This is a genomic window from Paenibacillus sp. FSL R7-0297 (assembly GCF_038009025.1).
Taxonomy (GTDB): Bacteria; Bacillota; Bacilli; order Paenibacillales; family Paenibacillaceae; genus Paenibacillus_AQ.
In genome coordinates this window covers 6,395,948-6,453,618 of the sequence record NZ_JBBPAQ010000001.1, presented here as the reverse complement: position 1 = coordinate 6,453,618, position 57,671 = coordinate 6,395,948, and the positions used below count along the sequence as shown (strand labels likewise).

The window sequence follows — 57,671 nt, the reverse complement described above, 5'->3', positions numbered from 1 at the left end:
GCAAAATGTTGTATTATGGGCAGGCCTGTTGATTCCCCATATTATGGGATGGATATAATCCCCAAAACCCCTTTGTTCCTGAGCAGACTAAGTTGAACCTGCCACTCCAGCGGAAGACTAAATATACGCCAATGCTGCATAAATTCCCAAAGGGTCAGTTGAGCAAAGGCAGGCACGTTGGGGTGGATTTCATCATAAACGCGTTTCAGAAGCACATAGACAGCAAGGGCCACAAACAATTGGCTGTATACCGCATTTTCGGTGGTTCCAAATAGACATGGCACGTTCAGATGCTGTTTAATCCAGCGGAAAAAGACTTCAATTTCCCAGCGTGCCTTGTAGATTTCAGCGATCACATGAGCGGACTCTTTTCTCAAATCGGTCACGACCCGTACGACTTCACCCCGGTCATTTTCAAATTCTACGACCCGGTGGCGCTGAGCAGATTGGCACTTCCCTTGACCGATATAACAAGTAATATCACGAACAATTTTCGTTTCTCCCTCTGCGGGTCGCTGGAGTTCTCTTGGCTTCACCAAATGGAGATTGTCTTTGAGCCGAATCACAAACGACTGGCCCTGGAGCACATATTGATCCAATCTGCTGATTTTTCCATACGCCCGATCCTGTACCAAAATGTAGTCCGTATCGGCCAAGACTTCTCCAAACGGAGCGTCATTGCGCTTCGCGATCGATTCCTTCACGTTCAGGGGTGAACGCTGGCCATGCGAAAGAGCAACATGCAGCTTAATACCCCCTCTGAATTTTTTGTACGAGGCCCAAGGCATTCGAGAGTTCGCTGCCGTGACCGTAGTCGAGTCAATCAGCAAAAGATCTTTAGGAAGATTCAAATGCCGCCGGGTTTGGCGGTTACATTTCGTGACGAGCATTTGAAAGATACGTTTGAAGATTTCGTAAGGGACTTCACCGGCCTTGCCGGAAAGGGTGGAGTAATGAATTTCTGGCAAGTCAAAGCTTGGGCCTAAGCGGGCACTCTGCCGGAATCCGTCCCATTTGTGGTAGCAGGCTTGGACAAAGTAATCGAGCAGCAACCCGACGGTCATTTTGGTTCCTCTATCCACGTAGTCCTCGGTTTGTCCGGTCACCATTTGGACTTCTTCCGGTGTTAACACTTGTTTGAAAACGGCTAAAAATGGGGTATATTTATTCATGAGGTCGCCTCATTTCGGTTTGGTTTGGTCGTACTTACCATTACCCGAAATGGCGGCCTTTTTCGTCCCTTTTTTTGGGAAATCAACACGCCTATATTATGGGCATGATTATAGGAAATTTGCCGGACCCTCTACCACATACAGCGGGCCAATCGAGAATTAGTTTCGGCAACAGTAGCTGGAAGTCCCGACAGTCACCGTGGTGAAGCTGGGAGTATGTTAACAACTTAAAGTGAGCGGGTATGTATGGCTCTTTGTAGTAGAATCGCGTGCGCAGCATTGGTATACTTTAACAAAAGCTCCATCCGATCGTGATTTCAGGGAGGTCATCAGCCGTGAACGTAACGCCTGACTCAAAACTGCTGTGCAAGCTGAGAATAATGGTTGTGCTGTTCAGAAGCCTGGCCAGGGCAGCTCTTCCGGCTCTACTTCTGCTGGTTCTGGCTACAGGCTGCTCGTTATTTGATCGTGGAGGCTCATCTGCCATCAGTCACAAGATTGACGAGGAGAAGGATGTCATATCCTCTAACGGCAACGGGGTCAGCAATCTGGACAAGCTGGACAGCTTCATGGAGCGGGGAAGCGGCAGCCAGCGGATCGTGCAGTATACTATCGAAGGCGACCCGATCTTTATCGAATTAAGGTATAAAGGCGGACGGCTGGAGCTCGATTATGATACCACTGAGGATGCCTTCGGTTCCCGTGAAGTGAAGACTTACAGCTGTAGTGAGCTTGTACGGACGGAGGAGAAGCATCAGTTGAGGTACTCCCTGAAGGGCTGCGAGGGGGATATGGGGGATGGAGATTTACTTATCGTCAGCTTCGATCTGAGCTCGCAGGATAAATTTGAGTTTGTGCTCAAATACGGGTTTAATCACAGGAATGAGATCAATACGGTGAATCAGTCCCTGGTAAAAGATATGCTGAACGGTACTGCCAGCGAAATCAGCGATTTCTCCCTGCCGCAGGCAGACCGGCAGAGCATCTACCGGAAGCTGGTGTTGGCCAATTACCTTGTGGAGAAGCAGCTTAGTACAAGCTGCAACCTCAAGCCTTATGAGAGCTATGATCTGACGGTGATGATCAATAGTGCCGAGCGGCATTATGCCTGGAGCGAATGTGATACCGGCAGGGATGGCAAGACCATGACGGAGGCCGCAGATTACATTATCGGGCTTGTAGAGGCCGGGGATAGTTACTTACAGCTGCCTGCTGCTACAGGCGGCGTCAAATAGAATTACAGGAGGTTCATTATGCTGCAGCGGGTGCTGCTGATTGAGGACGATGAGGCAATCAGCGAAATGGTAGGTTCATATTTGACTAAAGAGGGCTACGAGGTGGAGACAGCATTTGACGGGGAGGTGGCGGTGAAGAAATTTCTGGGCGGTCCGCCATATGATCTGGTACTGCTGGATCTGATGCTGCCGAAGCGCAGCGGCACGGATGTGCTGCAGATGATCCGCAGCGGGAGCCTTGTGCCGGTGCTGATTATGTCAGCGAAGGACAGTGATGTAGATAAGGCGCTGGGGCTTGGCTTCGGCGCGGATGATTATATCACCAAGCCGTTCTCGATGATTGAGCTGGCCGCGCGGGTGAAGGCGGCGATCCGGCGGGCCGGGTACGCAGCGCAAGGGAGCCAGGCTGCCGCCGGCAACCTGACGCAGACCGGAGAGGAGCCGAAGCCGCCGAAGTCCAAAGTGATCGAACTGCAGGGGCTAACGGTCGATCTGGACAACTTCTCGGCGCGGAAGAACGGGGAAGAAGTGAAGCTGACCGCCAAGGAATTCCATATCCTGAAGCTGTTCGTGAGCAGCCCGGGACGGGTGTTCACGAAGGCGCAGATTTACAGTCTGGTCTGGGAGGATGATTACTTCGGGGATGAGAATGTAATCAATGTACATATGCGCAGACTGCGCGAGAAGATTGAGGATGATCCTTCCCATCCGGAATATATCCGAACGCTGTGGGGCATCGGCTATAAGCTCGGAGATATGCAGCAATGACAGCCTTGTTCATTATCATCATTGCTCTGCTTCTGCTGGTCCTTGTCCTGCAAGTAATGAATTCGCGGCAGCACGCACGCCAGTTGAAATATATTCATACCAAGCTGGAGAGCATTGTGGAGCGCGGCTCGCATGAACGGCTGCTTCTGATGAGCAGCAGTCTGGAGCTGCAAATCCTGCTGACCGATCTGAACCGGCTGCTGGATGTCAATCATAAGGGAGCCGTAGAACGGGCCAGGCTGGAGAAGTCTATGCGCAGTATGCTGGCTAACATCTCCCATGACCTGAAGACCCCGCTGACAGTGGTGCTAGGGTATATTGAGACCCTGCTGCATGATAAAGACATGCCAGCGGAAGAGCAGGAACGTATTCTGCGCACCATACATTCCAAAGCGGGGGAAGTCATCACGCTGATGAACCGTTTCTTTGATCTGGCCAAGCTGGAGTCGGGGGACCGGGATATCCCGCTGTCACGTGTGGAGCTGGGTGAGGTCTGCCGCAGGAATATTCTTGTGTTCTACGATATTCTGAGTGCCAAAGGTGCCGACGTGCAGATCGAGATACCGGATGAGCCGCTCTATATGATGGGCAACGATGATGCACTGGACCGGGTGTTGTCCAATCTGTTGTCGAATGCGATTGCCTACGGCGAGGCCGGCGGGGTACTGGGGCTGAAGCTGTACAGCACTGCCGGTCAGGTGTTCATAGAAGTATGGGACCGGGGCAAAGGCATTGCCGAAGGCCATGAGGACAAGGTGTTCGAGCGGCTCTACACCCTGGAGGATTCGCGCAACCGTGACTACCAGGGCAGCGGCCTGGGGCTGACCATCACCAAGCGGCTCACCGAGCAGATGAACGGCCGTATTTCCTTAAGCAGCAAGCCGTATGTCCGGACGGCATTTACGCTTTCTTTTCAGCGGCTGACCTTCTGAATTCCGGTTCTGGCGGGGCGGTCCGCGTATTCTGACGCAGCTTAAGATTTACGTAAGATTCAAGTAATAAAAAAGCAAACTCCGCCCTGTAGAATAAATACCAGGAAGACAAAGAAGAAGTCAAAGGGGATAACGGACATGACAACCATACTCCGGACATGGGATTTAACCAAAGTCTATGAGGAGAAGGAAATCGTACGCAGCGTGAATATGGAGATCAGGCAGGGTGAAATTTACGGGTTCCTGGGACCCAACGGTGCCGGCAAAACTACGGTGATGAAAATGATCACGAATCTGGTGAAGCCGACGGCGGGCGAGATTGAATTTTTCGGCGAGAAGATGACTCACCGCTCTTACGAAATGCTGAAGCGGATGGGCAGCATCATTGAATATCCGGTGTTCTACGACAAGCTGAGTGCCCGCGAGAATCTGGCGCTGCATGGCGAGTATATGGGATATTATGATCCCCAAGCGATGAAGGAAGCACTGGAGCTGGTGAAGCTGAGTGCCGTGGACAAGAAACCTGTGAAGCAATTCTCCCTGGGGATGAAGCAGCGGCTGGGCATTGCCAGAGCGGTGATGACCAAGCCGGAGCTGCTCATTCTGGATGAACCGATCAATGGGCTGGACCCGCTCGGCATCAAGGAACTGCGCGAGGTGTTCCGCATGCTGAGCCAGGAGTACGGCATGACACTGCTGATCTCCAGTCATATTCTGGGAGAGATCGAACAGATTGCCGACACCATCGGCGTGATCCGTGAAGGAGTACTGGTGGAACAATTGGCGATGGATACGATCCGTAACCAGAATACACAATACATTGAACTGATTACTGGCGAGTGCACGAAGGCTGTCTATATCCTGGAGCATAAGCTGGGCTTGACGAACTACAAAGTGCTCGACCCGCGCACGATACGCATTTACGACGAGATTCCGCAGCTGGAGCTGAGTAAGGCACTGGCTGAAGCCAATGTGGAGCTGGAGAGTATGAGCAAGAAGCATCATTCGCTGGAAGATCACTTCGTAGAACTGATAGGAGGTGCCCGCAATGCTTAAGCTGATTCGTTTGGAGCTGCGTAAGAACAAATTCAATTTTCTCAAAAGTGTGCTGATTGCCGATCTCGCCATTCTGGGCTTCATGGTTCTTATCGCCTTTACATCGCTTAACGAAGGGGAATTCAGCACGTATACGGATTTATTCGACGGAGTGTTCGTTTTTGTAAAAGCGACCTTTATCATCTTTGCCTCTGTCCTGATCAGCAAGCTGGTGATCGACGAGTACAAGAACAATACCATCACTGTGCTGTTCATGTACCCGGTTCCGCGCAAAATGCTGCTGGCTGCAAAGTTAATCATTGTGTTTCTGTTTACCTTCCTCAGTATTTTCCTGTCTGATGCTGTAATCAGCGGCATTCTTACCGGGATTGATTATTTCGTGCCTGACGTGATTCAGGGAACACTGACACAGGAGCTGATCACTACCCAGCTGATGAAGGCCGGGACGGATGCACTCTACGCTGCAGGCATTGCACTGATTCCGTTATACTTCGGGATGCGCCGCAAATCCGTACCGGCTACCATTGTCTCCGCCGTTCTGATTGTCATGCTGATCTCGTCCGGCTTCGGGAACGGGGGCTTCCGGATGGGCAATCTGATCTGGATTTCGCTCTCTCTGGCGCTGGTGGGAGTGGGGATAGCGTACCTGTCGATCCGGAATATTGAGCATCAGGATGTGGCTTAGCAAGAAAGGCAGACCTGCTGTTACCGGCAGAACGGGTGCTGTCCCTCACGGGATGGCACTGTTTTTTTGTTTACTCAGCCGTCTCAGATTGCGATGTTTTGTGGCGACCAATAGCGGTTTTTTTGTTATAATAGTAAGTAATTCAGAGATTTCTACATAAATAGAGTTTCTTCGCAATCTATGGTCCTATAATATAGCAGGAATGAAGCAGCAGAGGAGGCGGGCCATGCGTACAGATTGGGCTTCTATCCTGGGCCGGGCACTTTCTGAAGAAAGTGCTTTTAGAGCGTTGTTCGATCATCATCCGGATCTCATTATCGTGCTGGACAGACAGGGGCGTTATGCCGACAGCAACCGTACCTTAAGTGCAGAGGACGCAGCCAGGCTGATCGAATGCCGGATGCATCCTCCCGGGGAGGCCTATTTCGCATCTGCTCTGGCCGGTATTACATCCAGCTTCGAATTAATTATGGAAGCGGCAGAAGTAAGCGGAGCAAAAGCAGGGGATTCCGGGGGTAATGCTGTTTCTGTAAGGTATGTGCCGCTTCATACAGAGGAAGGTATTGCCGGTGTATTTGCCATCGTTCATGATACCGGGGACCGGCCGCTCTCTCTGCTGCTGCAAAGCTGGGAACGCATGAGCAGGCGGGATTCGTCCGGTGCGGAACGTATAGGGCTTGAGGGAGCGGACTTTCCTCCCCTGACGGACGATGAGCTGGCCGGGGAAGCACTGCCGCTTTCGGAGTTTGTTTTTGAGATGGCGGAAGATAGACGGCTTAGTCTGATTCTGAATTCCGTCTCTGCCGGAATCTTCGGACTGGATACGCTGGGGCGGACGATCTTTATCAACCGTGAAGGGGCCGAAATGCTGGGCTATGAGCCGTCAGAGCTGGCCGGACTGCCGATGATGGAAATGATTCACTATATCGGCGGGAGTGCAGCCCGGCATTCACCGCTGGAATGTCCGATCCGGCTCACCATTCAAGATGGCGTTACCCGCAGCAAAGCGGATGAAATCTTCTGGCGTAAGGACGGGACCAGCTTCTTCGTGAACTACCGGATTGCTCCGTTGCTGGATAAAGGCATGATCTGCGGTGTGGTCGTCTCCTTCAGTGATATAACGAACGAACGGGAGATTCTCCGGGCCAAGGAATCGGCTGAGCAGGCTGCGCAGGCCAAGTCTGATTTCCTGGCGATGATGAGCCATGAGATCCGCACCCCGATGAACGGTATGATCGGGATGGCAGATCTGCTGCTGGAAACAAATCTGGAGGAAGAGCAGCGCAGTTATACCGAGATTCTGCGCAGCAGCAGCTACAGTCTGCTGCAGATCCTCAATGATATTCTCGATTTCAGCAAGATGGAAGCCGGCAAAATGCCGCTGCAATCGGAGAGTTTCGACCTGCGCGAGATGCTGGAGGGTATCATTGATCTGTTCACTCCCAAGGCAGAGGAGAAGAAGCTCGCCCTGCGCTGGTGGGCGGATACCAGCGTGCCGGATATTGTCACGACCGATCCGAGCCGCTTGCGGCAGATTATCGTCAATCTGGTCGGCAACGCACTTAAATTCACCGATCAGGGCAGTGTGACCCTCTCGGTGAAGAATATTCCGCTGCCGGCCTCGCCGGAATACCTGCTGGAGTTCTCTGTCCGTGATACAGGGGTAGGTATTGCTGACAGCAAGCTGAATCTGCTGTTCCAGTCCTTCTCCCAGCTGCATCCGTCCATTAACCGTAAATATGGCGGCACCGGACTAGGCCTTGCGATCTGCAAGCAGCTGGTGGAGCTGATGGGCGGAACGATCTTCGTGGAGAGCGAAGAGAACCGGGGATCGATCTTCCGGTTCATGCTTCCTTTTGTGAAGGAAGAGGTTGAAGCGGAAGTATACCAGCCCTAATATAACAAACAGCAAGTCTCCGTCAGGAGACTTGCTGTTTCTGTTTGCGGCTGCTATTAGCAGCTGTATAGGTAATTGCTTCACCAGCTGATCCTGCCTTTGGGTGAGACTGCCTGCTATCCTGATGTTTCAGGATACAGCGGGTTCAGCTGCCCCGCAATATGATCCGCAATCAGCGTGTAGAACTCAGGGAATCTCGGGTCCCCTGGACTCCTGATTTCTTCAAAGGTGCGGATATATAGCCCCTGGGAGGCTACTGAAGTGATAATATCGCCTACAGTCCAGCCCCGTGTCACCACTTGGGCTAACCCGGACCGTTCCTCTTCGGGAAGCAGCTTGGCAAAGGCAACCTCACCTTCCCTGAGTGTATCGTCAAAATAATTACCCGTAGGATGCTGAAGATTCCGGGTTGTCATCCATGCCCTGGCGAACGGATGGAAATCCGTCAGTATGAGCCTCCCGTTTGCCGTTAACCTTCTGCTGACCAAAGAAAAAATAGCATTTAAATCCGTAAAGTAATGCAAAATCCCAAACTCCATCAGGATAACATCGAAGGTTCCCAGGGCTTCCTCGCCGGGGATATTTAAGACGTCTGCACAGATGTAGTTCAGTGTAACCCCCGCCGCTGCCGCTACTTCACTGGCATACAGCCGGTTCTCTTCAGAAATATCCACGACAGTAACCTCAGCACCCAGCAAAGCGAAACAATTCGCCTTCATCCCGTGAGAGCCGAGCAGGTTCAACACCTTCAATCCTGTCGGGTTACCTAGGTACTTCAGCCAATGCCGCAACGGGTGCCTTGGGTCCTGCTTCAATCGCCCGGCCAGCTCCTCAGGTGATCCATGATGCTGTGTCCAGGCCTGGTATGCCTTCGTTTCCCAAGCCGTCTTATTCGCACGTGCCATCTGCTCCTGCATCGTATACCCCCTTGATAAATATTGGAAATCGCCCTTTCTGATCTTACTATACTGTATTTACTATGCAACAAAAAACGAATCCTTATCTGCATAAGCTGCAGACATTGGATTCGTCAAAGGTAGCGCCTGATCATTCTAGTGCATATACATAAGACCAACTGTAGCCGGCCCGCAGTGGCTGCCGATGACACAGCCGGCGTGAATGACAGCAATTTCATTCACACCTGTCTGCTCACGCAGTGCCGTTTCCAAATACTTGGCATCCTCTTCGGCCAGGGTATGGGCAACAATGAGCAGTTCCTTGTCCATATCGGCAGCATTCGCAAGCGCATGCTGCAGCATTTGCTCTACGGCCTTCTCCTTCTTGCCGCGGATTCTGGCTACGGGTACAATCGCCCCATCCACCAGCCGCAGTACAGGCCGGATCTTCAGCAGGCTGCCGATAAAGTTCTGCATGCCTGAGCAGCGTCCGCCCATATATAAGTAATCCAGCGTATCGACGACAAACTCGGATTCCACCCGTTCACGGGAGGTTTCGATCATAGCTGCGATGTCGGCCGCACTGTGGCCTTTGGCTGCGGCGCGGGCGGCCTTCATGACCAGCAAGGCGATCCCGCCGCATAACGTCTGGGAATCCACAACATGTACCCGGCCATCAGGGAACTCGCCTGCGGCCAGCAGGGCATTCTGATATGTAGAGGATAAAGAAGAAGAAAGACTGATATAGACGATATCTCCACCGCTACTCACGACTGGCTGAAAAGCGGCAATGAAATCAGCCGGGGAAGGGGCTGCCGTCTTGGGCAGTGCACCACCCGCGGCGACACGGCGGTACACTTCTTCGGGTGTAATCTCTACACCATCCTTGAAGGTACCGTCTTCAAAAACTACATATAACGGGACAATGCCGATATCATACGTTTCCTTCCAGCCTTGCGGCAAATCGGAAGTGCTGTCTGAAAAGATTTTTACGATAGACATGAATATCTCCTTCACCGATCTTGGATGACAATACTCAATATTAAGACCCTATAATCTGTTTATTATACCAAGCCTGCTTCGAATCTCAAAATAAAAAATGCTAGCTTGTGAGGCTGGCCGGTTATGCCGCTTCTTCATCCGCCTGAGAGCTGACTGTGCACATGCAAAAAAGCTTCACCGTCCTTGCAGGGACAGTGAAGCCATTTCCGGTATAGCGAAGAAGTTCATTCTTTATTTCTTCATTACTGGAATCCATATTTCGCAGACATAATCCCCGGCCGAGGTATCGCCTGGAGGATACAGCTCGAATTCGGGTCCGCCTGTATGCTCGTAGCCCGTTCCCGGGAACCATTCCTGGAAAATGCGCTGCCAGACCCCTTGAATCGCATCAGGCATAGCTCCTACGGATTTGAATACCGCCCAGGTCGCAGCCGGAACCACTGCAGTCTCATACCCCTGGGGATCCGCCCCTGGCGGGCTTTCCACAGCAATCCAGTAAGTCAGCATTTCCTTCTGCATGTCCATGCACATACAGATGCCGAGCCATTCTTCGCGTAAGCCGAACTCAATCAGCTTATCTGATGTGCCGTCATCATTACATTCATCCCAAAACTGCGGAATTCTGCGGAAATTCTCCCCATCCTTGGTGGTAACCTCCATTGATTTGCCGATAACGGTAAAAGCTTCTTTATTCACGATTTTGTAATCCATTTCCTGATCTCCCTTCAATGACAGATGGAAAGAGAGGCGCGGGAAGGCTTTGAGCTGTACCCCAGGCTCGCGTGCGGCAGAGGGGGTAAGCCCATGCGCTTTGCGGAACGCTTTGGCGAATGACTCCGGAGAGTCATATCCGTATTTGAGTGCGACATCCAGCACCCGGATGTTTGAAATGGCCAGCTCTTGAGCGGCCAGAGTCAATCTGCGTTTGCGGATATAGTCTGCTACGGTGACGCCGGTCAGCATGCTGAACATGCGCTGGAAGTGGAAAGGGGAGACATAGGCCACTGCGGCAATCTCTTCGATCCGCAGCGGTCCGGTCATTCTGCTCTCCATATAATCCAGCGCGTTCTTCATTCGGATCAGCCATTCCATGTTTGCCATCTCCCTTTAAGTTCATATTATCACGCGGCCTACGGTCCGGTCCTGTTATTCTCTGCTCATCTGAGACAGGGTACAGTCAACGGCCTACAGTCTATGATCCTATGATGTCATGTTTCAAGGGGGTTGTCAGCTTCCGGCATAAGCTAGCCTAACCGGCAGACTCTTGCTTCATATGGCCGCAGCGTACTGCGGTCCATGGGCACCGGCTCCTCCGGATAGTTACCGATAATCGTTTCGGTTACGGCATTCAGCTCGTCAGGCAGCTCTACAGTCTGCGGCGTGTCACAGAAGTTCAGCAGCACCAGCCATTTCTCACCATCCAGTGTCCGGGTGTACGCGTAGATATATTCATGCTCCGGCAAAAGCAGCTCATATTCACCATACACCATGATCAAATGCTGCTTGCGCAGGCTAATCAGCTGCTGATAATAGTAAAATACCGAGTCAGGATCGGCCAGCGCCTGTTCCACATTGATCTCTGTGTAGCGCGGATTGAGCTTGAGCCAGGGTGTGCCAGCGGTGAAACCGGCATTCGTTGAGGCGTCCCACTGCATTGGGGTCCGGGCGTTATCGCGGCCTTTCGTGTGAATCGCCTGGAGAACCGTCTCATGATCTCCGCCGCCTTCCGTAACCTTTTCCCGGTACATATTAAGTATCTCAATATCCTTGTAGTCTTCCAGCACAGGGAATTTCACGTTGGTCATGCCGATTTCCTCACCCTGGTAGATATAAGGTGTACCTTTGAGCGTGTGCAGCAGGGTAGCGAGCATTTTGGCCGAAATCACACGGTATTTGCCGTCATCCCCGAACCGGGAGACCATCCGCGGCTGATCGTGGTTGTTGAGATAGAGGCTGTTCCAGCCTTTTTCAGACAAGCCTACCTGCCATTTGTGCAAAATATCGCGCAGACCCTTCAGCGTCCACGGAATCACATTCCACTTGCCGCCCGGGCCGGAATCGACATCCATATGCTCGAACTGGAACACCATTTGCAGCTCATGCCGGTCTTCGTCAGTATAGAGAATGGCGTCTTCGACAGTTGCCCCCGGCGTTTCGCCGACGGTCATTACATCGTATTTGGAGAGGACTTCACGATTCATTTCCTGGAGATACTCATGAACCCGCGGTCCATTCATGTAATATTCTCCGCCACCGGCCAGCTCACCGGGAGCCAGGCCCTCATGGTGTGCGGAAGGGAGTCCTTCTACTTTGGAGATCATGTTGATAACATCCATCCGCAGCCCGTCTACACCTTTGTCCAGCCAAAAAGCAATCATTTTATAGAGAGCTTCCCGCAACTCCGGATTCTCCCAGTTGAGATCCGGCTGCTTGCGCGAGAACAGATGCAGATAATATTCGCCTGTGGCTTCATCCTTCTCCCAGGCTGGTCCGCTGAAGATGGAGCTCCAGTTGTTCGGCAGCGCGCCATCCGGTCCGCCGGGACGCCAGATATAGTAATCGCGGTAGGGGTTATCCTTGGAGGCGCGGGATTCCGCGAACCAGGCATGCTCATCCGAGGAGTGGTTAATTACGAGATCCATCATCAGCTTGATGCCGCGTGCATGCAGTCCGGCCAGCAGCTCCTCCCAGTCCCGCAGCGTGCCGAATTCATCCATAATGTCCTCGTAGTTGCTGATATCATAACCATTGTCATCGTTCGGCGATTTGTATACGGGTGACAGCCAGACGACATCGACGCCCAGCTTCTGGAGATAATCCAGCCGGGAGATGATCCCCTGCAGGTCCCCGATTCCGTCTCCATTGCTGTCCTGGAAGCTGCGGGGATAGATCTGATAGACTACGGCTTCTTTCCAAAAGGCTCTATTCATTTGGGTGGGCTCCTTTGAGTGGTATTTGAAATTTGAGCTAGAGAAGTTTCCAATGTAGATGCTGGTCGTAACTGCGGTGATTTTCGGACTTCCGGTCGCTGTTGTCCCCAGATTTCCTGATTAAACCGCTGTTAGCGGTAGAAATCCGGTGACAAAGGCGATCGCTATCGCTCCTACAGTTCCGAAATTCCCCTCCGTTACTGTCATCTTATATTGTCTTCACAAGTTCAAATTATAAATAAGCCCCGAAGAAGCTTAATGCCTCCGGGGCGGGGGAGACAGAGACTACACAGTTACTGAAGAACCGTCAGCAGTCACACTGCTCAGTCCGTTCACCGTATACTCCTTGCCATGAATCGTGAGGGATGCCGGAACATCGGTTTCATTACTAACCGTAACCTGTACATCGGTAACTGTAACTTTTAGGCGCGAGCCGCGGAACATGATTTTGAACGAATAAGAGGTCCAGTGTCCCGGGTTGGAAGGGTTCAGGGTCAGCCGGTCGCCCAGCACACGCAGTCCGCCGAAGCCATGTACAATCGACATCCACGTTCCGGCCATGCTGGTCGTATGGCAGCCGTCTTCCGTATCATTATTGTAATTATCGAGATCCAGCCGTGAAGTGCGCAGATACATCTCATAAGCCTTCTCTTTGTAGCCCAGCTCGCAGGCCAGAATCGCATGGATACACGGGGAGAGGGAGGACTCATGCACGGTAATCGGCTCGTAGAAGTCGAAATTGCGCTTCTTGGTCTCCAGATCATAACGGTCACCCAGGAAGTAGAGCCCTTGCAGCACATCCGCCTGTTTGATGAAGCAGGAGCGCAGGATGCGGTCCCAGGACCATTTCTGGTTCAGCGGCAGGTTCTCCGGCAGCACATCCTTCACCTGGATAATCTCCTTATCGAGGAAGCCGTCCTGCTGCAGGAAGATGCCGCGTTCTTCATCGGCCGGATAGTACATTTTGGCGATAATCTCGTTCCACTGTGCCGTTTCACTGTCCAGCAGTCCCAGCTTGTCGGCCAGCTCTGCATAACGTGTGCCTTCATACTCTTGCAGATACGCCAGCGCCTCCAGTGTGTATTCCATCGTCCAGGCGGCAATCCGGTTCGTATACCAGTTATTGTTGACGTTGTTCTCGTATTCATTCGGGCCGGTTACGCCGAGCATCACGTATTTGTCCTTATGTGGCACATAGTGTACGCGTTCTTCCCAGAAGCGGGAGATCTCTACCAGCACCTCAAGCCCGTATTGGCCGAGATAGGCCTTGTCGCCGGTATAGTTCACATAGTTGTAAATTGCGTAGGCAATCGCGCCGTTGCGGTGGATTTCTTCAAACGTAATCTCCCACTCGTTATGGCACTCCTCCCCGTTCATCGTCACCATCGGGTAGAGCGCGCCTTTTTTGTAACCGAGCTTCAGGGCATTCTCTTTGGCTTTCTCCAGATGCTTGTAACGGTAGATCAGCAGATTGCGGGCAATCGTGGAGTCGGCGGTACTTAGGTAGAAGGGTACACAATAAGCTTCCGTATCCCAGTAGGTGCTGCCGCCGTATTTTTCCCCGGTGAAGCCCTTCGGTCCGATATTAAGACGGTCATCTTCGCCCGTATAGGTCTGATTCAGCTGGAAAATATTAAACCGGATTGCCTGCTGCGCCGATACGTCACCCTCAATAATGATGTCGCTTTCCTTCCACTTATCACCCCAAGCTGCAGCCTGTTCCGTCAAAAGCGCTACAAATCCGGCTTCACGCGCACTCTGCAAGGCGGTCCGTGCAGCGTCTACCAGCTGTCCCAGCCCGTAATTGCGGGAGGTGACATTCGCGGCATACTTATAAATAACCACCTGATCGCCGGACTGTACCGGAATCGTAACTTTGCTGCCTACGTATTTCTCCTGCTCCAGGGCATCCGCTTCAGCGGCAACCGGCTCACCATTCAGCAGAATATCGTATACATAAGCCGAGGTTACGTGAAAATCAAGCTTTTTGGTCTTCAGGGTGAGATGTCCGCCCGCCGGTTCCGCTTTCTTCTCGACCTCGTTCCAGAACTTCTCGTCGTAGTTGGAATCCTTGTTCTTGATATCGCCATCCAGATAAGGAGTCACGGTAATCTCACCGGAGAAATTGAGCGGCTGGATGGAGTAGCGGATCGCGCCAATCTCATGGCGGACCATGCTGACGATGCGGATGCTCTCCACCTTCACTTCTTTGCCGTCTGCGGTCGTGGCTGTGAAGCTGCGGGAAAGAGTGCCTTCCTTCATATTAAGTACACGGCGGAATTCGCTGACGGTGCAGGCTGCCAGATCGAGCGGTGTACCGTCAATTTCAACGTTGATGCCGATCCAGTTGGTGCTGTTGAGGACTTTGGCAAAATACTCCGGATAGCCGTTCTTCCACCAGCCGACCCGTGTCTTGTCAGGGTAATATACACCGGCCATGTAGCTGCCTTGCAGGCTGTGCCCGCTGTATTGTTCTTCGAAGTTGGCTCTGCCGCCCATGTATCCGTTCCCGATGCTAAATACGCTTTCGGAAATTTCCTGGGTCTGCGGATCAAAGGATTCTTCGATGATGGACCATTCATCAATTTTGAGGTATTGTTTCATTGTTATTGGCTCCTTTTAGATGGGGGAATGAGGTATATAAAATGAACTATCAGTTCGATGATACAGTTGCGTGTTGGCCGCTCCGCCGACAAAAGGTTGTTACGATCGCTGTTGTCCCCGGATGCTCAGATTGAAGCTTATTGGGTAAGCATCCGGGGACAAAGGCGAACGCTGACGCTTCTCCACAATCCTTTTGCCTGCTCCGCTATCACGTAACTTTAGATCTCACATATAGTTCTTTTATAAAGAGTAGGGCAGAAGACAAGGACTCATCTTACACAGCAGCTGTTAATATTCGTCAAACCGAGGCAAAAGATTCCTGTAATGTCCGGACGCTGATCTGCTGCAGCGAAGGGACCACCAGATTCGCTGCGCCCAGCGTCTCGGGCGAACCGATGCCGACGCTGCGCATGCCCGCACGGGTGGCGGCCAGGACGCCGGCTTCGGCATCCTCGAAGACTACGCAGTGTTGAGGGGCGGTGTTGACTGCTTCTGCTCCCAGCAGGAAGACCTCCGGATCAGGTTTGGCTGCGCTGGTGTGCGTGCCGTCTATGATAGCATCGAAGTAGGGGGTAAGGCCGGTGTTGTTCAGGATGGTCATCGCATTCTTGCTGGCGGAGCCCAGGGCTACCTTGATGCCATGTTTCCGGCATTCCTTCAGGAAGTCCAGCGCGCCGGGCAGAATCTCTGAGCTGTCCATCTTGGCGATGTATTCCACATAGCGGTTGTTCTTCTGCTCGGCCAGTCTTGTTTTCTCCTCTTCTCCAAGCTCGATGCCGCCGATCTCCAGCAGGATATTCAGGGAAGCGGCCCGGCTGACACCCTTAAGCCGCTCATTATCGTGCTCGGTGAAGACAAATCCGAGCTCCTCCGCCAGCTCTCTCCAGGCAATATAGTGGTATCTGGCGGTGTCCACGAGTACACCGTCCAGATCGAACAGGCAAGCTTTGATTTCTGACATATTGAACCTCCTAAAATGTAAGTGGATATAATCTATTTTGAGAATCGCGCCGAATGGGCGCGTCACAATAAATGGACGGGGAATGCTGCACCAGGTACAACAATCCGTCTGCGAAACCCCCAGTGCTCCCAGGGTAGGCTAAAGCCTGACCAGGGCGGAAAATCCTATCCAAATGTGGTTCGATCTTATTTAGCGCAAACGTTTGTACAAAGCTCCAAAAAATAAATGAAGCGCGATTAGCTTCATTTATCAGCTTGTGAATCATTACTGCTTGTGAATCATTACTGCTTGTGCATCATTGCAGCTTGTGCATTGCAGCCTGTGCAAGTCATTGCTTACCCGGAGTATACATCGATGACTCCCGTACGATTAAACGGTGGGGAATGACAAAACGGTTCGTATATCCGTCATGATTATCCGGCTTCTGAATACTCTGAATCAGCACCTGTGAGGCTGTATAGCCCAGATGATAGATTCCGATATCAATGCTGCTGATTGGCGGGCTGGACAATTCCGAGAGCGGAATATTGTTAAAGCTGACAATCGCCAGATCCTCAGGGACCTTGTATTTCAGCTCATTCAGTCCGCGCAATACCCCGAAAGAGACCATATCATCCACCGCAACGAGTGCCGTTGGACGGTTCGGGAGATTCATGAAGAATGACATCGCCCGGTAGCCGCTGTCCTGCAGAAACTCGCCTTCGACAATCCATTCCGCCTTCATTTCAAGGCCTTTATTCTGCATTGCCTTACGGTAGCCTTCCAGACGGTCGCGCGAAACGATAAGATTCGGCGGGCCGCTGACGAAGCCAATGCGTTCATGACCCATGGAAATAAGGTGGTTCGTTGCATCATAAGCAGCCATGATATTATCATTGTCGACTGACAATATATCTTCATAGCGGTCGCTTCGTCCAACCAGCACGAAGGGATAGCCGCCTGATTCCAGAAAATCGATCACCGCATCATCTTTACGGGAATACAGCAGAATAACGCCGTCCACGCGGCGTCCTTTGAGCAAGCGTGAGACGGCTTCAAGCTCTTCCTTCTCATTTGCCCCGGAGCTGATCAGCACATCATAGCCCGAACGGCTGGACTGGGTGACGATCCCGCGGATTAATTCCATAAAAAACAAATTGGAGAACAGCTCTTCAGCCGGTTTCGGAAGAATGATGCAAATACTGTTGGTTGTCTTGGAAACGAGACTTTTGGCCATCATGTTCGGGGTGTAGCCCATTTCCTCCATAATCACTTTAACCTTACGGGAAGTTTCTAGGCTGATTCTGGGATGGCCTGACAACACCCGGGAGACCGTGGAGGGAGATACTCCCGCTTTCTTGGCCACGTCCTTAATGGTAACTGTCATAGAAACCTCCTTATGGAACCGTTTGCTTTACACAGTAATATTAATCGAAGTCCTGATGATTGTAAATAGAGAAACCCGGTGTGTTGCACAATACTGGCATAGAAAGTGATGAAATGAACATTTTTACTGTGCTGGTCACAAGCTTTCCACAGGGATTCACTGGATGTTTATCAATGGAGTGGTATTCGTGGGAGTAGGCAGTATTGAGGTACTCCGGACATTGCACCGAAACTGTGCAAACGTTCTTAGATTGATGTGAATGATTATATATCTGATTAATTTTCGAAATTTCTTTATAAAATAAGGATTTATTTAGAATTTCTCAGCTTTTTAATTATTGACGGAAGTAAGTGGATGAATATGAAATGTGCAAATTAATGCAATTAATGACTTAAATATTGTGCAACTATTGGCACGTTTTGCAGAATATTTTGGAAAATTACTAGTTGACAATAACTTTACTAGCAGATTAGTATGAAATCGAAATGAATTAAGCGTTTACAAAGTCTGATTTTATGCAGGATATTTATGTCGCTGCCCGTAGTCAATGAATAAGAGTAAGTGCAGAATGTTTTGCAAACGTTTGCGCAGAAAAGGAATGGATTTTGCGTAGGGAAGGGCAAATTCAGAGCATGATTTTTGTATTTTTCAAGGAGGATCGGAGTCAGTTGGGCCTGATAAGCCAACATTGCAGCAGACACCTGCAACCGGAGTTGGGGATTCTGCCGTTCATGCAGTTGAAGTTCATAACATTCATGGGGGGATTGACGGAATGGAATTTGCTTTACGGATAAAAAAGGCTTTTGCAATCTTGATGGTTATCGCTCTTGTATGCTCTGGCCTGGGCATAAACCTGCCCAGAGTCAGCGCAGAAACGACAAAGGTTGTGCTGGTTGGTGACCTGCAGAGTAAGTTCACGGGGCTGGATTCCGCTGAACCGAAAGATTGGAACGAGAAGTCTACAGTAACCCAAATGACTTACAGGGGGGAGGGGCTGTACACCTTCACCGGCATGCTGCCGCAGGGAACCTATCACTACAAAGTTGCCCTCAACGATGCCTGGACGGAGAACTACGGGTATGGCAGCTACACTAATCCAGCCGGGACGGAGGCGGGCGGCAACATTCAGATTACTTTAAGCGAGGATACAAGTGTAACCTTTTATTATAATGACATTACCAAAGCGATTGCAGATTCCACGTATTATTCACCGGTGCCTGCGGACCGTTTACCCCGGGTGACCGGCAGTCTGCAGACTGTGCTTGGAGACGAGCAGAATGATTCCCCGGCAGATGCCCGAACGCTGCTAACCGATCCGGACTTCAACGGGATCTATGAGCATACGGCCATGCTGCCCGCTGGTGATTATACCTACCAGATTTATCTCCCGGGAGCTGCACCTTCGGATGGAGTCGCCTATCCGGACACCGCGCAGGAGCTTAAGCTTCCCTCCGGGCTGCCGGTAACTTTCAAATACAATGCGCAGGACAACAGTGTCTCTGCCCATTACACGGTTCCTTCTGAACCGGGTACGGCCGTGCCTGTTCCAGCGGGACATATAAGAGTGCATTACCACCGTGCTGCCGGTGATTATTCCGGCCAGGCATTATGGACATGGGGCGATGTTGTATCGCCGTCCGTGAATTGGCCAAAAGATGCCGTTCCTTTCCCTGATGGACAAACCGATGCCTACGGCGCTTATGTCGATCTGCCTGTGAAGGATGTGGCGAAGACGATCTCGTTCCTCGTGGTAAACCGGACTACCGGGGTTAAGGAAATGGAGGACGGGGACAAAACTTTTAACATCAGTACTCCGCAGACCAATGAGATCTGGATCACGGAAGGCTCGAATAAAGTAACCCCTTATGAACCGGTGGAGCTTCCGGCGAATACAGTGCGGATTCACTACATGCGGGCCGACAACAATCAGAGCCAGTACGGCCTCTGGCTGTGGGATGATGTGGTGACGCCGTCTGATGTGTGGCCACGGGGCGCAACTCCTTTTGTACCGGAGAACCGGGATTCCTTCGGAGCCTATGCGGATATTCCGCTGAAGGAGAATGCCAAGACTATCAGTTTCATTGTTATGAAGCCTACAAACGGAGACAAAGACGGACCGGCGGGCAATGAGAACAAAAGCTTCGCTTTTCTGGACCGTTACAATCAGCTGTGGGTGAAGGAAAATGACCCGAATGTTTATACTTCACCTTTTGGCGAGACACCGGTCGGGCTGTTATCCGCGGATATATTGTCCGCAAGCAAACTATGGCTAGGGTTCACATTAACGGACGGACTTACGGCGGATGCACTAAAAACAGCCATTTCCATAAAGGATTCGGAAGGAGCCTCTGTTTCTGTTACAGGTGTGGCGGTTACCGGCACAACTTCGGTTGAAGTGACTACCGGTGCATTTGATCTGAAGAAAATCCCGCTGAGTGTAACGTATGCAGGTAAAACTGTATCCGCTTCCAGCGGATGGAGAATGATGGATGAGCTGTACAATTACACAGGTGACGATCTCGGAGCCACATACCATAAGGCCAGCAAGTCGGCAACTCTGAAGCTATGGGCGCCGAAAGCGAGCTCAGTGACTGCGGTTGTCTATGATAAAGCTGACGCTCATCTCACTGTAGGCCGCGCCGGGCTGACTCTGGGGGATAAAGGAGTCTGGACGGCGGAGCTGACTCCGGCTGATCTGACCGGTGCACCCGGCGCAGAGGATGTCAGGGACTTCTACTACCAGTATGAAGTGACCAATGAGGGAGTAACTAAGCAGGTGCTTGATCCTTATGCCAAATCCATGGCTGTATTCACCGTGAATACGGCAGGAGAAGCGGGCCCAGGCGGTGATACGGTGGGCAAGGCAGCCATTGTGGATTTAAGCGCTACGAATCCCGAGGGCTTCCAGGCTGCAGACATTGCCGGCTATGAGGACCGTGAAGACGCCATTATCTATGAGGCGCATATCAGGGATTTCACCTCCGATCCGGCAATCCAGTCGAGTCTCGGCGGGGAACGCTGGGGGTCTTATGCGGCTTTTGAGTCGAAGCTGGATTATATCAAATCCCTGGGTGTCACCCACATTCAGCTGCTTCCGGTGATGGCCTGGTATTACGGGGACGAAACCGGGATGGAAGACAGGGAGCTGGACTATTCAGCTCAAGGCAATGAGTATAACTGGGGTTATGATCCGCACAGCTATTTCTCTCCGGACGGGGCGTATTCCCGCAATCCGGCAGATCCGGAAGAGCGGATTAAAGAGCTGAAAGGCTTGATCGATGCGGTGCATGAAGCCGGGATGGGCGTCATTCTTGATGTTGTGTACACCCATATGGCCAAAAAAGAATTTCTGAATGACATCGTGCCTAATTATTATGCCTTCCAGGACCCGGCCGGGAACTTCATCGGCGGCTTCGGCAACAATCTGGCAACCAGCCATAAGATGGCCGAGAAGCTGATGGTCGATTCCGTGAAATACTGGTTCCAGGAGTACAAAATCGACGGGATGCGCTGGGATATGATGGGCGATGCCACGGCAGATGCGGTACAGGCTGCTTATGACGCAGCGGCTGCCATTAATCCCAAGGCCCTGTTCATCGGGGAGGGCTGGATTACCTTCGGGGGTGAGGCTTCGGATCCATCCCTCAAAGGCAAGGCTGCTGATCAGAAATGGATGGATAAGACGGACAGTGTCGGCGTGTTCTCTGATGAGTTCCGCAATGAGCTGAAATCCGGGTACGGCTCCGAAGGAGATCCGAGGTTCATTACGGGCGGAGCGCGCCCCTTGACGACGATCCTGAACAATATCAAAGCGCAGCCTTCCAATATTCCGGCAGATGATCCGGGAGATATCGTTCAATACATTGAAGCCCATGATAATCTGACGCTCCATGATGTCATTGCCCTGGCCCTTCACAAGAATCCGCAGAATCCGGCGAACGAGCTGGAGATTCAGAAACGGATCAGACTCGGAAACATGCTGCTGCTGACTTCGCAGGGAACCGCATTCCTGCAGGCAGGTCAGGAGTACGGGCGTACCAAGCAATGGATGGCTGCGGGGGCACCCGAGCAGAAATATACGGAAGTCCGCGATGCGGCTGATCAGTCTGTCAGTTATTTCATCAACGATTCATACGATTCTTCGGATGCGGTCAATGCCTTCGACTGGTCCGCAGCAACGGATGAAGTGAACTTTCCGGTGCAGAATGCGACCAGAGAATATACGGCCGGGCTGATTAAGCTCAGAAAGTCTACCAACGCTTTCCGGCTGGGCGACATCAGTCTTGTGAATTCCAATGTCAAGCTTATTGAGTCACCTGAAATGCAGAAGGATGATCTGGTGATCGGTTATTCAAGCAAGGCAACGGATGGAACCGGGATCTATTATGTCTTCATGAACGGTGACAGCAAGACAAGAGTTCTTACTTTGCCGGAGAACTTGAGTAACGGTACTGTGCTTGCCGATAATGACGAAGCCGGGACCGAAGCTATTTCTGCTGCGGACCAGAGCGGATTCAGCCTGACTGCGGATTCGATCACTCTCGACCCGCTCACATCTGTAATTATCCGCAAGGATGCAGCCGCAGCAGTAGTGTCTCTGCTGGAGACGGACCAGTCCAGCTATACGCTGAAGGAGGGGGCCACGCATCAGACTGTGGTCACGGCGAAATATGCGGACGGCACTTCAAGCAAAGTGACCGCCAGGGCGCTGTATGTATCCGATAAACCGGAAGTAGCCACAGTGACAAGCAAAGGGCTGGTGAAGGGGATTATGGCTGGAACAGCGATCCTTACCATTACCTATGGCGGCGTGTCCGCGAATGTGACCGTAGAAGTAACCAGCCCGCCGGTGGAAACCAAACGGTATGTGCAGTTCACTTACACCCGGGAAGACAGGATTTATAAGGATTGGAGTGTATGGCTGTGGTATACCGGGGCAACAGACGGTGAGGTGAAGCTCCCCGAGCCCGCAGGAGATTCAGCAAGCTCGACGGTTCTGATTGAAGTAGGCAAAGACGCAACCCAGGTGGGCTTTGTGCTCATAAAAGGTCTGGACTGGTCTGGCAACAAACAGGATATAGCGGATGACCGCTATATTGTTCTGACTCCCGGCGAGGCCTTTACCAAAGTCCGTGTAACCAGCATGGTCAAAGAGCTTGAAATCACCCCGGGCATCAGCGGTCCGCTGATGCAGGATGAAGCCATAACCTTCCTGTACCGTGATGACGAGCTGTTCCGCGGCGGCGATGTGTCTGCGATAACAGACATTAAAGTGAAGGTGAACGGCAAAGAATATCCGATGGAGTATGATCCGGCCAAGGAATGGTTCAGCTACCGGCTGAGCGGTCTGGAGGAAGGCATTTATAAGTATACCTTCATCGTAACCAAGGACGGAGTGACCCGCGAGTTCACCGACCCGCACAACACGGTGGGCGGGGAATCTTCCCTGTACTATCACAAGCCGGAAGTTAATATTACAGCAGAGGTCAATCCGCGGGCTGTAACCTCCAATGAGAATGCTGTGCTAACGGTCAAGGCTGTTGCGGCAGAGGAAGTGTCTTATAAGGAGGCTTATCTGGACCTTACTGCACTAGGTGGACCAGCCAAGGTCAAATTTGATACAGAGCTTATGCAGCAGACTATAGCGGTGAAGGATGAGGTACCGGCAGGTATCAAGAGCATTCCAATTGTCCTTGTGGACCAGTATGGCAATCTGCACAGACAGTCTGCTGAAATCGAGGTGAAAGCCAGAACCTACAGCGGTTCCAAGCTTGATTTCGACTGGGACGAAGCACGGATCTATTTCGCACTGACCGACCGCTTCAAGGACGGTGACCCTGACAACAATGAGAATGTGGACAAGGCACATCTTGAAGCCTATCATGGCGGCGATTTCAGGGGAATGATCGACAATCTCGATTATCTGCAGGAGCTGGGCATCAACACGCTCTGGATTACGCCGGTTGTAGATAATATTGATTTCAACCAGGGTGTCAGCTTCGGCGGCAAGCAATATGCTTATCACGGGTATTGGGCCAAAGACTTCACCAAGCTTGATGAGCACCTTGGAGACATGCAAACCTTCAAGGAACTAATTGAGAAGGCGCATGACAAGGGCATCAAGATTATGGTTGATGTAGTGCTTAACCATGCGGGCTACGGGCTGAAGGCAGATGACGACAATCCGGAGGTAACCGCTGAGGATAAGGCGCGTTTTGCAGGAATGCTGCGTACAGACGGCGTTCAAGCCGATACGGATGTCATCAAAGGCGAGCTCAGCGCCCTGCCGGACTTCAAGACGGAGGATCCTGCGGTACGTGAACAGATCATTGCCTGGCAGACAGGCTGGCTGGATAATGCCCGGACCGAGCGGGGAGATACAATCGACTATTTCCGCGTTGATACGGTCAAGCATGTGGAGGGCACAACCTGGAAAGCATTTAAAAATGCGCTGACGGCAATAGATCCGGGCTTCAAAATGGTTGGCGAATACTTCGGCGGAACCGCCGATAATGATGGCGGCATGCTGCAAAGCGGGCAAATGGACGGTTTGCTTGATTTTAGCTTTAATGATCAGGCCAAGCTGTTCGCAGAGGGTACCATTAATGCTGTGGATGCTTATCTGCAGGAGCGCGAAGCGAAGATCAGCAATACCGGGGTAATGGCACAATTCCTCAGTAGCCATGATGAGGATGGCTTCTTGTCAAATTACGTTGACGGTGACAAAGGTAAGCTCAAGATCGCAGCTGCGCTGCAGATCACGGCCAAGGGCCAGCCGGTAATCTACTACGGCGAAGAGTTGGGCCGGTCTGGGAAAAATGCCGGAGATATGGCAAGCGGCGAGTTCAGCGAGAACCGGGGCGATATGCCTTGGGAACAGCTCACTGCAGAGCAGGGACTTCATGATCATTATCAGAAGCTGCTGAACATTAGGGCCGAATATTCGCAGCTATATGCCAAAGGTATCCGCACCAAGCTTGCGGGCTCCGATGATCTGGGATATCTGGCCTTCAACAAGCAATACGGGAACGACAACGTGGTTACGGTAATCAACACGAAGAAGGAAGGTGTAAGTGCAGAAATTCCCGTTCCGTTTGCGGCATTGTCTACTGTAAGAGATGAGTATAGCGGCAAGCTGTACACGGTATCGGCTGCCCGGAAAGTAACGGTTGATCTACCGGGAAGAGATGAGGGCGGAACGGTGATTCTGGCGGCGGAGCCGGTTGTGGTACCCCCAACACCAACACCAACACCAACACCAACACCAACACCAACAGCGGAACCAACGCCAGCGGTAGAATCCGAAGCTATATCGGTTGTAAAGCCAACACCAACGGTAACGCCAGCTCCAACGGCGGTTCCGGCAGGTACACAGATTATAAGTGAGTCGGATCTTCGGAATGGCAAGGAGGGCAGAGTAGAGCTCAGTCTGGGACAGAGAAATACTTCGTTGCTGCTGCCGGTCCAGGCGGCTAAGCTGCTGGGGAATAACGGGCTGGTTATTCACTCGGAGGGGCTGTCCGTTACAATCCCGAATGCTGTGCTGGCTGATATTGGGGCCATGGTTACAGGTGCGGATGCAGAAAGTTCACATATCCTGATGGAGCTGAGTCCGCTTAGCGAAGCTGCAGCGCAGGATGCAGTCAAGAGATTCAGTAAGGAGAACACGGCTGCAACTGCTGTATCCGGGGTATACGACCTTAAACTGCAGATTATCAAAAAAGACGGGACCAGCCTAACTGTTACAACGTTCAGGCAGCCGGTTACTTTGACACTTAAGCTTCAGGGCAACCCGGTTAAGGATTGGACAGGTGTGTTCTATCTGGGAGATAACGGTGAGCTGAAGTATATTGGGGGCGAAGCGCAAGCGGATGGTTCACTTACTGCTGCAGTTACACATTTCAGCAAATATGCAGCACTTCAGATAAATACAGTGTTCAAGGATGTGCCGGATACCCACTGGGCTTCTGCTGCCATTAAATCACTTGCAGCCAAACAGGTGGCAACAGGGGTATCGGCTGCTGAATTTGAACCTGCAAGAAAGGTGACGCGTGCGGAGTTTACAGCATTGCTGATGCGTACACTCGGACAGTCAGGGGAAGGGGGAGCGATATTCGCTGATGTCCGGGCAGATGCCTGGTACTCCTCTTATGTAGCCGCTGCCGTCAAATCAGGCATTGTTAACGGGCGCAGCAGGACTGTCTTTGCCCCGGATGCTACTATCAGCCGTGAGGAAATGGCGGTGATGATTATCCGCGCTCTGGAATTCAAACAAGGCAAGCTCCTGGCTTCCTCAACAGGCCCGGCCTTATTCGCGGATGCCTCCAGTATCAGTGCATGGGCAAGTGCTTATGTGAACGCTGCCGTAGAGCTGGAACTGGTAGAGGGCAGAGACCATCATCTCTTTGCGCCGCAAGGACCGTTGACCCGTGCAGAGAGTGCGCAGGTGATTTACAAGCTGCTCGGCAAATAGCGCGCGACGAATCAAATCAGAACGTAAACAGGGTATTCCGCAGGCCATAACGGCTGCGGAATACCCTGTTTGCTATGCCTGGAATATAACTCAATCCAATGAATGGAGCTTCTGAGAGGGTGGCTAGACCATATTAGCTTGCAGTACTGCATAACCGTAAGCCGGGAGCTTGAGCGACAGCTTGCCGCGTTCCGCGCGGAGCGGTTCGCCGGTGAACAGGTTCTCCCAGGAGCGTTCCTGTACGTCTACCCGGAAGGTCTGTGCGGTCTCTTCCGTATTGATCAGCACGAGAATAAGATCATCGCCCAGGCTACGTTCATAAGCCAGCTTGGTACCCCCGGGACCGGCTTCCAGGAACGTGAAGCTTCCTGTGCGCAGTGCCGGATGGCTGCTGCGGATCTCGATCAGCTTGCGGTAATAATTGAACAGGCCGCGGTCCTGCATCGCCGGATTCCACTCCATGCACTTGCGGCAGTCCGGGTCGCCATCACCATCCATGCCGATCTCATCTCCGTAATAAATGCAGGGGGTGCCCATGAATGTGAACTGGAACAGCGCAGCCAGCTTCAGCTTATTCTTGTCCCCGTCCGCGAGCGTCAGCAAACGCGGGGTGTCGTGGCTGTCCAGCAGGTTGAAGGCAACCTCGCTGGCCTGCAGCGGGTAACGCGACAGCTGTTTGCCGATGGAGTTGGCGAAGCCTTCCGCATCGAGTTTGCCATACACGAAGAAGTCGAGCACCGCATCCGTGAACGGGTAGTTCATCACTGCATCGAACTTGTCTCCTTCCAGCCAAGGTGCGGATTCATGCCAGATCTCACCGAGAATATAAGCCTCGGGATTCGCACGCTTCACCACCTTGCGGAAGTCGCGCCAGAATTCATGATCGACCTCGTTGGCCACATCCAGGCGCCAGCCGTCGATGCCGACCTCACGGATCCAATATTCAGCGACTTTCAGCAAATATTCCTTAACCTCAGGATTCTCAGTATTCAGCTTCGGCATCAGCGGCTCAAAGGCAAAAGCGTCATAATTCGGAATGTTATCCACGACCTGAAGCGGGAACTCACGGACATGGAACCAGTCTTTATAAGCAGAGGCTTCGCCCTTCTCCAGCACATCCACGAACGGGGCGAAGGTACGTCCAGCATGATTGAATACAGCGTCAAGCAGGACACGGATACCGCGTTCATGGCAGGCGTCGACGAGCCTTTTCAGCGTCTCCACATCACCGAAATGGGGATCGACCTGCATATAGTCTTCCGTATCATATTTATGGTTGGTGGTGGCTGTGAAGACCGGAGTGAAATAGATGCCCGTGATACCCAGCTCAGTAAGATGATCCAGATGGTCAATGACCCCCTGCAGATCACCGCCGAAGAAGTTATCAGGCTTAGGTGTGCCGCCCCATGGCTGTACATTGTCCGGATTCAGACTGGAATCGCCGTTCGCGAAACGTTCCGGGAAGATCTGATAGAAGACAGCATCCTTCACCCACGCCGGTGGAATGAACACGTCACCGCGGTTGATATAAGGGAATTCAAACAGCCGGTTTGGATTGGCGGGACGTTCGGTTTGGAAATCGCTTTCGGTCATCCAGATGCGCTCATGGCCCTTTTGCAGCAGAAAGCCGTACTTCAAACGGCGGTAAAGGGGGACGGACTCGCACTCCCAGTAATCGAACATCGCATCCGAAGTGAAAAGAGTCATAGGAATCAACTCCTTGGTGTTGTCCCAGGCGTACTTGTCTCCGGCCCAGGCGAACACCTCGGTCAAATCCCCCTTCTTGGCACGCAGACGCAGGTGGATCGTTTCATGATCGTAGGCATAAGACCAATTGAGGCGCGGACGATGATACACAGCTTCTAACAACATACTAATTCCTCCTAAGGTTTAGTGAACCAAACACCCCTGAATGACACCGGGCAAACCAGCGCTGGCTCCGGAAGCAAGCGTTTTTCAAACACAGCTCTATATCTGGCAAGTGCATGATTGCACAGCAACTGTGCCACAATCGCACGAATCATGCAGATTCTGCGCAGACCAAACAGGCACAACCGGCGCCGGGTAGCTTGTCCGAGGTTGTACCCAATTGAAGTAACATTGCCTTTGAATTATGTGAAGAACAGGGGCGTTCTTAATGTTTTGGATTATAGCATGGAATAAATTGAGGTTCAATACGTTTGTACAAACATTTGCACAAATGCCGTTAGGGAGGAAACCGATTTCCAAAGCTTGGAAAATGAGATTATCTGGTAATAAAATTGCACAATTCGCTAAAATACAACAAAAAATGCGGATTTTAAATTTTTATCAAATGATAAACAGAGATATTTAAAGAAATTCTGTGAAATTGAAAGAAAATAATTGATTATGTGTATAAAATGATTGAATTTGCTTAAATACACTCTGTGCAAACGTTTTAACAATCTTGCCCGCTGATGTATTATGAATTCAGGAATGAAGCGCTTTCTAAAACTTGGCGGAGCACATAAGGAAGGGTCAATTTGCAAAACATGAATTTTTTTTGAGTCTTCTGAAATCGTTTGCGCAAAGTCGGAGGCATCATGTTCAAATTAAGTGATATACAAATCGGGAGGGGTTAAAAGCAATGAATTTGAAAAAAATCATGGTTCTCACCGCATCGTTTTCTATGGCAATGTCGATTACGGCGTGCGGCTCAAACAACAATAACGGGGGAAATGCAGCAGCAACCAATGCTCCTGCGAATAACGCAGCAGCAACAGACAACGCTGGCACGAACGGCGGGAATGCTCCGGCAACAGATGAGATTGTACCTGAAGACGGCGCATCACTGGTGGTCTGGGAGAGTAAAGAAGAAAGAGCATTTGCTGAAGAAATCGCCAAGCAGTTCACCGCGCAGTACAACGTTCCCATCAAAATTGAAGAGGTAGCACCGCCCGATCAGGTCGGCAAGCTGACACAAGATGGCCCGTCAGGTCTGGCTGCAGACGTTGTCCTCATTCCTCATGATAATCTGGGTAAGGCGGTAAGCGCGAGCCTGCTGCTTCCAAACGATATTTTCGGTGAGCAGACCAAAGCTGAGAACACAGAAGCATCCATCGTAGGTTCGTCCTATGAGGGTGAACTGTACGGTTATCCGAGAGCGGCAGAAACCTATGCGCTGTTCTACAACAAATCCCTGGTCAAAGAAGCACCTAAATCCTTCGATGATGTAATTGCCTTCAGCAAAACGTTCACTGATAAAGCCAAGAACAGATACGGAATTATGTGGGAAGTCGGCAATATGTACTTCAACTATCCGTTCATCGCTACAACAGGCGGTTACCTGTTCGGCAAAGACGGCACGGACAAAGACGATATCGGTCTGAACAATGAAGGCGCGATCAAAGGTCTGAGTGAATATGTAAAGCTGAAAGAAATATTGCCGATTAAGAGCGGCGACATCAACGCAGATATCAAGCGCAGCTTGTTCAACACTGGTGATGTGGCCATGGACATCACTGGACCTTGGGAGCTTGCCGGTTATAAAGAAGCGCTGGGAGACAACCTTGGTGTCGCATCGATTCCTACCATCGACGGCAAAACGGCAATTACTTTCTCCGGGATTAAAATTTTCGGAGTCAACGCTTATAGTCAGTATCCGAATGCGGCTAAATTGTATGCCCGCTTTGCTTCCGGCAAAGACGCTCAGCTGACATTGAACAAATTGGTCGGTTCCGTGCCTACGAACAACGAAGCGCTGCAGGATGCGCAAATCACCGGCGACCCGTTCATATCCGCTTTTGCTGAACAGGCCAAGAACTCCCAGCCAATGCCTTCGATTCCTGAAATGGGTAACGTATGGAGCCCGGTAAATGCGGCACTTCCTGAAATTTGGGATAACAACGCAGATCCTAAGGCAGCTATGGACAAAGCAGTAGAACAAATTAAGGATTTGAATAACGGGGCATCTGCCCAGTAAAATCAGCTCTCCGGCAGTGTAATCATCAGCTGCCCTTGAGGCAACAAACAACCATCAACACACAGTGGAATCAAATCGCCCGCCGCATAGCTCGCGGCGGGCAGTTTCCTGAATTCCGCGCGGAGAGGAGAACGGAAGGGAAATGCAGCGATACAAAGCTAGAGCCGCAGTACTGTCGGCCATTTTTATGGGATTGGGACAAATATATAACCGCCAATTCATCAAAGGGCTTATTTTCATAGCTGTAGAAGCAGGCGCACTATTCTATTTCATTACCAATTTGGGCAGGGCCTTCTGGGGCATCACCACACTCGGGGAATCTCCAAGCCGCCTTGAAAAGGTAAAGGGCATTGCCAAAATGGTTCCCGGTGATCATTCCATCGTCATTCTGATTGAAAGTCTGATTACCCTGCTGTTCTTGGTTTTATTCCTGATTGTCTGGTACATGAATATTAGGGATGCCCTTAAAATCGGAGCAGAACGCGAAACCGGTCGTCCCTCGAATACTTTCAAGCAATCCGTACGCTATATTCTGGATTACAAATTTGCCCAGAGCTTTTTGCTGCTTCCGGGTATCGGTATTTTGTTCTTCACCATCATGCCGATTATTTTTATGATCATGCTGGCCTTCACTAACTACGCCGCACCCGATCACATCCCGCCGGCCAGGCTGGTGGACTGGGTAGGCTTTGAAACCTTCCGTAACCTGCTGGTGCTGAAATCCTGGAGCCAGACCTTTTATGGAGTACTTACCTGGACAATTATCTGGGCGGTTCTATCGACTGTAACTACTTACTTCGGCGGGATGCTCGTTGCCCTGCTGATCAACCAAAAGGGGATCCGCTTCAAGGGACTATGGAGAATGATTCTGATCATCCCCTATGCCGTGCCGCAGATGATCTCCCTCCTGCTGATGCGCAACCTGTTCAACGGACAGTTTGGCCCGATCAACCAGTATCTCGGCTACTTCGGACTTGGCGGACTGCCATGGCTGACTGATCCGTTCTGGGCGAAGGTCACGGTTATCATCGTCAACATGTGGGTCGGTATTCCGGTATCTATGCTGCTCATCATGGGCGTGCTGACCACAATCCCGCGGGATATGTATGAAGCAGCCGAAGTGGACGGGGCTACGAATTATCAGAAGTTCCGGATTGTCACCCTGCCGATGATTCTGTTCTCTACCGCGCCAACGCTGATTATGCAATTTGCCGGAAATATCAACAATTTCAACGCGATCTACCTGCTGACCGGAGGCAGTCCGGTGAAAGGTGACTATCAGTATGCCGGGTCAACGGACCTGCTGGTAACGTGGCTGTATAAGCTGACGCTGGATCAGAATAAGAATAATATGGCTTCTGCAATAGGCATTATACTCTTCATCATTGTTGCCGGGTTCTCCCTGTATAATTACCGCCGGACCAAATCATTCCAAGAGGAGGATATGATTCAATGATCATCGGACGCAAGCTTACGGGCTTTATTCGTTTGGGCCTCAGCTACATCATTCTGGTTATCCTGGCGATTGCAGCGATCTATCCGGCACTCTGGATTCTTCTGGCATCCTTCCGTCCGGGCAAATCCCTGTACAGCAAAACGCTGATTCCCGAACATTTTACACTGGCTCATTACAAAGAGTTGTTCACTTCACCGGTCTATATGTTCGGAACCTGGTACGCGAATACGCTCAAGATTGCCGTGTTCTCCATGCTGATCGGCGTGGTGCTGACGCTTTTGACCAGTTACGCCTTATCCCGGTTCCGGTTCAAAAGCCGCAAGACGACCATGTCAACCCTGCTGATCCTCGGGATGTTCCCGGGCTTCATGAGTATGATTGCGATCTATCTGCTGCTGAAGGAGTTCAATCTGCTGGATACCCATCTGGCATTGATTATCGTGTACGCTGCCGGAGCACCGCTCGGAGGAACCTTAATTGCCAAAGGCTTCCTGGATACGATTCCGCGTTCGCTGGATGAAGCCGCGCGGATTGACGGGGCGAGCAACTTCGGGATATTCACACGGATTATCCTGCCGCTGTCCCGGCCGATGATCACTTATATGGCACTGACCCAGTTTGTCGGCCCATGGGTGGACTTCATCTTCGCCAAGCTGATTCTGCGGACTAAGGAGAACTGGACCGTCGCAGTCGGAATGTGGGATATGGTCAATACGATGCAGAATTCCAACTTCACGCTGTTTGCAGCGGGAGCTGTACTGATCTCTGTACCGATTATGATTCTGTTCGGCTTCCTGCAGCGCCTGCTTGTTGACGGACTGACCGCAGGGGCTAGTAAGGGGTAAAGATTTAGAGATTAAGGAAATAAGAAATACTGATGTCATTATGAATAACAGGTGCGTCCTTTATGCAGTCAACGAAGGGCTGCACCTGTATTTCGTTTGTACTTGTTACCTATACATAAAAGGGGAGAGTGTAATGAAACGGCAGCGGAAATTAAACTTCAGATCGGTTGGCGTCAAATTATTCGTGATTCTGTTCTGTACAATTGTGCTATTGTCCTCTGTGCTCGGCTTAACCTCCTATTACGTTGCAAGAGGAATCATCACCGACGAGGTAGCGGCGGCATCCTCACAGTCCATTGTACAGGCTGCGGATAAGCTGGACTTCCTGTTTGCTGAATATGAAGCGCTCTCAAGACAATTCGCTGTGGACTCCGTTCTAAAAGCTGATATGGAAACCGTGAATAATCCCGGTGCCGGAACGGTAGCCAAGGTGGCAGCTGAAGACCGGATCCGCCGCAAGCTGGATTCCGTCAGGGGCTCCGATGAGCGGCTGCTTGGCGTCCGGCTGGTCGCAAGAAGCATGGTGGATGCTGAATCCTATAAATCAACAGGCATCAGCGGCGTGCGCAGTGATGAAGGGATTCTTGCGCGCATGAAGGCGATCGATAACGGCAAAGGCAATCCTGTCTGGTTCCCCGTACGGGCCAAAGGCTTCTTCGATGCGTACAGTGAGTCCTCGATGACAATGGGCCGTCTGCTGAGGAATATCCAGAACCCGGCAGCGGAGTATTATATGCTGATTGAGGTGAAGGGTAAAGCTCTGAGCGATGTGTTATCCAATCTGCATATCGGACTTGACGGGGAGCTCCGTATCCTTGACAGGGCCGGAAATATTGTGTACGGGGCGGATAACGGGCTGCTCGGACAGCCCTCTTACATACAACCTGCGGAGGTAAAAGCTGAAGGAATGGAGCAATCCTTCACTGCGGCTGATGAGCAGGGCAGCTCACAGCTTGTGGTCTATCAGCCTCTGGTGACAGCTGACTGGACACTGCTGGGTTATGCACCGGTGAGTGATTTCACTAATTCGGCAGACCGGCTGCTCTATATTACCTTGCTGGTTGTGCTGGCTGCGGCTGTGATCGCGCTGGTGATTGGTTATATTCTGGTGCGGCTAATTGGCCGGCCGCTGGGCAAGCTGGCCCGGCTGATGGAGGAAGGCGAACAGGGGAATCTGCAGGTGCGGACGAACTTCAAGGGCCAGGATGAGATCGGGCGGCTGGGACACAGCTTCAACCGGATGATGGAGCAGATCTCAAGGCTGGCCGGCCAGAGCAGCAGTTCGGCGGCAGCGGTACTGACCACGTCCGAGCAATTGGTGCTTGCTTCGGGTGCGACCCGCACTCATGCCAGGGAAGTGGCTGCCGCAACCGGGGAGATCGCCGGTGGGGCAGCCAGCCTGGCAGCAGAAGCGGAGAGCAGCAACCGCAAGGTGGAGCTGATGGGAGACAAGACGGACGAAGTGGCGGGGACGAATGCAGTCATGGCCGATTCCGCAGGAAAGGTCATGGCGGTAAGCGGCCAGGGAGCGGAGCTGATGAAGAAGCTGGTGGATCAAAGCGAATCTGCCCTGAAGATGATGAATCTGATTCAGGAGAACTCGGCTATGCTGCGTGACAGCACGGTGCTGATCCGCAGCATTCTCTCCCCGATGATCGCCATGAACAAGCAGACGAATATTCTGGCGCTTAATGCTTCGATTGAAGCTGTACGTGCGGGGGCTGCGGGGAGGGGCTTTATTGTCATTGCCGATGAGATCAGGGGACTCGCTAACCAATCCAGCCAGTCGATTGCGTCTGTCTCCAGAATTACGGAGGAGATCAGCGGCCATATCGAGAACACGGTTAAGGTAGTGAGTGAAGCAGCACCGCTGTTCAGCGGGCAGATAACCTCAGTCCGGGAATCCTCGCTTATCTTTGAAAGTGTGCGGGCGGAGATGGAAGTGTTCAGCGGTTATCTAAGCCAGTCTTCGGCGGCGGTTAAGGAGCTGACCGGTTATCGGCAGCAGTTGGGGCAATCCATGGCGAGTGTAATCTCGGTCGTTCAGCAGACCAGTGCCTCAACAGAAGAGGTGGCTTCGATGTCTTCACAGCAATTCATAGTGAGCGAGGAACTGGTGGCTCTGTCAGGTAAGCTGGAGGTGCTAGCGGAGAAACTGAAGCAGTCGATGGTTTCTTTTCAGGGATGAGCCGGTGTGTAGTTGATAAAGTGAAGTACTATTGCCAGAGTTTGCACATGTCGTTATAGTTGTCTGTAAAAAGCTGAAGGTGATGTTATGGATAAGCACTTATTTCTGAATGGCGGGGGCCCGCCGTTTACGCCGGATCTGGCAAGGAAGTTTAAAGATAAAGCGGGTGAAGGGGCAGGTCCTGTTGTTGTATTATTCGTGGAGCGTGGGGAGAGCTGGGAAGATTACGTGCCGGTCTATACGCGTCCGCTGGCTGATGCAGGGTTAACAGAGTTCCGTTATCTCCCGCTGCCTGCTACACCTACCGATGTTGTTGTTCAGAGCATAGAGACCTGCTCGGGTATTATCATCGGAGGCGGGGATACGGACCTGTATGCCGATTATATTGTAGATACCGCGATAGGCGGCGCTATTAAACGGAGGTATGAGTTTGGCGTTCCGGTTGCGGGGTTCTCGGCGGGAGCTTTAATCAGCCCGGAGCTGTGTATTATTTCGGCCAAGGACAACGAAAGCAGGTTGTTTGATCACCGCAAGGGCTTGAAGCTGATCCCTGAGCTGCTGCTGTCCGTACATTTTACCCAGTGGGATGATGAAGAGCATTTAAGAACCGCCCTCCGTACGTTCGGCGATCTTCCGAATTACGGGATCGATGAAGAGACAGGGATCTACCTGTTGAACGGGACGCTGGAAATGGTGGAGGGCGGCGGAGTGTATAGCGTGGTGAATGATGTTTTGACTAAAATTTATTAATCATGGCGAACAAGAGCAGAGATAGACACTTAGATAGGATCATTGAAAACAAGAGTAGAGCGCTTCGTGCCTTTGCTCTTGTTTTTCTGTGTTATTCTCTGTGCTGCACATCATAAATAAGCGAAAATCCTGCACGAAAGAGTCAATTTCATAATTCCAAACCCTTGCTGGGACTGTTTTTTTTAGGCATAAAAAAAGGAGTACCTCCCCAAGTTCTCGAAGATATAGGCGACCAAACCAACACCCGAGAACGAAAAGAGGTAATCCCTATCTATTCCATTCGACAAGAAGAACTGTTTTCCTTCAAGGAATTGTTCCTGATGCGCCCGGAAGATAAATACAGCCAAATCTTTGAACACTTAGATCTCGCCAAGGTTCTGCACGTTCTTCGGAAAAAGAACAACCGGGGCCGGCCCGAACAACTGAATGTACCTGCCATGATCTATTCCTTGCTCATCGCTAAAATGGAGAACATCGAGTTTGTTTCTTCCCTGGTCTGGCGTCTTACCCATAGCGAAGAGTTTCGGGCGCAGTGCCGATTTACCGGCTCCGATAATATCCCGAGCGAATCTTCGTATTCCCGTTTGATTCATGCGCTGGAGCACACGGGGATGCTTGAAAAACTGCAGGATACCTTGGTGACCTCTGCCCTAGAAGAAGGCTTTGTAACCGGCACACATATTGCCGTGGATTCCTCCATGGTCGAGGCTTGGGATTGCCAATTTAGCGAATCGGCCGCCAAGCGCCGTGCGGCTCGCCGAGGGCAAAAGCCAAATGAGGCTCCAGGAGCCCAGCAACTTCAGTTCAAACTTCCCGAGCCTGAGCCTGAGGCGGCTGTGAACGAACCACCGAAGAAACCCGTCTACGACAAGCGTGGACGTCCAACGAATGCGGCAAGGGAACGCCGGCGTCAGGAACAGGAAGCATATGACCAAAGTCTCGGACCGTTTCAGAAAACCATTGAAGCGATGTTACCTTACACGTATGACGAACTGCTGGCCGCGCTGCCCCGGCATGCCGCGCGTTGTGACAAGAAAAATACGAAGGGTCGAATGACGAGCTACTACGGGTTCAAGGCGAATCTGCTCGTCGATACGGACTGCCAGTATATCTTGAGCGGCCTCTTTAGTTCGGCGAATCCGAATGACCAGCGCATGGCCGTTATTCTTCTCAAAGGCCTGCCCCTGAAGTTTCCCACACTGAAGGTAAAGCATATCTTGGGCGACAAAGGGTACGACTGCGCGTCTATCTACCAGTTGATTCATTCGTTAGGTGCCTATCCGGCGATTCCCATGATTCACCGCAAAGATCCGCCCGAGGGAATGAACGTGGACTACACGCCGGTATGCTCCCAAGGACATGCCTACCGCTACGACAGTTTTGATGCCAAGTACGAAACGCTGAAGTATACCCAGCCGAGCGAGTGCAAAGGCTGCCCACTACTGGGTTCCGGATGCCAAAAGGTGTTTAAAATCCGCATCCAAACGGATTTGCGTAAGCATACCTATCCCGCAAGAGGGAGCGAAAGCTTTACAGAGCTGTACAAAAAGCGTACGGCAGTGGAACGTGTTTTTGCCTATCTCAAAGAGTATTTTGGCATGAAACGCACACGTCACCGCGGCGTACGGGCAAGTGTCGATTTCCAGCTCAGTACACTAGCTTACAATCTTAGTAAGTTTGCATTGGACAAGTTGAACAAACAGTTGAGCAAATCCCAGCAAGTAGCCTAATTTTCTAAAAAATGACCTCAGATTTGGGGCCGAGTCTAACTATTCAGCAAACTGAATTATGAAATTGACTCCGAAATACAACATTTCTTCTAGTCCAATCGGATGAATGAACCAATTCTTGTATTTCATACAACAATACTCTGGAAAACCCTCGGCTACATGAACTAAAGTTGTACATATACTCTAATAGAGAGAGCATTCGATAATTTCGATTCTCTGCGAGGAGGAAGCTCTGAATCTATGTGATCCTCACCGATATTCTAGTTTACATTCAAGAAATAATTCACTTATTAAGCTATGTTATTCCGGTAGTGGGCTTCAGCCTGCTTCTTGTCCTGGGTGACCTCACGGGATACACTTGTGCTATGAATACTAGCGGAGAGGGGGCATGCGGGATGCCGGAGTTGAACGGAAGTCTTTTTCAGCAGTCCTTGCTTGACGGGGATTACAGCCCGCGATTCCTGGCCTACTACTACAAGCAGTGGAGCAACTACACGATGGCCTACCATCACCATAACTCCACAGAAATCATGTATCTCATCTCAGGCAGCTGTGTGGTCGAGGTGCGGGATGAATCGGGCGGACATACTCCCTTCCGGCTGAAGCGGGGAGAAATGATTCTGCTGGATGCAGGCGTTCCGCACAGGCTGATCGTCGAAGACGGGGCCTCCTGCCGGATGCTGAATGTGGAATTCTCGTTCACAGAGTACGGCGGTGTAGCTCCCTCGGTAGGCAGGCTGGCCCGGGAGGAGGAGGCGCTGGCGGAATTGCTGCAGAGTCCCTTCGATAGTCTGGTGCTGTCAGACCAGGAAGAGGTGTTTCATGTACTAAAGGCATTGGTGCTGGAGCTGGATCAGGATCAGCAGGGGAAACGCGGTAACAGCATGGCGAATCTGCTCTTCTCGGAATTGCTGCTGCGCCTGTCCAGACTGCGGCTGGAATCGCTGCCGGTCAGCCAGCAGCCTTCACAGCTCTATGTACGGCGCGCGGTAGAGTTCCTGCACCAGAACTATGACCGGAGTATTCAAGTCAAGGAAGTCGCGCTCACTGTGAATGTCCACCCGGGCTATCTGCAGCGGATCTTCAGGACACATACCGGCCAGACCCTAACCGATTATCTGAACAGGCTACGTATGGAGAAGGCACGGATGCTGCTTGGTCAGAGTGAGATTCCGGTCGCGGAGATCGCCGATTATGTGGGCATCAGCAGCAGGCAGTATTTTCATCTCCTGTTCAAAAAGTATACCGGATGTACTCCAATCGAATACCGCAACTCGCTGGACCGCCATTCCTGGAGTGAGGAATAGAATGGTTTCCACTCTAAAGGTGAGAATTGTTGACACTATGACGGCAAAGTGGTCATGATATTGGTTACGCTTCCCCTATCCTCCTTGCTACAATGGACAGGAACCCACTATTCTTAGCCGGAGGATGATAACGATGTCTTTTAAAGTAACCTTTATCGGGGCGGGCAGTATCGGATTTACTCGCGGGCTGTTGCGCGACCTGCTGACAGTACCGGAATTCCGTAATATAGAAGTCTCATTCATGGATATAAACAGCCATAATCTGCAGATGGTCACCGAGCTGTGCCAGCGGGATATTAAGGAGAACGGCCTGGATATTGTGATCGCTCCCACCACGGACCGGAGAGAAGCGTTGAAGGATGCCAAGTACGTATTTTGCACTATCCGCATGGGTGGCCTTGAGGCGTTCGCCACCGATGTGGACATTCCGCTGAAATACGGCGTGGACCAATGCGTAGGTGATACGCTGTGTGCGGGAGGGATCATGTACGGACAGCGCGGCATTGCCGAGATGCTGGAGATCTGCCGGGATATCCGGGAGACGGCTGCGCCGGATGTGCTGCTCCTGAATTACTCGAATCCGATGGCCATGCTTACCTGGGCCTGCAATAAATATGGCGGTGTACGGACCATCGGACTCTGCCATGGTGTACAGCACGGACATCATCAGATCGCTGAAGTCTACGGGCTGGAGAAGTCGCAGGTCGATATTATCTGCGCCGGAATCAATCACCAGACGTGGTACATCTCCGCGAAGCATGAGGGAGAGGATCTGACGGCTGGTCTGCTGGAGGCCTTCGAGCAGCATCCGGAGTATAGCCGTACAGAGAAGGTGCGGATTGATATGCTCCGCCGCTTCGGCTATTACAGCACAGAGTCGAATGGCCACCTGAGCGAATATGTTCCCTGGTACCGCAAGCGTGCCAGCGAGATCATGGACTGGATTGATCTAGGCGTGTGGATCAACGGGGAGACAGGAGGATACCTGCGAGTCTGTACGGAGGGACGCAATTGGTTCGAGACGGACTTCCCGAACTGGATGAAGGACCCGGCTCTGGAGTATACCCGAGACAACCGTGGCGAGGAGCATGGCTCTTATATTATCGAAGGTCTTGAGACAGGAAGAGTGTACAGAGGCCACTTCAATACTGTGAATAACGGGGTAATCTCCAATTTACCGGATGATGCCATTATTGAAGCTCCAGGGTATGTAGACCGCAACGGTATCTCGATGCCGCTGGTTGGCGACCTGCCGCTGGGCTTGGCGGCTGTCTGCAACGTCAGCATCTCCGTGCAGCGTCTGGCTGTGGAAGCGGCTGTGCATGGCGATGATAAGTTGCTGCGCCAGGCCTTCATGATGGACCCGCTGGTTGGTGCAGTGTGCAATCCGAAGGAAATCTGGCAGATGGTCGATGAGATGCTGGTTGCCGGAGAACAATGGCTGCCGCAATACAGTGCAGCCATCGCTGAAGCGAAGGAACGCCTCGCTTCCGGTAATCTGATCCCGGTGAATGCCGGTAACGAAGGCGCTGCCCGGCTGAAGGTGAAGACGGTGGATGAGATGATGCAGGACCGTGAGGCTGCGAACAAAAACGCCGGGGAGTCCGATAAGGGCAAGGATAGAGAGAAAGTGCACTAAATAAGTTATTTCGGCCGGAAGCAGCCCGTTTGCTTCCGGCTTTTTATTGATGGTTCGGGGATGTGAAGGTCACACAAAATAGATTGAAACCGGAAATGGAAAAATTGGGGGAGTGGCGGGAGAGGGGGTAGAGACGGGAGAGGCGTGAGAAGTGGATGTGGCGGGAGGGAGGAAAAAAGTGAGAGTGGCGGAAGAAGCGGTAGTGGCGTGAGAGGCGGAAGAAGCGGAAGATACGGTAGTGGCGGATGTGACGGATGTGGCGGATGTGACGGATGTGACGGATGTGACGGATGTGACGGTTGTGGCGCAAGTGGGGGAGTTACTGGTGCAGACGGCATAGTCGGAATGAAGCGGACTGAGAAGACGCTATTTTGACCAAAAGCCTCATATTGACGCTGATTCGGACTGAGATTCCGTTATCTTGTTCATTTGAGCCACAAATGAAGCCTCATCGGACAATTAACGGAATCTCAGTCCGCTTGGCCCGCGAATCTGCCCAATCTGACGGAATAGCGGAATCTCAGTCCTTTTCACAGACTGAATAGAGCCGGAGCGGGGAGACGCGCCGTTAGAACGCTCCGCCAAAACCCGAATCATCACCGCAGAACGCTCCGCCAAAACCCGAATCATCACCGCAGAACGCTCCGCCAAAACCCGAATCATCACCGCAGAACGCCCGCCAACGCCCATATCGTCACCGCAGAACGCCTTGCGGAGTACTAAGGCTCACTCCCGCACCAGCTTGTCATTTTGCAGCTTGGTAATCTTGCGGCGGATAGGCATACTTATTGAAATGAAGAACAGGGCCAGAACGATGAGCAGCAGGCCCATAATAAGGTTGATTCTGTTGAGGGCGGTGGGATTATTCACAAACACCAGGAATATATTAAAGGCGCCAATGATCAGCTCCATCACCGCGAGCGAAATCCATAACCGGTATATTCTCTGATAATGCTTGATTTTGGAATCGGTATCCGAATAGATGGTAAAAGCACCCTCCGCTGCTTTTCTTCGAAAGATTACCCAGCGCGGGTTGACATATACAGTTTTGCCCGACGGCTTTTTGCCGGCTGGTACACGCTCGGCTCCGGTCTCCTCCATAAACTGCAGGTATTCGGCAGACTTGGCTTTCTTCGGATCCTCCTCCAGCAGCTCCAGCCGGTAGATGTATTCCCCCGGGGCGCTCTCTTCAAATACATAACGGGCCCAGGAGTATTCAACAAGCGCAAGACCTTTGGCGGACATGTCATTCAGCCACTGCTCTTCCTTCTCAAAATCCGAGAAATACTTGCGTACCACATGACTCATTCCGGTTCGCCTCCTATTAGCTTTCTTCCATTAGACAGCAGTTCGTCAAGCCTGGTCATTTCGCTCAGCAGTGCAGATCTGCCTGACTCCGTAATCCGGTATTCCTTCTTGCGGGTATCCTGGCCGCCCGCCAGCGGTTCAATCCAGCCCCGCTCCACCAGCGTGCCAAGTGCGCCATACAGCGTGCCGGCGCCAAGCTCCACGCGCCCGTTACTCAGCAGCTTCACATTCTGCATAATTCCGTAGCCGTGCATCGGGGTGAACAGTGACAGAAGAATATAATATACGCCTTCTGTCAGCGCCCCGTATTCATTGCTTCCTGACAAATGCCTCACCTGCCTTAGTCTTGTATTAACGGACCCTTACATCAATTGACGTTATAGCAATCGCCGTTACATCGTCTAACGCTATATCGGCTACCGATATACATATTATATCGGTGGCCGATATAGAAGTCAATAGGACTTTGCGGAAAATACAGGCAAAAAGCAAAAAGCAAAAAGCAAAAAGCAAAAAGCAAAAAGCAAAAAGCAAAAAGCAAAAAGCAAAAAGCAAAAAGCATCCCCTTGCGATGGATGAATAGCTCGCAAGGGGATGCTTTTTAGCCTGGAGACGGAGGGGGAACAATGCCGAAATAAGCATCCTGTATAATGTTGTCATCTTGTTGCTGTAAGCCACGGGATACACCACAGCTTAAGCCCCGGTTGTTTTTTTACCGAAAAACGTCTTCAGCGCCTGATAGACTTCCTTCTTATCCTTAATGACATAATGCATGAACTGTTCCTGCTTCAGATGGCGGTAGGCGGACATCAGTGTGCTGCTGCGGTTGTACTGGTTCACCTCGCCATAGCCGAACATGTTGCTGCGCTTCAGGAGTTCTCCGATCAGCTTGACGCAGCGTTCATTGTCGGAGGTCAGGTTGTCGCCATCCGAGAAATGGAAGGGGTAAATGTTGTATTTGGCCGGAGGATAGCGGCTGTCGATAATCTCCAGCGCCTTCTGGTAAGCCGAGGAGCAGATGGTGCCGCCGCTCTCGCCGCGTGTGAAGAAGTCATGCTCGCTTACCTCTTTGGCCTCGGTATGATGAGCCAGGAATACAATGTCAACCTTCTCATACTGGCGGCGCAGAAAGCGGGTCATCCAGAAGAAGAAGCTGCGTGCGCAGTATTTTTCAAAAGTACCCATGGAGCCTGAGGTGTCCATCATCGCAATAATTACGGCATTGGAATGGGGAACGGTAATGTCATCCCATGTTTTGTAGCGCAGATCGTCCGGGCTGATACTGTGAATTCCCGGATTTCCGCTGCTGGCGTTGCGCCGGAGATTCTCCATCAGTGTGCGTTTTTTGTCTATGTTCGACATCATACCTTTTTTGCGGATATCGTTGAAGACGATGGACTTAACCTCGATTTCTTCCTTGTCCTTCGGCTTCAGGTGGGGAAGCTCCATATCCTGGAACAGTATATCCTCCAGATCCTCAATATCCACTTCAGCTTCGACGGTATCCTGCCCGGGCTGATCCCCCGCCTTGTCACCTTTGCCCGGTTGGGCGGACTGCGAATCGCGTCCGAGTACATCGCCTACCTGACTCTCCCCGTCCCCCTGGCCGACATGCTTCTGCTTGCGGAAATTATAGATAATCCGGTATTCATCCAGACTGCGGATCGGCACCTTCACAATCTGCTTGCCGCCCGACAAAATAATGTTCTCCTCAGTAACGAGATCCGGCAGATTGTCCTTAATGGCTTCTCTGACCTTTTGCTGGTGACGCTCCTGATCCTGATGGCCTTTGCGGTGAAGGGACCAGTCTTCTTTAGACACAACAAAGGCATATGGACCGGTTGGCTGGGGCAAGGATGACCACCTCCCATGATTCTCTTGAAATTGGTACAGGCTACACTTGTGATGGGTGCGGCTGGTTGTAACTAAAGTATATTCATGGGGATGGGGGATATGTGAGCAGTTTATAGCTGTTCGGGCGGACTCTACAGAGTAATGTAAACATCTATCGGGGATGCCCAGCCCCGTCCGGCAAGTTTATGCAACCCTGCTTACGGGGTAATCCTTATTAAGGTAAGCAGCAGGATCTGACCTTACCGTATGCTATTGAGGAGGAACCACCATGAAATCACAACGATTGCTACCTACTATCGCAACAGCCGCTCTATTAATGCTGTTCTTAACCGCCTGCGGCGGGAATTATCCGGCTGAAGCACCCGGAGAACCATCTGCGGGTCCGTCATCCGTACCTGCGGAGACCGCAGCAGCGCGAACCCCCAGCCCTGCTCTCTCACCAAGTCCTTCCAGTGCCGCAGAGGTACAGATGATTCAGGGATCAGGTATTTATGTCGGACAGATTGATAATCATTCCGTAGAGATTGAGACTGAAGAAGGACCCACAGCTTTTGAGCTGGGTGCAGGCACAGAGAATGCGCCGGACCTGCTTGAGATGAATGATGCCGTTGTTTTTACGTATGTGGAAAAAGTGGTCGGAAGCGATGGGACCGCGGTCCAGCGTGTGTTATCCAGTCTGTCCAAGGCAGAGGGCGGGGGGGCCGCGCCGGCGGCTAGTGCGCTCCCGGATACTCAGACCTTCAGGCTGACACTGGAAGGGATGGAGGAAGAGAAGACGGCAGCATTTGCCGAGGGAGAAGGGTACTCCCTGTATGTATTCGATATCTTCAGCTTTGACGCGGCTAGCGGCAAGCTGGCGATGAAGGTAGACCCGGGGTATTACGCAGAAATTATCAAGCTTCCAGCCGATTTCAATCTGGATGCCATAGAGCAAGAGGGGAAGGCTGAGCTTGCGGCTACAGGCAAGGTTACGGCGCTTACCCGGGAAGAGCGGGACCGGAGGATGTCCGGCATCCGCTTGTATCTTACCGCAATGGGCTCTGGTCTGACACGCCAGGTTGCAGTGAAGGAAGTTGACGGCCAAGGCTATCTCATCAGGCTGAACATTCCGCAGCGGGAAGCCTCGGAAGGCTTCGGGCCTCATGTGTATGCTTCACTGGATTCACTGGTTAATCAGTAAGCGCAGAGCAGCGAAGCGGCACCGCCAGCTTACAAGATAAGAATGCATAGGCTTCGTCGCCATCCATTATCCCTAATCTTTACCATGGAAACGGTAGTGTCCTTAATAAAGGGGGACTACCGTTTTCACTTGTCTGCGGCATGATTCAACCTCCAAAAAATTATTTTATTGTAACCGGTTTGCGAGAAACTTTTACCCGTGATCTTACGTCAAAGAGATAGAAATAGTTGAGATTTTTTTCCTATCTGGGAGGATGAGTTTGTGAAGAAGTTATGGATTTCTATTGTAGTGGGGTTACTGATAATTCCATTACTATTTCAATCGCCGGCTAAGGCAGCAGTCACACCGATCCGCATCATTGTTGATGGCGTCCAGTTGTCTACGGATCAGCCTCCGGTAATGGTGAACGGACGGACGATGGTGCCGCTGCGTGCAATCTTCGAAGCCTTCAATGCCGCTATCAAGTGGGATCAGAAGACGCAGACCGTAACGGCGGTGCAGGAGGGTACAACGGTTATATTGAAGATCGGCTCCAAGACAGCTACGATTAATAATCAGTCTGTAAGCCTGGATGTGCCCGGTCAGAATTTGAAGGGCAGAACAATGGTTCCGACGCGGTTCGTAAGTGAAGCGCTGGGCCGGGAAGTGGGCTGGAATCAGACCACCAAGGTTGTGACGGTAACCACTCCGGTTCCGGCCGCTGTTAATACCGCTCCGGTATCCGGCGTAACCACGCAGGATATCAGTGATTTTGGTGATGGACGCGACCTGCAGATCAGCTTCAACCGGGTGGCTAATGAGTCTCTGGTGGACCATTACCGCGTTCTGATCGTCAAGGCGGGGAATTCGCTTGATCTGTCGTCAGCACTTGCTGTGCCCGCATCTAATTACTCCTCAGTTATGGTAACAGGCACCAATCCTGTGGTTAAACTGACTTCTGCTTCGAGAACGGCAGATGGAGAAGTAATTAAAAGCAGTCAAGGGTATGTGGCTTATGTCCTTACAATAGGCAAAGGAAGTAACATCAGCGCGCTTTCCGGCGGTTCTTCGACCCTTACTCTGACCAATAACATTGCACCGGTAATAAACAACGTACAAGTGACCGATAATGGCGATTACGGTGACGGGCGCGATCTGTCCGTCAGCTTTAACAAGCTGGCAGATGAGACCAAGATCAGCTCTTACCGGATATTTGTGGTTAAAGCGGCTAACTATTCAGCCTTTAATCTGGCCAAAGCCAATTCTGTCGTCAGTGCCTATTACACACAAGTCACCAAGACAGGTGCTAATCTTACCCAGATTCTGTCCTCAGGAGCCAGGGATACAGATGGAGCACTGATTCAGACAGGGGCAAGCTACAGGGTATTCGCCATGGCAGTTGACAGCAGCAATACCGCCAATAATCTGTTATCCGCTGCTTCGTCTCCGGTTACCTTATCCAGCATTGGGATCTCGAGCCTGTATGTCACTGACGTTAACGACTATAATGACGGCCGTGACCTGAAGGTATCCTTTACCCATGCCGCTGACGAAACGTATATCAGCCAGTACCGGATTCTGGTGGTGCCTACATCCTATTACAGCAGCTTCAGCCTGTCTGAGGCGAATAATGTATCGGGAGCCAACTATACTGCTGTGAGTACTTCCGGTTCTTCTACCAGTCTGGTATTGACCTCGTCCACCAGAGATGTGCGCGGAACGCTGCTGAAGAGCGGAATCAATTATAGAGTGTATATTTTATCTGTCAAAAGCGGGGGGAATGCAGGGTCCAATATTCTTTCTCCTGCCTCTGCCGAAATTACGCTATGGAATGATTTCAGCATGAGTGCTGTGACTAACCTGAGTGTGACTGACGTTAACGATAATGGGGATGGCCGCGACCTGAGGGTGTCATTCACCCATGCCTCAGATGAGACTTATGTCAGCCAGTACCGGATTCTGGTGGTGCCTACATCCTATTACAGCAGCTTCAGCTTGTCTGACGCGAATAATGTATCAAGTGCAAATTATTCATCAGTAGGTACATCGGGCTCCACGACCAGCCAGGTATTAACTTCCTCCGCCAGAGATGTGCGCGGGAATCTGCTTAAGAATGAGATCAGTTACCGGGTGTATGTATTATCTATTGGAAGCGGAAGTTACTCGGGGTCAGGTGTACTTTCCTCAGCTTCATCGGTAATTACGTTATTGAATTCCTCAAGTGTGAGCGCAGTGTCCGGCCTCGCTGTCAGCGATGTTACCGATTTCGGTGACGGCCGTGATCTGAAGGTGTCATTTACTCATGCTGCGGATGAAACCTACATCAGAGAGTACCGGATTCTGGTAGTGCCTACGTCCTATTACAGCAGCTTCAGCTTGTCTGATGCGAATAATGTCTCCACGTACACTTCAGCAGGTACATCCGGCAATAGCACCAGCACAGTTTTAGACTCCTCAGCCAGAGATGTGCGCGGTACTACAATCAAAGATGGAATCAGCTATAAAGTGTATGTATTGTCCGTCGGAATTGCGAATTATGCTGGCCCGAACGTGTTGTCCGGAGAATCTTCAGTGATTACCCTAGCCAGCAAAACACCAGTCACCTCTGTTACGAATGTAACTTATAGTGTGGACAAAGGTAACCTTCTGATCGGCTTCACCAAATCATCGAACGAGGCTAATATCCTGGAATATCGGGTATACGTAGTCCTTTCCAAGCAAGGGTTTGGTGCAGCGGATGCGCTCGGAGTGCCGGCTTCACAGTATAAGGCGGTGGCTCCAAACGGATCCAATCCGACAGTTGCAGCTGCAGCCAGAGATGCGAACGGAAATGCAATTGCCAGCGGGATTAAATACAAGGTGTATGTTCTTGCCGTAGCGAATAATTATGGTGTGCAGAATGGCGGACTTTCAGATTCAAGCGAGGAGTTTGAGCTATAACTGCCGATCCTAAGCTGTGATAAAAGCAGAAAACACAGTACGTCTCCAGTGAATATGGGGATGTGCTGTGTTTTTGTGTAATTCATTACGCCTGCCTAGGCAGCGCCTGCATTCATCAGAACCATGGAAATCAACAGCATGAACACCAGAAGGATAATGGCGTTGATGAGGGTGCCGAGGACTGCGAATACCTTACGGCGTCTTCGGAGCGTAAGCCCGACGATGCCGGTGACAGCTCCGATCACATTAACAGCAGCCAGAATCAGCACGGATAAGCCCAAATACATAATCACTTCCGCTGAATCGGCAATCAGCTTATTATTCTCATTCATGATGGAAGATGCCTGTGTACCAACATACACAAACGCAATTGCATAACCGACCAGAGTAAACAGAGCAATGACAAAAGAAACGATACCGGGGCCTGAGTGCTTGAAGTCGCGTTTGTTCTCCTGATACGCGTATGCTGGATCAGCAGGTATTGGCTGTTCTGATGAGCCCCATTCTGCGGGCCGGGATGGGGCGGTTTCCGGTTTGGGTGGGGGATTATGGTCCATAGGCTGTACTCCTTGGGATAAAAGATTGATAGTATCACTTTTCCATAAGATGGCTCTAAAAGCAAGTATTACGGCAGAAATATCCGCAAATTCTGCTGCTGGAAATCAGCCATGCGGATACGTTAAGATAGGAGGAGTTCAAGAGACAAAGGAGCTGTATATCCATGCAACGAAGATTGGTAGCCTGGGGAGCTGTGCTGGCTATGCTGTCTGTGGGAATCGGAGCGTTCGGCGCACATATGCTGAAGGCTGTGATCAGTGAAGAGTACCTGAAAGTGTACGAGACCGGTGTCCAGTATCATATGGTTCACGCTCTGGCTCTGATTCTTATCGGCCTGGCAGCAGGCCAATGGGGAGAGAGTGCCCGGCTTGCCTGGGCGGGCCGGCTGATAGGTGCGGGAATTATTCTGTTCTCCGGCAGCCTGTATATCCTCAGCACTTCCGGGATCAAAATTCTTGGGGCTATTACACCCATCGGCGGCGTATGCTTCCTTGCCGGCTGGATATGCTTAGCTGTGGAGGCTTTCTCGCGCAAGGACTAATAAACAAGCACCCGTCCCCGGAATCCAGGGCGGGTGCTTGTTTGAGCTTGCTTACAAAAATTCGTCGATTTCATTGAGCTTGAAGGTGTAGACCTGCTTCTCGTCAACATGGTACACGCTTAGCGAGTTAGCGCCTTCATCAAAGTTCAGAATCCGGCAGGGCATAGACACCTGCTTGCCGTGCCGGTTCGCTCTCAGCCGGACCAGCTGGTTGCTCTGAATATATTCCCTGATCTTACCGAACACATCGGCCGGAGTTTCCGACGGTGTTACTACAGGCTGCTTCTTGGCGGCAGGTTTATCAGCAGGTTTGTCCGCTGGCTTTTCTGGCAATTTCACTGAAACTGGAACTGGAGTAAAGGAATCATTTTTTAGAGCCATTTTAGCGGATCTCAGAAGTGTTTCAATAGTTCTTCCAAGCTCTAGACCGGAGTTAATGTTGAAATCTGTGATTTTATCGCTGTTGTTCAACATTTCAAGTAAGTATTGCAATGCAAGCGGGTTAGTACGGGCATTAATCAGGATGTCGACATTGAAGAGATAGTTGCCATCTGTGTGTTGTAGTTTCTTGTCCATTAATCCCCCAGCTTTATCGTTTAACACGATTCATCAAATATTTATATAGTATTTAAACTATACCATTAAACATGCAGAATTTATATACCCTCCGGCAGAGAATTAAGGACTTATGACCCCTCTAATTTATTAAGGAACTAGGACAATCGTCCACACGCAGCTGAAGTAGGACGCATAACTTAGATCGTGGAACGTGATTATAGGAGGTGCTGCAAATGGTAACATTGGAGCCTGTACAGGTAGGCGATTATGTCCTGGTTGGGGTTGAAGTGAAGCTGCCCAAAACTACGCTGCTGAGCATCAGCACAAGCCGTGGATATATCATGTGCGGGGCGCTGGATATAGGACTGCTCAATAATACGTTGAGTGACCGGCAGATTATTGCCGCACGGGCAGTGGGGGTACGCACATTACCGCAGCTGCTGGCTGCCCCGCTGGAATCCGTTACAATAGAGGCAGAGAAGCTTGGCATCGTTCCAGGCATGACTGGGGCGGAGGCCCTGCTGCTGATGGTGTAGGACAGCAGACTGGATGAGTACTCAGCAGGGGGCCGGTGGCCCTCTTTTTGCCTTGAAAATAAGAATAATTATGTTGTATCACATGTTCCGGAGCATAAGGTAAGGAACCTTGGCTCATCCTAAGGGTTAGGACCGGAAGCGGCAGGACGCGGCGGGGAAAAAGGTGCTTGTCCAGTGTCCTCCTTTGTTTCGCCCTGCGGGCAGAAGGGTAAATGGAGAATAGACTAATGCATAGCCGGATGATGGACAAGCAGCCGGCAAATATATGGATAAGGAAGGGATCAACTCATGGCTAAAGCATCAAACAAAGTAAATACCGCTTCATTGGAACAGGTACTTAACCGTCAGGTAGCTAACCTCAACGTTCTATATGTGAAAGTGCATAATTATCACTGGTATGTGAAAGGTGAGCAGTTCTTTGCCCTGCATGTAAAGTTTGAAGAACTGTACGATGATATCACGCTCAAAATGGACGAGGTTGCCGAGCGCCTGCTGAGTATCAAAGGCAGTCCTGCAGCGACGATGAAAGAATATTTGGAAATTGCCACTATTCAGGAAGCAACCGGCAAGGAAGATGCACGGGGCATGGTGCAGGCACTCATCGAAGATTTCGCTACAGTAGCGGAAGAATTGACTGAAGGCATCGAACTGGCGGAAGAAGTCAGCGATCAGCCGACTGCCGACCTGTTCATCAAGATTCGCGCTGATCTTGAGAAGAACCAATGGATGCTGCGCTCTTTCCTGGGCTGAGTGATAGCTGGATAATCCTTGCTGTGTAAGTTTGAGACAAAAGCATAAACAAAGCCTCCCCTGGGTAATACCGTGCGGGAGGCTTTATTTATGCTACGAACTAAAGAAGAGAGTTCATTTAAAATTGCAGCAATGAATGTATTCAGTTCCAAGTGGAAATTCAGTAATAGTTGTATATTGTGCAGTTAAAAACAGCGAAAAGGGCTGCCTGCATCATACAACTGCAGTCTGTACAACTAAATCTGTCCGAATGGGTGAGAACCTAGGTCCAAAGGCAGTTTAATTGTACGAAATACAACTAAGCATACGCATATACCGGAATAGGATCATTGCAAGCAAACCATCAGCAAGCGATATACAAAATTAGTTATCACTAGTTTAAATCAGATGCTGTTATAGGAGCTCCAAATGTTCACCGCAGTGACGGCTAAGCTTCAAGTTCAAATCTTAAGTAAGCTTTATACTGACTAGGAATTCTCGTCATTTTTAATCATAGTGTCACTATGACTTATCACGGTTTGAATAAATTTCAATGAAGCCTGCAGTTCCGCCTCCGAGAATGTGTTCAAACCCTGAATAAAGCTCTGTTCAAAGTTTTCATGCATCTCGGCGTGAACGACAAAGAGCTGCCTGCCTTTGGGGGTAAGGCTGAAATAGACTTCTTTCCTGTTGTCATTCATCCGGCTGCGCTTAATGCAGCCTTCCTGGAGGAGCTTGCCGCTGATTTTCGTAATGCTCGCCTTGGACAAATTCATTTTTTCCGCAATCGAGGTGCTGTTAATAGGCTCGTGGTTGCCGATGCAGTCAATGACATGAATGCTTGTCAAAGAGTTTGAAGTGAAAGTCAGCCCATACTGACGGGTAAGATCAGCGAATGCATCGAGCTCGGATGCAAAAAGCTGTTCGTTTAAATGCGTTAAGTGGAGTAAGCGGCCATACAGCAACCGCTTAAGTCCTTCGGATGAGTTCATAAGGATTGGCATCTCCCTGTTATGCAAAATTATCTTTATCCTACCTCTAAATTATTCACTTGTAAACTAACGAGGGATTTCGATGTTTAACTATTAAAGCTCAGTATTTATTCCAATAAATAGATTGACAGCTATGTTTTCACGAAATATAGTTTACTAGTAAACAATTTAAATTGTTGAATGTTAACAATATTTCGGGGAGGATAACGATGAAGAATGTGTCTCAAGCGATAAGAGAACGGCGGACCATTCGGAAATTCAGCGCAAGGCCGGTCGAATTAGAAGGGATCGTTTCTTTGCTGAATGAGGCAGCAAGCCTGTACGAAGCTGAGGGGACGCCGTATTGGCGCTGTCTTTATTTCGCCACACCGGAGGCACGTGAAGAGCTGGCTGACAGCATGATTGCCAAGATGAAGGAAAGTCATCTGGGAAAACTCCTTCCTGCCAAAATTACAGAGTTATTAAAAAAAAAAGTAACGGATATTCCCGCTCACGTAGTCTTCATTGCTGAATCCGCCGACAAGCAGCGGCAGCGCGACGAAAATTACGCTGCGGTTTGCAGCATTATGCAGAATATTCAGCTGCTGGGCTGGGAACAAGGGCTAGGGATGCTGTGGTATACGGATCCCATGTTTTGCAGCGAATCATTGTTTACTGCAATAGGCCTGAGAGAAGGGGAGAGGTTTGCCGGGATGATGGAAATCGGCTACTTCGAGAAGACGCCGAAAGCCCGGAAAAGAACCCCGGCAGAGGAGCGTTGGAGTATAATAGGTGAAGACGACAGATTACATCCGGATCTCAACCCTGTTTCTTCGCAAAGCATCCTGAAACTGCTTAACGAGGCTGTATGGGCGCCAAATGACGGAATGAGAGAACCCTGGCGTTTTATCTATGTAACGGGGGGGCAAGCTGCCCGGAAACTGCGAGCCTCTGGAGAGGAAGCTTCAATACCGTTCCTTATGGTCGTAGCTACGGAGGAATCGGATCTTCACCGACAGGAAGAGGATTATGCGGCAGTGTGCTGTCTGATCCAGAACTTTCAGCTGCTGGCCAAGTCCGAACCATGGAACCTGCGCCGCCTGATTCCCGAATGGATTTATGACGCGGAGCAGTGCAGGTCATTCGGAATTCGCCCCCGGGAACGGATCGTTGCTGTGCTTGAACTGGGGGGAGAGAAGAGAGTCTCTAATTCCCTGTCTGCTCCAGTGGTTTTCGAACAGTTCAGCAGGGGGAGCGGTCTCAGGCAATAATTTCTATTAATAGCTGCAGATTCAGGCTGCAGAGTAATAAATTTGATAGTGGGTATTTGTAAAAATCGGATCTTTGTAATAAAATTAGTGAGAATCATTGATAATCAATGTGATTCAATTTATAATAATTATAATGTGATATAAAATCTAATTGCTTGTAATCAGGGAAATCCTGTGACAATACAACTTTCTGATTTCGCAAATCGATCAATGGAGGGAATAATAATTATGGCAGCAGATTTTGTCATTGAGGGACTGAAAGCGACGATTGAAGGAAAAGAAATTCTGAAGGGGATCAACCTTCAAATGAAGGGCGGAGAAATTCACGCCATCATGGGACCGAACGGTACTGGTAAAAGTACTTTGGCCTCAGCCTTGATGGGTCATCCAAAGTATGTGGTTACAGAAGGCACAGCCGTGCTTGAAGGTGAAGATCTGCTCGAGATGGCAGTGGATGAACGCGCCCGTGCCGGCCTGTTCCTGGCTATGCAGTATCCGAGCGAGATCAGCGGGGTAACCAATTCCGACTTCCTGCGCAGTGCAATTAATTCCCGGCGTGAAGAGGGCAGTGAGATTTCCCTGATTCGTTTCATCCGGCTGATGGAAGCTAAGATGAAGGAACTGGATATGAATCCTGAATTCCTGCACCGCTACCTGAACGAAGGCTTCTCCGGCGGTGAGAAGAAACGTAATGAAATTCTCCAAATGATGATGCTGGACCCTAAGATCGTCATTCTTGACGAAATCGACTCCGGTCTTGATATTGATGCACTCAAAATTGTTGCCGATGGTGTGAACTCCATGCGCAGTCCGGAACGCGGATTCCTGGTTATCACTCACTATCAGCGTTTACTTAACTACATCAAACCTGATTATGTACATGTCATGATGCAGGGACGGATTGTGAAATCCGGCGGCCCTGAGCTTGCGGAACGTCTGGAAGCAGAAGGTTATGAATGGGTTAAGGAAGAACTCGGCATTGAAGACGAAACTGTAGGACAAGAAGCTTAGAAACGCTGGAAGGAGGAAATCACTTATGACGACGCAAACCATTCTTCCCGTGGATGCCCAGAAGCTCGGCGAATTATCGCAGAGCAGCGGCGAACCGGGCTGGCTGAAGGACAGCCGCTTGAAGGCACTGGAGCTTGCCGCTGAGCTTGCCCTGCCGAAGCTGGAGAAGACACGGATTGACCGCTGGAACATTAACAACTACGGAGAGTACAAGGCAAGCCAGGCATTCACATCCCTTAGCGAAGCACCTGCTTCAATTGCCGCTCTGATCAAGGATCAGGAGGAAGGCAGCCTGATCATTCAGCGCAATTCGGGAGCCGTATATGCCCGTCTGGCTCCTGAGCTGGCTGCGCAAGGCGTGATATTCACTGATCTGCAGACAGCAGTCAGAGAGCATGGTGATCTGGTGCAGCGTTATCTGCATAAGGCAGTATTGCCTGAAGAGCATTCCATCGCAGCACTGCATGCAGCGCTGTGGAACGGCGGGGTATTCCTCTATGTTCCGAAGAATGTCATCATCGAAACCCCGCTGCAGGCGGTGCTGTTAACGGATGATGCAGAGGCTGCTTTTGTCCCGCATATTCTGATTGTTGCTGATACGAATAGTTCATTAACTTACGTAGATAACTATGTATCGGATAAGTCCGAAGCGGGTCTGCATAACGGGGCCGTTGAGGTATTTGTAGGGGCGGGAGCCACAGTACGCTATGCCACGGTGCATCAGCTTGGGCAAGATACCACGGATGTTACCTACCGCCGTGCGGTAGTGGAGAATGACGGAACGATCGAATGGATCATCGGTGAGATGAACTATGGCGATACGGCGAGCGACACCAAGTCTGTGCTGAAGGGTAACGGCTCAAGCTCGGATGCCAAGGTAATTGCTGTAGGTACCGGTTCGCAGAAGCTGAACTACACTACACAGGCCCAGCATTTTGGCAGAAACACTCCGAGTGATATGATTACCCGCGCAGTGATGCGGGATTCGGCCACTTCCATTATTAACGGAATTACGAAGATCGAGAAAGGTGCGACAAGAGCGGACGGACAGCAGACCGAGAAGGTTCTGATGCTGAGTCCCAAAGCACGCGGCGACGCCAACCCGATCCTCCTTATAGATGAAGATGATGTAACTGCAGGCCATGCCGCTTCCGTAGGACAGGTCAATTACGAGCAAGTCTATTACCTGATGTCCCGGGGAATTACGCGGCATGACGCAGAAACACTGATCATATATGGCTTCCTAGCTCCTGTTGTGTCGCAAATTCCACTGGAGGGACTGCGCAATCAGCTCCAATCTCTTGTGGAAAGGAAGTTAGGCCAATGATTAGCAGCGGAGTTCGGGAGCAATTTCCCATCTTGAATCAGAATATTAACGGCCACCCACTGGTGTATCTGGACAGCGCGGCCACTTCCCAGAAGCCGCGCCAGGTCATTGAGGCGGTCAAGTCTTATTATGAATGGGATAACGCCAATGTCCACCGCGGAGTGCATACGCTGGGCAGCCGGGCAACGGATGCTTATGAAGGCGCCCGCGAGAAGCTGGCTAAGTTCATTAACGCCCTCAGCACGAAGGAGATTATTTTCACACGCGGTACTACAAGCGCACTTAACATTGTAGCTTCCTCTTACGGACCTTCTGTCCTGCAGGAGGGGGATGAGATCGTGATTACCCAGATGGAGCATCACAGTAACTTCATTCCCTGGCAGCAGCTGGCCAAGAAGACAGGGGCAACCCTGAAATTCATTCCTCTGCAGAAGGATGGTACGGTGACGCTGGAGGATGCAGAGAAGACGATCACGGCTCAGACCAAGATCGTAGCTATCGCTTATGTATCCAATGTTATGGGTGTCACCCATCCTATCAAAGAGCTTGCAGCAATCGCTCACCGCAACGGCGCCGTAATCGTGGTAGACGGAGCACAGAGCACACCGCATATGAAGGTGGATGTGCAGGATCTGGACTGTGACTTCTATGCACTGTCCGGTCACAAGATGCTCGCCCCTACCGGAATCGGCGCTTTGTATGGTAAGAAGGCACTACTGGAGACCATGGAGCCTGTCGAGTTCGGCGGCGAGATGATTGATGATGTAGGTCTGTACGAATCGACCTGGAAAGAGCTGCCCTGGAAGTTCGAAGGCGGGACACCGATTATTGCAGGTGCCGTTGGACTGGGAGCAGCGATTGATTTCCTGCAGGAAGTGGGCCTTGATAATATTCACCGTCATGAGATGCAGCTTGCCGCTTATGCGGAGGAGCGCCTGTCAGGGATCAGTGATCTGACGATCTACGGCCCCCGAAACCGTCAGGTTGGAGTAGTAACCTTCAACCTTGGTGATGTCCATCCGCATGACGTAGCTACCGTGCTGGATGCGGAAGGGGTTGCTGTCCGCGCCGGACATCACTGCTGCCAGCCGCTGATGCGCTGGCTGGAGGTCAGCTCTACAGCTCGGGCCAGCTTCTACCTGTACAATACGGAACAGGATGTAGATTCGCTGGTTCAAGCCTTAATCAAGGCAAAGGAGTATTTCGCCTATGAACTTGGATGACTTATATAGACGCGTAATTATGGATCATTACAAAAATCCCCGGAACCGTGGTTCATTCGAAGATGATGCACTCAAGATTGAGCTGAATAACCCTACCTGCGGCGACCGCATTACGCTTCAGCTTAAGGTAGAGGACGGCGTCGTCAAGGACGCCCGTTATAGCGGCGAAGGCTGTTCAATCAGCATGTCGTCGGCTTCGATGATGACGGAAGCGGTCAAAGGCCAGACTGTAGCGCATGCGCTTGAACTGGCGGACAGCTTCTCCTCTCTGATGAAGGGTGAAGCAGCAGATTTCGGAGACTACGAAGATATTGAAGCCCTGTCCGGTGTTAATAAATTTCCGGCGCGGATCAAATGCGCCACACTGGCCTGGAACGCGCTTCGCAAAGGCATAGATACGGAAGAGAATCACCCACAACATTAGAAACAAGGAGGCTGACACCATGGCTAAGAAAGCGCCTGATATGGAGGAATACCAGTTTGGATTCCGTGACGAGCACAAGTCGATATTTCAGTCTGGTAAAGGACTCACGGAAGAAATTGTCCGGGAAATCTCCGCAATCAAAAACGAGCCGGAATGGATGCTTAATTTCCGTCTGAAGTCCCTGGAGCAGTTCCGCAAGATGCCAATGCCAACATGGGGCGGCAATATGGACGATCTGGATTTCGAAGACATTCAATATTATGTAAGACCTTCTGAGAAACAGGGTAAGACTTGGGAAGAAGTGCCTTCGGAGATCAAGGAAACCTTCGATAAGCTTGGCATTCCGGAAGCGGAGCAGAAATTCCTGGCCGGTGTCTCGGCGCAGTACGAATCCGAGGTTGTTTACCACAGCATGCAGAAGGACCTTGAAGATCAGGGTGTAATCTTCACCGATACGGATTCTGCACTGCGTGATCACCCGGAGTTGTTCAAGAAGTTCTTCGGGACGATCATTCCTCCGGCAGACAACAAGTTCGCCGCACTCAACAGTGCAGTCTGGTCCGGCGGTAGCTTCATCTATGTTCCGAAGGGTGTGAAATGTGAAGTGCCTTTGCAGGCCTACTTCCGGATCAACTCCGAGAACATGGGACAATTTGAGCGTACGCTGATTCTTGCAGATGAGGATAGCTTCGTGCATTACGTCGAAGGCTGTACCGCACCGATCTACAGTACCAACTCCCTGCATAGTGCAGTGGTTGAAATTCTGTGCATGAAGAATGCCCGTGTTCGTTACACGACCATTCAGAACTGGGCGCCGAATATCTACAACCTTGTAACGAAACGTGCGGTAGCCGAAGAAAATGCCACCATGGAATGGGTAGACGGCAACATCGGTTCCAAGCTGACAATGAAATACCCGGCTGTCGTGCTTAAAGGCCGCGGAGCCAAGGGTTCGGTATTGTCCATCGCGGTAGCAGGCAAAGGCCAGCACCAGGATGCAGGCGCCAAAATGATTCATCTGGCACCGGACACCACATCCACCATCGTCTCCAAGTCGATCAGCAAGCACGGCGGCAAGGTCACTTACCGCGGACTCGCTTCCTTCGGCCGTCAGGCAGAAGGCGCGAAATCCAATATCAAATGCGATACACTTATTCTGGATAACGAGTCCACCTCGGACACGATTCCTTACAATGAGATCATGAACGATAACATCGTGCTTGAGCATGAAGCTACAGTATCCAAGGTCTCTGAAGAGCAGCTGTTCTATCTCCAGAGCCGTGGCCTGACGGAAGCCGAAGCTACGCAAATGATCGTTATGGGCTTCATCGAACCGTTCACCAAAGAGCTGCCGATGGAATACGCGGTAGAGATGAACAGATTGATCAAGTTCGAGATGGAAGGCTCTATCGGTTAAACAGGAGCC

General features: G+C 51.1%; 41 protein-coding genes. 26 read left to right on the top strand and 15 right to left on the bottom strand.

Annotation, left to right across the window (positions count from 1 at the left end; translation table 11 throughout):
- Nucleotides 1–41 precede the first annotated feature (41 nt).
- The gene (locus MKZ24_RS28145) at nucleotides 42–1,172 is read right to left on the bottom strand and encodes an IS4 family transposase (protein WP_042233458.1); all 1,131 of its coding nucleotides are present in this window, start codon (nucleotides 1,170–1,172) and stop codon (nucleotides 42–44) included.
- Nucleotides 1,173–1,507: 335 nt separating this feature from the next.
- On the opposite strand from MKZ24_RS28145, the gene MKZ24_RS28140 reads away from it, so the two are divergent.
- From MKZ24_RS28140 to MKZ24_RS28115, 6 genes are all read left to right on the top strand, one after another.
- Nucleotides 1,508–2,407: a DUF4362 domain-containing protein gene (locus tag MKZ24_RS28140; RefSeq protein ID WP_042234376.1), complete on the top strand. Its 900-nt coding sequence runs from the start codon at nucleotides 1,508–1,510 to the stop codon at nucleotides 2,405–2,407.
- An 18-nt stretch (nucleotides 2,408–2,425) separates the two neighbouring features.
- Nucleotides 2,426–3,175: a response regulator transcription factor gene (locus MKZ24_RS28135; protein ID WP_081956444.1), complete on the top strand. Its 750-nt coding sequence runs from the start codon at nucleotides 2,426–2,428 to the stop codon at nucleotides 3,173–3,175.
- A complete protein-coding gene (locus MKZ24_RS28130) occupies nucleotides 3,172–4,107 on the top strand; it encodes a sensor histidine kinase (RefSeq protein WP_042234377.1) in 936 nt (311 codons plus the stop codon). Before MKZ24_RS28135 ends, MKZ24_RS28130 begins: the two co-directional genes overlap by 4 nt.
- A gap of 138 nt (nucleotides 4,108–4,245) precedes the next feature.
- Nucleotides 4,246–5,163 carry an ABC transporter ATP-binding protein gene (locus tag MKZ24_RS28125; protein WP_042234379.1) on the top strand — a complete coding sequence of 306 codons (918 nt, stop codon included), beginning with the start codon at nucleotides 4,246–4,248 and terminating at the stop codon, nucleotides 5,161–5,163.
- Complete coding sequence (locus MKZ24_RS28120) at nucleotides 5,156–5,848, top strand: ABC transporter permease (RefSeq protein WP_042234382.1); 693 nt, start codon at nucleotides 5,156–5,158, stop codon at nucleotides 5,846–5,848. The genes MKZ24_RS28125 and MKZ24_RS28120 overlap by 8 nt, the downstream gene beginning before the upstream one ends.
- A gap of 226 nt (nucleotides 5,849–6,074) precedes the next feature.
- Entirely contained in the window at nucleotides 6,075–7,745 is a 1,671-nt protein-coding gene (locus MKZ24_RS28115; RefSeq protein WP_052416173.1) for a hybrid sensor histidine kinase/response regulator, read from the top strand.
- A 116-nt stretch (nucleotides 7,746–7,861) separates the two neighbouring features.
- Here the strand turns inward: MKZ24_RS28115 and MKZ24_RS28110 are convergent, their stop codons facing one another.
- From MKZ24_RS28110 to MKZ24_RS28080, 7 genes are all read right to left on the bottom strand, one after another.
- Nucleotides 7,862–8,662 carry a class I SAM-dependent methyltransferase gene (locus MKZ24_RS28110; protein ID WP_340788913.1) on the bottom strand — a complete coding sequence of 267 codons (801 nt, stop codon included), beginning with the start codon at nucleotides 8,660–8,662 and terminating at the stop codon, nucleotides 7,862–7,864.
- 135 nt (nucleotides 8,663–8,797) lie between these two features.
- On the bottom strand, nucleotides 8,798–9,643 hold the full coding sequence (locus tag MKZ24_RS28105) for a DegV family protein (protein ID WP_042234387.1): 846 nt from the start codon (nucleotides 9,641–9,643) through the stop codon (nucleotides 8,798–8,800).
- 231 nt (nucleotides 9,644–9,874) lie between these two features.
- Nucleotides 9,875–10,735: an AraC family transcriptional regulator gene (locus MKZ24_RS28100; protein ID WP_042234389.1), complete on the bottom strand. Its 861-nt coding sequence runs from the start codon at nucleotides 10,733–10,735 to the stop codon at nucleotides 9,875–9,877.
- A 152-nt stretch (nucleotides 10,736–10,887) separates the two neighbouring features.
- Entirely contained in the window at nucleotides 10,888–12,573 is a 1,686-nt protein-coding gene (locus MKZ24_RS28095; protein ID WP_042234390.1) for a glycoside hydrolase family 13 protein, read from the bottom strand.
- Between the two features lie 285 nt (nucleotides 12,574–12,858).
- Nucleotides 12,859–15,177, bottom strand: coding sequence for a glycoside hydrolase family 65 protein (locus tag MKZ24_RS28090; RefSeq protein ID WP_340788905.1), 2,319 nt, complete (start codon nucleotides 15,175–15,177; stop codon nucleotides 12,859–12,861).
- Nucleotides 15,178–15,475: 298 nt separating this feature from the next.
- Complete coding sequence (gene pgmB / locus MKZ24_RS28085) at nucleotides 15,476–16,138, bottom strand: beta-phosphoglucomutase (RefSeq protein ID WP_340788903.1); 663 nt, start codon at nucleotides 16,136–16,138, stop codon at nucleotides 15,476–15,478.
- Nucleotides 16,139–16,466: 328 nt separating this feature from the next.
- Nucleotides 16,467–17,504 (bottom strand): LacI family DNA-binding transcriptional regulator, encoded by a 1,038-nt coding sequence (locus MKZ24_RS28080; protein WP_039307469.1) that lies wholly within the window; start codon nucleotides 17,502–17,504, stop codon nucleotides 16,467–16,469.
- A gap of 772 nt (nucleotides 17,505–18,276) precedes the next feature.
- Here MKZ24_RS28080 and MKZ24_RS28075 point away from each other — a divergent pair.
- Nucleotides 18,277–25,977 (top strand): pullulanase, encoded by a 7,701-nt coding sequence (locus MKZ24_RS28075; RefSeq protein ID WP_340788900.1) that lies wholly within the window; start codon nucleotides 18,277–18,279, stop codon nucleotides 25,975–25,977.
- Between the two features lie 123 nt (nucleotides 25,978–26,100).
- Here MKZ24_RS28075 and MKZ24_RS28070 read toward each other — a convergent pair whose 3' ends face one another.
- A complete protein-coding gene (locus MKZ24_RS28070) occupies nucleotides 26,101–27,849 on the bottom strand; it encodes an alpha-glycosidase (protein ID WP_042234398.1) in 1,749 nt (582 codons plus the stop codon).
- A 736-nt stretch (nucleotides 27,850–28,585) separates the two neighbouring features.
- Between MKZ24_RS28070 and MKZ24_RS28065 the strand changes: the two genes are divergently transcribed.
- The 8 genes from MKZ24_RS28065 (at nucleotide 28,586) to MKZ24_RS28030 (ending at nucleotide 39,835) form a co-directional block, all read left to right on the top strand.
- Nucleotides 28,586–29,920 carry a sugar ABC transporter substrate-binding protein gene (locus MKZ24_RS28065; protein WP_042234403.1) on the top strand — a complete coding sequence of 445 codons (1,335 nt, stop codon included), beginning with the start codon at nucleotides 28,586–28,588 and terminating at the stop codon, nucleotides 29,918–29,920.
- A 142-nt stretch (nucleotides 29,921–30,062) separates the two neighbouring features.
- A complete protein-coding gene (locus MKZ24_RS28060; RefSeq protein WP_042234405.1) occupies nucleotides 30,063–31,376 on the top strand; it encodes a sugar ABC transporter permease in 1,314 nt (437 codons plus the stop codon).
- The gene (locus MKZ24_RS28055; RefSeq protein ID WP_042234407.1) at nucleotides 31,373–32,221 is read left to right on the top strand and encodes a sugar ABC transporter permease; all 849 of its coding nucleotides are present in this window, start codon (nucleotides 31,373–31,375) and stop codon (nucleotides 32,219–32,221) included. The genes MKZ24_RS28060 and MKZ24_RS28055 overlap by 4 nt, the downstream gene beginning before the upstream one ends.
- A 133-nt stretch (nucleotides 32,222–32,354) precedes the next feature.
- On the top strand, nucleotides 32,355–34,409 hold the full coding sequence (locus MKZ24_RS28050; RefSeq protein WP_340788892.1) for a methyl-accepting chemotaxis protein: 2,055 nt from the start codon (nucleotides 32,355–32,357) through the stop codon (nucleotides 34,407–34,409).
- Between the two features lie 87 nt (nucleotides 34,410–34,496).
- On the top strand, nucleotides 34,497–35,159 hold the full coding sequence (locus MKZ24_RS28045; protein WP_340788889.1) for a Type 1 glutamine amidotransferase-like domain-containing protein: 663 nt from the start codon (nucleotides 34,497–34,499) through the stop codon (nucleotides 35,157–35,159).
- Nucleotides 35,160–35,323: 164 nt separating this feature from the next.
- Nucleotides 35,324–36,889 carry a transposase gene (locus MKZ24_RS28040; RefSeq protein WP_052416099.1) on the top strand — a complete coding sequence of 522 codons (1,566 nt, stop codon included), beginning with the start codon at nucleotides 35,324–35,326 and terminating at the stop codon, nucleotides 36,887–36,889.
- A gap of 404 nt (nucleotides 36,890–37,293) precedes the next feature.
- Entirely contained in the window at nucleotides 37,294–38,196 is a 903-nt protein-coding gene (locus MKZ24_RS28035) for an AraC family transcriptional regulator (protein ID WP_340790227.1), read from the top strand.
- A gap of 133 nt (nucleotides 38,197–38,329) precedes the next feature.
- Nucleotides 38,330–39,835 carry an alpha-glucosidase/alpha-galactosidase gene (locus MKZ24_RS28030; RefSeq protein ID WP_042234413.1) on the top strand — a complete coding sequence of 502 codons (1,506 nt, stop codon included), beginning with the start codon at nucleotides 38,330–38,332 and terminating at the stop codon, nucleotides 39,833–39,835.
- 726 nt (nucleotides 39,836–40,561) lie between these two features.
- On the opposite strand, the gene MKZ24_RS28025 is transcribed toward MKZ24_RS28030, so the two are convergent.
- From MKZ24_RS28025 to yhbH, 3 genes are all read right to left on the bottom strand, one after another.
- Complete coding sequence (locus MKZ24_RS28025) at nucleotides 40,562–41,143, bottom strand: DUF2812 domain-containing protein (RefSeq protein WP_042234415.1); 582 nt, start codon at nucleotides 41,141–41,143, stop codon at nucleotides 40,562–40,564.
- Nucleotides 41,140–41,469, bottom strand: coding sequence for a PadR family transcriptional regulator (locus MKZ24_RS28020; RefSeq protein WP_042234417.1), 330 nt, complete (start codon nucleotides 41,467–41,469; stop codon nucleotides 41,140–41,142). Before MKZ24_RS28020 ends, MKZ24_RS28025 begins: the two co-directional genes overlap by 4 nt.
- A 367-nt stretch (nucleotides 41,470–41,836) precedes the next feature.
- Nucleotides 41,837–42,997: a sporulation protein YhbH gene (gene yhbH / locus MKZ24_RS28015; RefSeq protein ID WP_042135257.1), complete on the bottom strand. Its 1,161-nt coding sequence runs from the start codon at nucleotides 42,995–42,997 to the stop codon at nucleotides 41,837–41,839.
- Nucleotides 42,998–43,265: 268 nt separating this feature from the next.
- On the opposite strand from yhbH, the gene MKZ24_RS28010 reads away from it, so the two are divergent.
- Both MKZ24_RS28010 and MKZ24_RS28005 read left to right on the top strand, forming a co-directional pair.
- Nucleotides 43,266–44,177 carry a hypothetical protein gene (locus tag MKZ24_RS28010; protein ID WP_340788879.1) on the top strand — a complete coding sequence of 304 codons (912 nt, stop codon included), beginning with the start codon at nucleotides 43,266–43,268 and terminating at the stop codon, nucleotides 44,175–44,177.
- Between the two features lie 261 nt (nucleotides 44,178–44,438).
- A complete protein-coding gene (locus MKZ24_RS28005; RefSeq protein WP_340788877.1) occupies nucleotides 44,439–47,096 on the top strand; it encodes a copper amine oxidase N-terminal domain-containing protein in 2,658 nt (885 codons plus the stop codon).
- A 95-nt stretch (nucleotides 47,097–47,191) separates the two neighbouring features.
- Here the strand turns inward: MKZ24_RS28005 and MKZ24_RS28000 are convergent, their stop codons facing one another.
- Nucleotides 47,192–47,653, bottom strand: a complete 462-nt coding sequence (locus tag MKZ24_RS28000; RefSeq protein WP_042234422.1) for a hypothetical protein — start codon at nucleotides 47,651–47,653, stop codon at nucleotides 47,192–47,194.
- Between the two features lie 164 nt (nucleotides 47,654–47,817).
- Between MKZ24_RS28000 and MKZ24_RS27995 the strand changes: the two genes are divergently transcribed.
- The gene (locus tag MKZ24_RS27995; RefSeq protein ID WP_042234425.1) at nucleotides 47,818–48,195 is read left to right on the top strand and encodes a DUF423 domain-containing protein; all 378 of its coding nucleotides are present in this window, start codon (nucleotides 47,818–47,820) and stop codon (nucleotides 48,193–48,195) included.
- A gap of 51 nt (nucleotides 48,196–48,246) precedes the next feature.
- Here MKZ24_RS27995 and MKZ24_RS27990 read toward each other — a convergent pair whose 3' ends face one another.
- Nucleotides 48,247–48,771: a hypothetical protein gene (locus MKZ24_RS27990; RefSeq protein WP_042234428.1), complete on the bottom strand. Its 525-nt coding sequence runs from the start codon at nucleotides 48,769–48,771 to the stop codon at nucleotides 48,247–48,249.
- 215 nt (nucleotides 48,772–48,986) lie between these two features.
- Between MKZ24_RS27990 and MKZ24_RS27985 the strand changes: the two genes are divergently transcribed.
- Both MKZ24_RS27985 and MKZ24_RS27980 read left to right on the top strand, forming a co-directional pair.
- A complete protein-coding gene (locus tag MKZ24_RS27985) occupies nucleotides 48,987–49,289 on the top strand; it encodes a YunC family protein (protein WP_039307501.1) in 303 nt (100 codons plus the stop codon).
- A 288-nt stretch (nucleotides 49,290–49,577) separates the two neighbouring features.
- Nucleotides 49,578–50,039, top strand: coding sequence for a Dps family protein (locus MKZ24_RS27980; RefSeq protein WP_042234430.1), 462 nt, complete (start codon nucleotides 49,578–49,580; stop codon nucleotides 50,037–50,039).
- Nucleotides 50,040–50,506: 467 nt separating this feature from the next.
- On the opposite strand, the gene MKZ24_RS27975 is transcribed toward MKZ24_RS27980, so the two are convergent.
- Nucleotides 50,507–51,010 (bottom strand): MarR family transcriptional regulator, encoded by a 504-nt coding sequence (locus tag MKZ24_RS27975; protein WP_042234433.1) that lies wholly within the window; start codon nucleotides 51,008–51,010, stop codon nucleotides 50,507–50,509.
- 209 nt (nucleotides 51,011–51,219) lie between these two features.
- Here MKZ24_RS27975 and MKZ24_RS27970 point away from each other — a divergent pair, with 209 nt between their 5' ends.
- From MKZ24_RS27970 to sufB, 6 genes are all read left to right on the top strand, one after another.
- Nucleotides 51,220–52,260, top strand: a complete 1,041-nt coding sequence (locus MKZ24_RS27970) for a nitroreductase family protein (protein WP_340788865.1) — start codon at nucleotides 51,220–51,222, stop codon at nucleotides 52,258–52,260.
- Between the two features lie 228 nt (nucleotides 52,261–52,488).
- Nucleotides 52,489–53,271 (top strand): Fe-S cluster assembly ATPase SufC, encoded by a 783-nt coding sequence (gene sufC / locus MKZ24_RS27965; RefSeq protein ID WP_042135273.1) that lies wholly within the window; start codon nucleotides 52,489–52,491, stop codon nucleotides 53,269–53,271.
- 25 nt (nucleotides 53,272–53,296) lie between these two features.
- Entirely contained in the window at nucleotides 53,297–54,598 is a 1,302-nt protein-coding gene (gene sufD, locus MKZ24_RS27960) for a Fe-S cluster assembly protein SufD (RefSeq protein ID WP_042234435.1), read from the top strand.
- The gene (locus tag MKZ24_RS27955; protein ID WP_340788860.1) at nucleotides 54,595–55,821 is read left to right on the top strand and encodes a cysteine desulfurase; all 1,227 of its coding nucleotides are present in this window, start codon (nucleotides 54,595–54,597) and stop codon (nucleotides 55,819–55,821) included. The genes sufD and MKZ24_RS27955 overlap by 4 nt, the downstream gene beginning before the upstream one ends.
- Nucleotides 55,808–56,245 (top strand): Fe-S cluster assembly sulfur transfer protein SufU, encoded by a 438-nt coding sequence (gene sufU, locus MKZ24_RS27950; protein ID WP_042234441.1) that lies wholly within the window; start codon nucleotides 55,808–55,810, stop codon nucleotides 56,243–56,245. The genes MKZ24_RS27955 and sufU overlap by 14 nt, the downstream gene beginning before the upstream one ends.
- A 19-nt stretch (nucleotides 56,246–56,264) precedes the next feature.
- Nucleotides 56,265–57,662, top strand: coding sequence for a Fe-S cluster assembly protein SufB (sufB, locus tag MKZ24_RS27945; protein WP_340788858.1), 1,398 nt, complete (start codon nucleotides 56,265–56,267; stop codon nucleotides 57,660–57,662).
- Nucleotides 57,663–57,671: the final 9 nt, after the last annotated feature.

Coding starts and splice junctions, on each gene's coding strand:
- MKZ24_RS28145 (WP_042233458.1), bottom strand. CDS start 1,172: ATGAATAAATATACCCCATTTTTAGCCGTTTTCAAACAAGTGTTAACA.
- MKZ24_RS28135 (WP_081956444.1), top strand. CDS start 2,426: ATGCTGCAGCGGGTGCTGCTGATTGAGGACGATGAGGCAATCAGCGAA.
- MKZ24_RS28130 (WP_042234377.1), top strand. CDS start 3,172: ATGACAGCCTTGTTCATTATCATCATTGCTCTGCTTCTGCTGGTCCTT.
- MKZ24_RS28125 (WP_042234379.1), top strand. CDS start 4,246: ATGACAACCATACTCCGGACATGGGATTTAACCAAAGTCTATGAGGAG.
- MKZ24_RS28120 (WP_042234382.1), top strand. CDS start 5,156: ATGCTTAAGCTGATTCGTTTGGAGCTGCGTAAGAACAAATTCAATTTT.
- MKZ24_RS28115 (WP_052416173.1), top strand. CDS start 6,075: ATGCGTACAGATTGGGCTTCTATCCTGGGCCGGGCACTTTCTGAAGAA.
- MKZ24_RS28110 (WP_340788913.1), bottom strand. CDS start 8,662: ATGCAGGAGCAGATGGCACGTGCGAATAAGACGGCTTGGGAAACGAAG.
- MKZ24_RS28105 (WP_042234387.1), bottom strand. CDS start 9,643: ATGTCTATCGTAAAAATCTTTTCAGACAGCACTTCCGATTTGCCGCAA.
- MKZ24_RS28100 (WP_042234389.1), bottom strand. CDS start 10,735: ATGGAATGGCTGATCCGAATGAAGAACGCGCTGGATTATATGGAGAGC.
- MKZ24_RS28095 (WP_042234390.1), bottom strand. CDS start 12,573: ATGAATAGAGCCTTTTGGAAAGAAGCCGTAGTCTATCAGATCTATCCC.
- MKZ24_RS28090 (WP_340788905.1), bottom strand. CDS start 15,177: ATGAAACAATACCTCAAAATTGATGAATGGTCCATCATCGAAGAATCC.
- pgmB (WP_340788903.1), bottom strand. CDS start 16,138: ATGTCAGAAATCAAAGCTTGCCTGTTCGATCTGGACGGTGTACTCGTG.
- MKZ24_RS28080 (WP_039307469.1), bottom strand. CDS start 17,504: ATGACAGTTACCATTAAGGACGTGGCCAAGAAAGCGGGAGTATCTCCC.
- MKZ24_RS28075 (WP_340788900.1), top strand. CDS start 18,277: ATGGAATTTGCTTTACGGATAAAAAAGGCTTTTGCAATCTTGATGGTT.
- MKZ24_RS28070 (WP_042234398.1), bottom strand. CDS start 27,849: ATGTTGTTAGAAGCTGTGTATCATCGTCCGCGCCTCAATTGGTCTTAT.
- MKZ24_RS28065 (WP_042234403.1), top strand. CDS start 28,586: ATGAATTTGAAAAAAATCATGGTTCTCACCGCATCGTTTTCTATGGCA.
- MKZ24_RS28060 (WP_042234405.1), top strand. CDS start 30,063: ATGCAGCGATACAAAGCTAGAGCCGCAGTACTGTCGGCCATTTTTATG.
- MKZ24_RS28055 (WP_042234407.1), top strand. CDS start 31,373: ATGATCATCGGACGCAAGCTTACGGGCTTTATTCGTTTGGGCCTCAGC.
- MKZ24_RS28050 (WP_340788892.1), top strand. CDS start 32,355: ATGAAACGGCAGCGGAAATTAAACTTCAGATCGGTTGGCGTCAAATTA.
- MKZ24_RS28045 (WP_340788889.1), top strand. CDS start 34,497: ATGGATAAGCACTTATTTCTGAATGGCGGGGGCCCGCCGTTTACGCCG.
- MKZ24_RS28030 (WP_042234413.1), top strand. CDS start 38,330: ATGTCTTTTAAAGTAACCTTTATCGGGGCGGGCAGTATCGGATTTACT.
- MKZ24_RS28025 (WP_042234415.1), bottom strand. CDS start 41,143: ATGAGTCATGTGGTACGCAAGTATTTCTCGGATTTTGAGAAGGAAGAG.
- MKZ24_RS28010 (WP_340788879.1), top strand. CDS start 43,266: ATGAAATCACAACGATTGCTACCTACTATCGCAACAGCCGCTCTATTA.
- MKZ24_RS28000 (WP_042234422.1), bottom strand. CDS start 47,653: ATGGACCATAATCCCCCACCCAAACCGGAAACCGCCCCATCCCGGCCC.
- MKZ24_RS27995 (WP_042234425.1), top strand. CDS start 47,818: ATGCAACGAAGATTGGTAGCCTGGGGAGCTGTGCTGGCTATGCTGTCT.
- MKZ24_RS27990 (WP_042234428.1), bottom strand. CDS start 48,771: ATGGACAAGAAACTACAACACACAGATGGCAACTATCTCTTCAATGTC.
- MKZ24_RS27985 (WP_039307501.1), top strand. CDS start 48,987: ATGGTAACATTGGAGCCTGTACAGGTAGGCGATTATGTCCTGGTTGGG.
- MKZ24_RS27980 (WP_042234430.1), top strand. CDS start 49,578: ATGGCTAAAGCATCAAACAAAGTAAATACCGCTTCATTGGAACAGGTA.
- MKZ24_RS27975 (WP_042234433.1), bottom strand. CDS start 51,010: ATGAACTCATCCGAAGGACTTAAGCGGTTGCTGTATGGCCGCTTACTC.
- MKZ24_RS27970 (WP_340788865.1), top strand. CDS start 51,220: ATGAAGAATGTGTCTCAAGCGATAAGAGAACGGCGGACCATTCGGAAA.
- sufC (WP_042135273.1), top strand. CDS start 52,489: ATGGCAGCAGATTTTGTCATTGAGGGACTGAAAGCGACGATTGAAGGA.
- sufD (WP_042234435.1), top strand. CDS start 53,297: ATGACGACGCAAACCATTCTTCCCGTGGATGCCCAGAAGCTCGGCGAA.
- MKZ24_RS27955 (WP_340788860.1), top strand. CDS start 54,595: ATGATTAGCAGCGGAGTTCGGGAGCAATTTCCCATCTTGAATCAGAAT.
- sufU (WP_042234441.1), top strand. CDS start 55,808: ATGAACTTGGATGACTTATATAGACGCGTAATTATGGATCATTACAAA.
- sufB (WP_340788858.1), top strand. CDS start 56,265: ATGGCTAAGAAAGCGCCTGATATGGAGGAATACCAGTTTGGATTCCGT.